Source organism: Glycocaulis albus (genome assembly GCF_014639075.1).
Classification (GTDB): domain Bacteria; phylum Pseudomonadota; class Alphaproteobacteria; order Caulobacterales; family Maricaulaceae; genus Glycocaulis; species Glycocaulis albus.
In genome coordinates this window covers 284,276-340,670 of the sequence record NZ_BMFS01000002.1, presented here as the reverse complement: position 1 = coordinate 340,670, position 56,395 = coordinate 284,276, and the positions used below count along the sequence as shown (strand labels likewise).

General features: G+C 63.3%; 51 protein-coding genes and 3 tRNA genes (2 of these 54 cut by a window edge). 32 read left to right on the top strand and 22 right to left on the bottom strand.

Going from position 1 to position 56,395, the window contains the following annotated elements:
• Positions 1–608 carry the 3' portion of an Mrp/NBP35 family ATP-binding protein gene (locus tag IEV75_RS03925; protein ID WP_188451233.1) on the top strand. Its footprint begins 472 nt before the window's first position, so the window shows 608 of its 1,080 coding nt (coding positions 473–1,080); its start codon lies beyond the left edge, outside the window; its stop codon occupies positions 606–608.
• Between the two features lie 6 nt (positions 609–614).
• On the opposite strand, the gene IEV75_RS03920 is transcribed toward IEV75_RS03925, so the two are convergent.
• Genes IEV75_RS03920 through IEV75_RS03910 form a run of 3 tightly spaced genes read right to left on the bottom strand, consistent with a single transcriptional unit; the run spans position 615 to position 3,120 of the window.
• Entirely contained in the window at positions 615–1,547 is a 933-nt protein-coding gene (locus IEV75_RS03920; RefSeq protein WP_188451232.1) for an alpha/beta fold hydrolase, read from the bottom strand.
• A complete protein-coding gene (locus IEV75_RS03915; protein ID WP_188451231.1) occupies positions 1,547–2,419 on the bottom strand; it encodes an alpha/beta fold hydrolase in 873 nt (290 codons plus the stop codon). The genes IEV75_RS03920 and IEV75_RS03915 overlap by 1 nt, the downstream gene beginning before the upstream one ends.
• A complete protein-coding gene (locus IEV75_RS03910; protein WP_188451230.1) occupies positions 2,416–3,120 on the bottom strand; it encodes a TetR/AcrR family transcriptional regulator in 705 nt (234 codons plus the stop codon). The genes IEV75_RS03915 and IEV75_RS03910 overlap by 4 nt, the downstream gene beginning before the upstream one ends.
• Positions 3,121–3,305: 185 nt before the next feature.
• On the opposite strand from IEV75_RS03910, the gene IEV75_RS03905 reads away from it, so the two are divergent.
• A complete protein-coding gene (locus IEV75_RS03905) occupies positions 3,306–5,564 on the top strand; it encodes a TonB-dependent receptor (RefSeq protein WP_188451229.1) in 2,259 nt (752 codons plus the stop codon).
• A 156-nt stretch (positions 5,565–5,720) separates the two neighbouring features.
• Entirely contained in the window at positions 5,721–7,049 is a 1,329-nt protein-coding gene (locus IEV75_RS03900) for a spinster family MFS transporter (protein ID WP_188451228.1), read from the top strand.
• Positions 7,050–7,123: 74 nt separating this feature from the next.
• Here IEV75_RS03900 and IEV75_RS03895 read toward each other — a convergent pair whose 3' ends face one another.
• The 3 genes from IEV75_RS03895 to IEV75_RS03885 all read right to left on the bottom strand — a co-directional run bounded on the left by IEV75_RS03895 (position 7,124) and on the right by IEV75_RS03885 (position 9,415).
• Entirely contained in the window at positions 7,124–7,678 is a 555-nt protein-coding gene (locus tag IEV75_RS03895) for a DJ-1/PfpI family protein (protein WP_188451227.1), read from the bottom strand.
• Positions 7,679–7,969: 291 nt separating this feature from the next.
• The gene (locus IEV75_RS03890) at positions 7,970–8,422 is read right to left on the bottom strand and encodes a hypothetical protein (RefSeq protein WP_188451226.1); all 453 of its coding nucleotides are present in this window, start codon (positions 8,420–8,422) and stop codon (positions 7,970–7,972) included.
• Between the two features lie 45 nt (positions 8,423–8,467).
• Positions 8,468–9,415 carry an isopenicillin N synthase family dioxygenase gene (locus IEV75_RS03885; protein WP_188451225.1) on the bottom strand — a complete coding sequence of 316 codons (948 nt, stop codon included), beginning with the start codon at positions 9,413–9,415 and terminating at the stop codon, positions 8,468–8,470.
• A gap of 156 nt (positions 9,416–9,571) precedes the next feature.
• On the opposite strand from IEV75_RS03885, the gene IEV75_RS03880 reads away from it, so the two are divergent.
• The 3 genes from IEV75_RS03880 (at position 9,572) to IEV75_RS03870 (ending at position 12,267) form a co-directional block, all read left to right on the top strand.
• Positions 9,572–10,294: a glutathione S-transferase family protein gene (locus tag IEV75_RS03880; protein ID WP_188451224.1), complete on the top strand. Its 723-nt coding sequence runs from the start codon at positions 9,572–9,574 to the stop codon at positions 10,292–10,294.
• A gap of 245 nt (positions 10,295–10,539) precedes the next feature.
• Positions 10,540–11,820 carry a hypothetical protein gene (locus IEV75_RS03875; RefSeq protein WP_188451223.1) on the top strand — a complete coding sequence of 427 codons (1,281 nt, stop codon included), beginning with the start codon at positions 10,540–10,542 and terminating at the stop codon, positions 11,818–11,820.
• 174 nt (positions 11,821–11,994) lie between these two features.
• Positions 11,995–12,267 carry an SEL1-like repeat protein gene (locus IEV75_RS03870; protein ID WP_188451222.1) on the top strand — a complete coding sequence of 91 codons (273 nt, stop codon included), beginning with the start codon at positions 11,995–11,997 and terminating at the stop codon, positions 12,265–12,267.
• Positions 12,268–12,281: 14 nt separating this feature from the next.
• Here IEV75_RS03870 and IEV75_RS03865 read toward each other — a convergent pair whose 3' ends face one another.
• A complete protein-coding gene (locus tag IEV75_RS03865; RefSeq protein WP_233351736.1) occupies positions 12,282–13,022 on the bottom strand; it encodes a polysaccharide biosynthesis/export family protein in 741 nt (246 codons plus the stop codon).
• 146 nt (positions 13,023–13,168) lie between these two features.
• Between IEV75_RS03865 and IEV75_RS03860 the strand changes: the two genes are divergently transcribed.
• Genes IEV75_RS03860 through IEV75_RS03850 form a run of 3 tightly spaced genes read left to right on the top strand, consistent with a single transcriptional unit; the run spans position 13,169 to position 16,640 of the window.
• Positions 13,169–14,701, top strand: a complete 1,533-nt coding sequence (locus tag IEV75_RS03860) for a GumC family protein (protein ID WP_188451221.1) — start codon at positions 13,169–13,171, stop codon at positions 14,699–14,701.
• Positions 14,698–15,387: a P-loop NTPase family protein gene (locus tag IEV75_RS03855; RefSeq protein ID WP_188451220.1), complete on the top strand. Its 690-nt coding sequence runs from the start codon at positions 14,698–14,700 to the stop codon at positions 15,385–15,387. The genes IEV75_RS03860 and IEV75_RS03855 overlap by 4 nt, the downstream gene beginning before the upstream one ends.
• The gene (locus IEV75_RS03850; protein WP_188451219.1) at positions 15,384–16,640 is read left to right on the top strand and encodes an O-antigen ligase family protein; all 1,257 of its coding nucleotides are present in this window, start codon (positions 15,384–15,386) and stop codon (positions 16,638–16,640) included. The genes IEV75_RS03855 and IEV75_RS03850 overlap by 4 nt, the downstream gene beginning before the upstream one ends.
• Here IEV75_RS03850 and IEV75_RS03845 read toward each other — a convergent pair.
• From IEV75_RS03845 to IEV75_RS03830, 4 genes are read right to left on the bottom strand one after another with little or no spacing between them, the layout of a single operon-like run.
• The gene (locus IEV75_RS03845) at positions 16,616–17,545 is read right to left on the bottom strand and encodes a glycosyltransferase family 2 protein (protein ID WP_188451218.1); all 930 of its coding nucleotides are present in this window, start codon (positions 17,543–17,545) and stop codon (positions 16,616–16,618) included. The genes IEV75_RS03850 and IEV75_RS03845 overlap by 25 nt on opposite strands.
• Positions 17,542–18,324, bottom strand: coding sequence for a polysaccharide deacetylase family protein (locus IEV75_RS03840; protein ID WP_188451217.1), 783 nt, complete (start codon positions 18,322–18,324; stop codon positions 17,542–17,544). Before IEV75_RS03840 ends, IEV75_RS03845 begins: the two co-directional genes overlap by 4 nt.
• Positions 18,321–19,214, bottom strand: a complete 894-nt coding sequence (locus tag IEV75_RS03835) for a glycosyltransferase family 2 protein (RefSeq protein ID WP_188451216.1) — start codon at positions 19,212–19,214, stop codon at positions 18,321–18,323. The genes IEV75_RS03840 and IEV75_RS03835 overlap by 4 nt, the downstream gene beginning before the upstream one ends.
• Positions 19,211–20,665: an oligosaccharide flippase family protein gene (locus IEV75_RS03830; RefSeq protein ID WP_188451215.1), complete on the bottom strand. Its 1,455-nt coding sequence runs from the start codon at positions 20,663–20,665 to the stop codon at positions 19,211–19,213. Before IEV75_RS03830 ends, IEV75_RS03835 begins: the two co-directional genes overlap by 4 nt.
• 178 nt (positions 20,666–20,843) lie before the next feature.
• On the opposite strand from IEV75_RS03830, the gene IEV75_RS03825 reads away from it, so the two are divergent.
• Positions 20,844–21,926 (top strand): GNAT family N-acetyltransferase, encoded by a 1,083-nt coding sequence (locus IEV75_RS03825; RefSeq protein WP_188451214.1) that lies wholly within the window; start codon positions 20,844–20,846, stop codon positions 21,924–21,926.
• A complete protein-coding gene (locus IEV75_RS03820; RefSeq protein ID WP_188451213.1) occupies positions 21,923–23,023 on the top strand; it encodes a glycoside hydrolase family 5 protein in 1,101 nt (366 codons plus the stop codon). Before IEV75_RS03825 ends, IEV75_RS03820 begins: the two co-directional genes overlap by 4 nt.
• A 36-nt stretch (positions 23,024–23,059) precedes the next feature.
• On the opposite strand, the gene IEV75_RS03815 is transcribed toward IEV75_RS03820, so the two are convergent.
• Together IEV75_RS03815 and IEV75_RS03810 are read right to left on the bottom strand one after the other, a co-directional pair.
• Positions 23,060–23,545, bottom strand: coding sequence for a hypothetical protein (locus IEV75_RS03815; protein ID WP_188451212.1), 486 nt, complete (start codon positions 23,543–23,545; stop codon positions 23,060–23,062).
• Between the two features lie 424 nt (positions 23,546–23,969).
• Entirely contained in the window at positions 23,970–25,517 is a 1,548-nt protein-coding gene (locus tag IEV75_RS03810) for an acyl-CoA carboxylase subunit beta (RefSeq protein ID WP_188451211.1), read from the bottom strand.
• Between the two features lie 40 nt (positions 25,518–25,557).
• Here IEV75_RS03810 and tgt point away from each other — a divergent pair, with 40 nt between their 5' ends.
• Positions 25,558–26,688 (top strand): tRNA guanosine(34) transglycosylase Tgt, encoded by a 1,131-nt coding sequence (tgt, locus tag IEV75_RS03805; RefSeq protein ID WP_188451210.1) that lies wholly within the window; start codon positions 25,558–25,560, stop codon positions 26,686–26,688.
• Between the two features lie 54 nt (positions 26,689–26,742).
• On the opposite strand, the gene IEV75_RS03800 is transcribed toward tgt, so the two are convergent.
• From IEV75_RS03800 to IEV75_RS03790, 3 genes are all read right to left on the bottom strand, one after another.
• Positions 26,743–27,312: a hypothetical protein gene (locus tag IEV75_RS03800; RefSeq protein WP_188451209.1), complete on the bottom strand. Its 570-nt coding sequence runs from the start codon at positions 27,310–27,312 to the stop codon at positions 26,743–26,745.
• A gap of 111 nt (positions 27,313–27,423) precedes the next feature.
• Complete coding sequence (locus IEV75_RS03795) at positions 27,424–27,819, bottom strand: hypothetical protein (RefSeq protein ID WP_188451208.1); 396 nt, start codon at positions 27,817–27,819, stop codon at positions 27,424–27,426.
• Positions 27,820–27,924: 105 nt separating this feature from the next.
• Positions 27,925–28,530, bottom strand: a complete 606-nt coding sequence (locus tag IEV75_RS03790) for a hypothetical protein (RefSeq protein WP_188451207.1) — start codon at positions 28,528–28,530, stop codon at positions 27,925–27,927.
• 143 nt (positions 28,531–28,673) lie between these two features.
• Here IEV75_RS03790 and IEV75_RS03785 point away from each other — a divergent pair.
• The 7 genes from IEV75_RS03785 (at position 28,674) to IEV75_RS03755 (ending at position 35,514) form a co-directional block, all read left to right on the top strand.
• Positions 28,674–28,749, top strand: a tRNA-Lys gene (locus IEV75_RS03785).
• A gap of 163 nt (positions 28,750–28,912) precedes the next feature.
• Positions 28,913–29,272 (top strand): ATP-dependent Clp protease adapter ClpS, encoded by a 360-nt coding sequence (gene clpS, locus IEV75_RS03780; protein ID WP_188451264.1) that lies wholly within the window; start codon positions 28,913–28,915, stop codon positions 29,270–29,272.
• A gap of 4 nt (positions 29,273–29,276) precedes the next feature.
• On the top strand, positions 29,277–31,604 hold the full coding sequence (gene clpA / locus IEV75_RS03775) for an ATP-dependent Clp protease ATP-binding subunit ClpA (RefSeq protein WP_188451206.1): 2,328 nt from the start codon (positions 29,277–29,279) through the stop codon (positions 31,602–31,604).
• 172 nt (positions 31,605–31,776) lie between these two features.
• A complete protein-coding gene (locus IEV75_RS03770) occupies positions 31,777–32,979 on the top strand; it encodes a glycine C-acetyltransferase (RefSeq protein ID WP_188451205.1) in 1,203 nt (400 codons plus the stop codon).
• Between the two features lie 111 nt (positions 32,980–33,090).
• Complete coding sequence (locus tag IEV75_RS03765; RefSeq protein ID WP_188451204.1) at positions 33,091–33,492, top strand: SPFH domain-containing protein; 402 nt, start codon at positions 33,091–33,093, stop codon at positions 33,490–33,492.
• A gap of 310 nt (positions 33,493–33,802) precedes the next feature.
• The gene (gene tdh / locus IEV75_RS03760; protein ID WP_188451203.1) at positions 33,803–34,840 is read left to right on the top strand and encodes an L-threonine 3-dehydrogenase; all 1,038 of its coding nucleotides are present in this window, start codon (positions 33,803–33,805) and stop codon (positions 34,838–34,840) included.
• Entirely contained in the window at positions 34,840–35,514 is a 675-nt protein-coding gene (locus tag IEV75_RS03755) for a nitroreductase family protein (protein ID WP_233351734.1), read from the top strand. The genes tdh and IEV75_RS03755 overlap by 1 nt, the downstream gene beginning before the upstream one ends.
• A gap of 96 nt (positions 35,515–35,610) precedes the next feature.
• Here IEV75_RS03755 and IEV75_RS03750 read toward each other — a convergent pair whose 3' ends face one another.
• Complete coding sequence (locus IEV75_RS03750; protein ID WP_188451202.1) at positions 35,611–36,228, bottom strand: methyltransferase domain-containing protein; 618 nt, start codon at positions 36,226–36,228, stop codon at positions 35,611–35,613.
• A gap of 45 nt (positions 36,229–36,273) precedes the next feature.
• Here IEV75_RS03750 and IEV75_RS03745 point away from each other — a divergent pair.
• The 11 genes from IEV75_RS03745 (at position 36,274) to lon (ending at position 49,724) form a co-directional block, all read left to right on the top strand.
• A tRNA-Leu gene (locus IEV75_RS03745) sits at positions 36,274–36,358 on the top strand.
• Between the two features lie 140 nt (positions 36,359–36,498).
• Complete coding sequence (locus IEV75_RS03740) at positions 36,499–37,329, top strand: sulfotransferase (RefSeq protein WP_188451201.1); 831 nt, start codon at positions 36,499–36,501, stop codon at positions 37,327–37,329.
• Positions 37,330–38,757: a sulfotransferase family protein gene (locus tag IEV75_RS03735; protein WP_188451200.1), complete on the top strand. Its 1,428-nt coding sequence runs from the start codon at positions 37,330–37,332 to the stop codon at positions 38,755–38,757.
• A 3-nt stretch (positions 38,758–38,760) separates the two neighbouring features.
• Positions 38,761–40,590: an ABC transporter ATP-binding protein gene (locus tag IEV75_RS03730; RefSeq protein WP_233351733.1), complete on the top strand. Its 1,830-nt coding sequence runs from the start codon at positions 38,761–38,763 to the stop codon at positions 40,588–40,590.
• A gap of 157 nt (positions 40,591–40,747) precedes the next feature.
• Positions 40,748–42,265 carry a trigger factor gene (gene tig / locus IEV75_RS03725; protein ID WP_188451199.1) on the top strand — a complete coding sequence of 506 codons (1,518 nt, stop codon included), beginning with the start codon at positions 40,748–40,750 and terminating at the stop codon, positions 42,263–42,265.
• A 174-nt stretch (positions 42,266–42,439) separates the two neighbouring features.
• Positions 42,440–43,060, top strand: a complete 621-nt coding sequence (locus IEV75_RS03720; protein WP_188451198.1) for an ATP-dependent Clp protease proteolytic subunit — start codon at positions 42,440–42,442, stop codon at positions 43,058–43,060.
• A gap of 238 nt (positions 43,061–43,298) precedes the next feature.
• Positions 43,299–44,576 carry an ATP-dependent Clp protease ATP-binding subunit ClpX gene (clpX, locus tag IEV75_RS03715; protein ID WP_188451197.1) on the top strand — a complete coding sequence of 426 codons (1,278 nt, stop codon included), beginning with the start codon at positions 43,299–43,301 and terminating at the stop codon, positions 44,574–44,576.
• Between the two features lie 96 nt (positions 44,577–44,672).
• A complete protein-coding gene (locus IEV75_RS03710; protein ID WP_188451196.1) occupies positions 44,673–45,518 on the top strand; it encodes a hypothetical protein in 846 nt (281 codons plus the stop codon).
• Between the two features lie 8 nt (positions 45,519–45,526).
• A complete protein-coding gene (locus IEV75_RS03705; protein WP_188451195.1) occupies positions 45,527–46,363 on the top strand; it encodes a hypothetical protein in 837 nt (278 codons plus the stop codon).
• On the top strand, positions 46,360–47,136 hold the full coding sequence (locus IEV75_RS03700) for a hypothetical protein (RefSeq protein WP_188451194.1): 777 nt from the start codon (positions 46,360–46,362) through the stop codon (positions 47,134–47,136). Before IEV75_RS03705 ends, IEV75_RS03700 begins: the two co-directional genes overlap by 4 nt.
• Positions 47,137–47,327: 191 nt before the next feature.
• Positions 47,328–49,724, top strand: a complete 2,397-nt coding sequence (gene lon, locus IEV75_RS03695) for an endopeptidase La (RefSeq protein ID WP_188451193.1) — start codon at positions 47,328–47,330, stop codon at positions 49,722–49,724.
• A gap of 1 nt (position 49,725) precedes the next feature.
• On the opposite strand, the gene IEV75_RS03690 is transcribed toward lon, so the two are convergent.
• Positions 49,726–51,219, bottom strand: a complete 1,494-nt coding sequence (locus tag IEV75_RS03690; protein ID WP_188451192.1) for a phytanoyl-CoA dioxygenase family protein — start codon at positions 51,217–51,219, stop codon at positions 49,726–49,728.
• Entirely contained in the window at positions 51,216–51,866 is a 651-nt protein-coding gene (locus IEV75_RS03685; RefSeq protein ID WP_188451191.1) for a peptidylprolyl isomerase, read from the bottom strand. Before IEV75_RS03685 ends, IEV75_RS03690 begins: the two co-directional genes overlap by 4 nt.
• Positions 51,867–52,138: 272 nt before the next feature.
• Here IEV75_RS03685 and IEV75_RS03680 point away from each other — a divergent pair, with 272 nt between their 5' ends.
• Together IEV75_RS03680 and IEV75_RS03675 are read left to right on the top strand one after the other, a co-directional pair.
• Complete coding sequence (locus tag IEV75_RS03680; protein ID WP_188451190.1) at positions 52,139–53,311, top strand: bifunctional chorismate mutase/prephenate dehydratase; 1,173 nt, start codon at positions 52,139–52,141, stop codon at positions 53,309–53,311.
• Between the two features lie 85 nt (positions 53,312–53,396).
• Positions 53,397–53,472, top strand: a tRNA-Val gene (locus tag IEV75_RS03675).
• A gap of 34 nt (positions 53,473–53,506) precedes the next feature.
• Here the strand turns inward: IEV75_RS03675 and IEV75_RS03670 are convergent.
• The 3 genes from IEV75_RS03670 to IEV75_RS03660 form a co-directional block, all read right to left on the bottom strand.
• Positions 53,507–54,223, bottom strand: a complete 717-nt coding sequence (locus tag IEV75_RS03670) for a sugar transferase (RefSeq protein ID WP_188451189.1) — start codon at positions 54,221–54,223, stop codon at positions 53,507–53,509.
• A gap of 163 nt (positions 54,224–54,386) precedes the next feature.
• On the bottom strand, positions 54,387–55,619 hold the full coding sequence (locus tag IEV75_RS03665) for a glycosyltransferase family 4 protein (protein WP_188451188.1): 1,233 nt from the start codon (positions 55,617–55,619) through the stop codon (positions 54,387–54,389).
• A 16-nt stretch (positions 55,620–55,635) separates the two neighbouring features.
• On the bottom strand, positions 55,636–56,395 hold the final stretch of the coding sequence (locus IEV75_RS03660; protein WP_188451187.1) for a heparinase II/III family protein. 881 nt of this gene lie beyond the right edge of the window; the window shows 760 of its 1,641 coding nt (coding positions 882–1,641); its start codon lies off the right edge, out of view; the stop codon is at positions 55,636–55,638.

The window sequence follows — 56,395 nt, the reverse complement described above, 5'->3', positions numbered from 1 at the left end:
CCGGCATCGTGCCTTTGCAGGCACACGGCGTGAAGCTGGTCTCGACGGGCTTTCTGGTTGGCGGCCGGGAGCCGGTTGTCTGGCGCGGACCGATGGTGACCGGCGCTATCCGGCAATTCCTCACCGAGGTGGACTGGGATGGTGGGGACGGCCCGCTGGATGTTCTCATTATCGACATGCCGCCGGGCACGGGCGATGCGCAGCTAGCCATAGCGCAAGGCATGCCGATCAGCGGCGCCGTAATCGTGTCCACCCCGCAGACTGTGGCGCTGGACGATGCGCGCAAGGCGATGGCCCTGTTTGAACGCACCGAAATACCGGTGCTCGGCATGATCGAGAATATGAGCTTCTTCCTGTGCCCGCATTGCGGGGAGGGAAGCGAGATTTTCGGGCGCGGCGGCGTGCGGTCCGAAGCCGGGCTGATGGGTGTTCCCTTCCTTGGCGAGATACCGCTTCACCCGTCTTTACGCGAAGCCAGTGACGAAGGGCGGCTGGTGGCGCTGGAAGACGGGCCACTCGCGCGTGCCTTTGCCAGCGCTGCCGGCGCCATGCTGGAAACAGCGCGGACGGCGAACCGCCCGGCACCCGAAATCGTTTTCGAGGATTAGGGCTTCTTACCAGTCCAGTCCCTCAAGAAACGCCCGCACATCGGCGGCGGTATCGTCAGGGATTTCCTCCATCAGCGCATGGCCTGCGCCGTCATAGGTGACGAGGCGGGCATCGGGCATCACATCGACAAAGCGCGTGCCATGACTGGCCGGAACCACTGTATCGGCTGTGCCCCAGAGGATGATGGCAGGGGCGTCTATCGTGGCGAGCACCGGTTCCGGGTCGGGCAGGGTGAATTGCTCCAGCCGCGCGATCAGCGCTTCTCCCACGCCGGGCTGGCGCATCATCTGGCCGATCTGGGCGATACGGTCCTCGGTCAGCCGTGACGGGTCGCCGTACAATGTCTGCGTGGCCATGCGGATGCCGGCATCCGGGGCGAGGCGCAGGTAAAGCTGCACCGCGACCGGCACTTCGACCGGTTCATCGCCGACATTATTGATCGAATAGCCGCCGGGACTGACCAGGACGAGACCTGCGACGCGTTCAGGGTGGGCGGCAGCATAGCGCCAGGATACCAGCCCGCCGAGCGAGCTGCCGCCAATGACAAAACGGTCCAGCTCCAGTGCGCCGAGAAGCTCGGCCACTTGCGCAGCCGTATCCTCGTTGGAGTATGCATTGTCGGTGCGCGCACCCGTCACGCCGTGCCCCGGCAGGTCAAAGCGGATGATCCGGTAGTCATCGGACAGCGCTTCTGCCCAGCCATCGAAACTTTCCAGCGAGTGCGAGAAGCCGTGGATCAGGACTATGGCGGGTGCACCTGCCGGACCATCCTCGCGCACACGCCAGCTCATGCCTGCTGCCTCCACCATGCGTTCGCCCGAGGCCGGTGCGGGCGGAGCGGCCGGTTCGGGGGTGCGTGTCAGCCAGACGAAAGCGGCAATGGCGATAACGCCCACCAGAAGCAGAATGCCGAGAACGGTCAGAAGGGCGTTGCGCATCAGTCGAGGTCTTTCAGGAACGCCGCAATGGCATTACGGGCGGGAGTTTCGGTGAGTAGCGGGGCGTGACCGACGCGCGGCACTTCGACAGCGGTGAAGTGCGGGTGGCGCGCGGCCATACGGTCAAGGGTTTCTCGCGACAACAGATCGCTGATGGCGCCGCGTATACCCAGAACCGGTACGGGGCGCAGCGCATCGAACAGGGGCCACATATCGGGCGGGGCCGCGCCTTCCGGTTCGCGGAAAGGCGCGGCGATAGCGGGATCGTAATCCAGCTCGACCCGTCCATCCGGCAGTTCACGGCAGGTGCGCCGGGCGAAGGCGATCCAGAAGTCCTCGCCGGTCTCGTCGGGAAAGGCTTCGCCGTTGACCGCACGCACGGCGGCCGCCGCCTCTTTCCAGGTATCGAACGTGCTGGTGTTGCGCCCGACATAGCCGGCAATCCGGTTCAGCCCTGCCGGGTCCAGTTCAGGGCCGATATCGTTCAGCACCGCGCCGGCCAGCATGTCCGGGCGCATGGCGGCGGCGATCATGGTCATGATGCCACCCATCGAGGTGCCGATGGCGATAAAGCGCTCAATGCCTTCCTGATCGAGCAGGCCGAACAGATCTTCGACATAGACCTGAGGGTTGTAGCTTTCCGGCGGTGTGCCCCGGTCTGAAAGGCCGCGCCCGCGTACATCGATGGCAATGACGCGGCGTCCTGATGCTGCTATGCGCGGCGCGACTTCCTCGAAATCCTTGCTGTTGCGGGTCAGGCCATGCAGGCAGACCACCGGCAGGGCGCCGCTGGGCTGGTCAGGCTCATAGTGACGAAACGCGGTCCTGATACCATCAGGCGCCGTATGGAAGTGCTGAGAAAACCCGCTCATATCTTGTCATTTCCGCCATTTTTTTGCGTCCGTGAGCGCTCTTGCAGATACAGGATGCCCGCGGCGATGAAGCCCGGCATGCGCTCGTGCACGCTGGCAATATCGGAGGATTTGCAAAGTCCTTTCGACAGCACATCGATCCGGCCGGTCTGGGCAAAGGTGAGCACCAGCACGCCCGACAGGAAGTGATAGCTCCAGAACAGGTCTTCCTCGGTGCAATCTGGGATTTTCGGGCGCAGCGCTTCCAGGAACCGGATCACGATCGGATCGAAATACTTGTTCATCACCGCCGCGCCCCACTCGGGCGTATTGGTGATCTGGCCGATGAGCGCAAAATAGCTTTTCCAGCCCGGCCCGCCATTGGCTGTGCGGTCCAGAAGCGGATGGGTGAAGGCGTTGATGATCTCCTCCACGGTCGGACCGTCAGGACCGGCATTAGCCTCCAGCTCTTCAAGTTCCTTCAGCCGGATGGCGTTCAGCTCAGTTGCACGCCGCAGCAATACCTCATCGAACAGCTCGCGCTTGCCGCCGAAATAGTAGGTGACGAGGGCAGGGTCGGCGCCAGCCTTGCGCGCAATCTCGCGCACCGTGACGGCGTGAAAACCGGTCTCGGCGAACAGCGATTCGGCTGCATCCAGCAGGGCAGCGCGGGTCTTTTCGCCGCGCCGGTTCTGCGGGCGGGTTTTGGTACGTGTGGCCATGGCCCGACTCTTAGCCGGTTCGCCGCGCGCGTCGATGGCAATATGTTGCCGCATAGCCTCACTCCTTGCCTCATGCGTCGCTTCGAGTGTGATACCAATTGACAATTCATTCAACGTTGAAAGTAATTCGTTGCGAGACGCTTGGCAGGGATCAGGCGCGAGATGATTCGATTGGGAGGATCACCATGAAAACGAAACTGCGCACATTCGGTGCCGCGGCCGTGCTGGCCAGCGTGTCACCGCTTGCCTTCATGACGCCTGCTGCCCTGGCACAGGAAGAAGCCGCCAGCGCCAACCGCGAAGTGATCGTGGTGACCGCGCGCCGCACCGAGGAAAGCCTTCAGGACGTTCCCGGCGCCGTTTCCGCGTTTTCCGAAGCTGCGCTCGAGCGCATTGATGTCACCGACTCCACCGGCCTTCAGGGCGCGGTTCCGAACCTGAACATCGTGCAGGGACGCGGCTCTTCGAACGCCACCAACATCTATATCCGCGGCGTGGGTCAGCCAGACGCGCTGCAGACATTCGATCCGGCGGTCGGCTTCTACGTGGATGATGTGTACTTCTCGCGTATTCGCGGCACGCAGCTCGATCTGTTTGATATCGAGCGCATCGAGGTTCTGCGCGGCCCGCAAGGCACGCTCTACGGCAAGAACACGATTGGTGGCGCGCTGCGTGTCATCACCCGCCGCCCGGATCAGGAAACCCGCGGCCAGTTCCAGGTCGGGCTCGGCAATTACTCATTGTGGGAAGCGCGCGCGTCGGTTTCCGGCGGCCTCGCGGAGAACCTCGCAGGCAGTGTCGCGCTGTTTGGAACAGGCCGTGACGGGTTCGTGACCAATCCCAACACGGGCGAGGAATACAATGACCGCAATGCCTCGGCAGCGCGTGTCGCGCTCGCCTGGGATGCGGCGCCGGGCTTCACGGTCGACTGGAATGCAGACTGGTCGCGTGAGAACAATGCGCTGACGATGGGCCAGCCGATCAACACGCTCACCACCCTGTTTGGTGTGCCGATCCTGCCGGTGCCGTCGCCGGTTCCGGCCTACGATTTCACCGGTGTTGCCACGCCCGGCCTTCCGAACTCCACCGAGATGACCCATTGGGGCACCGCGCTCACCATGAACTGGGAGCTGTCGGACAATCTCAACCTGCGCTCGATCACCGCCTATCGCGAGCTGGAATACGACGATTACATCGATATCGACGCGACAGCCCTGGAGACCGGTGACGTGCTGGTTGCCGTGGATCAGGACCAGATCAGCCAGGAATTCCAGCTGAACTACGAAACGGATCGTCTGACGGTGGTCAGCGGACTGTTCTACATGCTGGAGAACATCACCTCGCATCAGGAAGCCTACGCGGACGATCTGCTGACAGGTCCGGGCGGGTTTACCTTCCTGCGCACGATTGACGATGATCTGGAGACCCGCAGCTGGGCGCTCTACGTCAACGCGACGTACAACTTCACTGACCGTCTCTCGATGACGGCCGGTGTACGTTATACCGACGAGCAGAAAGACTATTTCCGCACCACGTCGACTTTCTCCAGCTTCCCCGGCCTGACCGTGGATCCCTCGCTGGCCTTTACCATCGAGGACAGCTGGACCAACACCTCGCCCATGGTGTCGCTCGATTACCGGGCGTCGGATAACGTGCTGCTTTACGGACGTGTTTCGCAGGGCTTCAAGTCCGGGGGCTTCAACGGCCGTGCCAACAATCCGGGCGAGCAGGCTCCGTATGATCCCGAAACCGTGACCTCCTACGAGTTCGGTGTGAAAACCGACTGGCTGGACAACACGCTGCGCGCCAACTTCACCGTCTTCTACAATGACTATGAAGACTTCCAGGCGCGCGTTTCGGGCCTCGTGACTGATCCGGTCACCAATCTGCCGGTGCCGCAGCTGACCGTGCTGAATGCCGGCAGCCTCGAGATTTCCGGCTTCGAGGCCGAGCTCTCCTGGAGCCCGGTTCCCGAACTGCTGCTGGACGCCCAGATCGGTTATCTGAATGCCGAGTACGGCGAGTTTGACGATGCCCGCTTCACCAATTTTGGTGGCAGCCGCGCCTTCCAGACCCCGGCCTTCTCGCCGGAATGGACGACGCGTCTGGGGGCAGCCTATGATTTCGATCTCGCCGAGAATGGCACGCTGCGCCTTGCCGGTTCGGCCCGCTACCGCTCGCGCATGGCGCTCGCCGTCGACAACACGCCGGTGAACTCCAATGTCGAGATCGAGGGGCTGTTCCAGGACGCTTACTGGCTGTTTGACGCCAACGCGGTCTGGACCAACCGGAATGGCAATTATTCGGTTGGCCTCTATGGCCGCAACCTGGCCGATGAGGTCTACCGCACCGATGGCCAGGACTTCTCGTCGGTGGGTAATATCCGCACGGTCTATTACGGGGCGCCGCGCACCTGGCGCCTGGTCTTCACCGCTCGCTACTAGAACGGACTTCGGGCCGGGGGACGGCTGAAGAACGCCGCCGGATGCTTTGCAGCTCCGGCGGCGTTTTTCTTTTGCACCCTGAAGCCAGCGGGTCAAAATGCCATCACGAGACGCTGACGCGATCAGCGCGGGAAGCAGATACCGGGGGATATATCCATGAGCGAAAACCTGCCGGGCGCGCCGGGTGTGGCCGCCGCCACGACCGTTCCGAAGCCGCCATCCAACCTGTATCGCGGGTATGTGATGGTGATGCTGTTCCTGGTTTACGCGTTCAACTTCCTTGACCGGCAGATCATTTCCATCCTGGCCATCCCGATCCGCGAGGAACTGGGCCTTGATGACCGCCAGCTAGGCCTTCTGGGCGGCATCGCGTTTGCGCTGCTCTATTCGGTGCTGGGCGTGCCGATCGCGTGGCTGGCCGACCGCACCAACCGGGTCTGGATCATTACCATATCGCTGGGGGTCTGGAGCGGCTTCACCGCGCTGTGCGGCATGGCGCAGAATTTCTGGCAGCTCTTCGCGGCGCGTGTCGGTGTCGGTGTGGGCGAGGCAGGCGGTGTCGCACCCTCATACTCGCTCATCGCAGACTATTTCCCGCCGCAGGCGCGCGCGCGGGCGCTGGCCTTCTACTCGCTGGGCATTCCTCTGGGCAGCGCGTTCGGTGTCATCGCCGGCGCGCAGATCGCCAGCGGCAATGTGGGCGAGGGTCTGGACTGGAGGTGGGCGTTCATCATCGTCGGACTGGCGGGCATCGCGCTGGCGCCGGTTTTCCGTCTGACCGTGCGCGAGCCCGCGCGCGGCCAGCTGGACACGGTTAAGATGGATGCCAAGGCGGCCAAACCCAGCTTCTTTGATGTTATCCGGGTATTGCTGAAAAAACCTGCCTTCTGGTTCCTCACCTTCGGTGCCGCCTGCTCCTCCATGATGGGGTATGGCGTCTTCTTCTGGGTGCCAAGCTTTCTGGCACGCTCCTACGGGCTGGATCTGGTAACAACCGGCTGGATGTTTGGCGGCCTTCTGATCATCGGCGGGGCGGCGGGTATTGTGCTCGGCGGCTTTATCTCCGACTGGGTCGGCAAGAAGTCCAAGGCCTGGTACGCGCTGGTGCCGGGTATCGCCTTCCTGTTCACCATGCCGTTCTATGCGGTGGGCGTGCTGGCACCCAATGCCACGATCGCCTTCTTCGTCTTCATCATCCCCAATGCGCTGGCGCTGGCCTGGCTGGGGCCGGTTCTCTCCGCCTTCCAGAACCTGGTGCCCGCCTCGATGCGTACCGTGGCCTCATCCGTCTTCCTGCTGATCAACAATCTTCTGGGCATCGGTGTCGGCATCTACGTGCTGGGAGAGCTCTCGACCATTCTGGCACCGGCTTTCGGGGACGAGTCCCTGCGCTACTCGATCCTGATCGGTTCGTGCCTCTATCTGGTGGCGGCCGGCTTCATGTTCCTCGCCGCCCGTTTCCTGCCGAGGAACTGGGAAGGGTAGTCCCTGCCGTTCGGGTAACAAAAAAGCCCCGGAGCATCAGGCTCCGGGGCTTTTTTCACGTCACGGGCTGCGCGTCAGGCAGCTTCCGATTCCTCAGTCTTCAGGGATTCGGCAAATACCTTGGCGACGTCATCGCGCGCGGTTTCGCCGCTGGCCGCGAACACTTCGCCGTTCAGGGCAAGGGCCGCGTCGGCATCGCCGATTTCCTTGCCGGATACTTCGGCCAGCATGGCAAGAGCCTCGCCGGCAGCGAAGATGGGCCGGCCGCTGGCAAACATGTCCTGGACCAGCCGCAGCGCGGTGTTGGAGTCATTAAGCGCGTCGACCGCGCGCCGGCCACCTGGAAGCACCAGCCCCGCGCCCTCGTCAGCCGTGACATCGTCAAAACCGGTATCCACGACGAAGTTCATTTCCTCGCCGGTTTCCGTACGCCCGGATACCAGCGCGCGGGCGCTGGAGGCGACCTTCAGCTTGTAGCCGGAGCGCTCGGCGGCGCTGGCCGCGGCGTTCAGGTCGGGTACGGAAAAGCCCGGAGCAGCCAGCGCCAGAATGGTTCCGGCTTCGCCTACACGGGCAATATCGATACGCGGTTCGCGATTGTGACGGTTGGGACGTTTTGATGGGGTCATGAATCCTCCTGGCCTCGCGCGCCCTCGCGCAAGGCTGTTTGTGAACAGGGATATGTGCGTAACGCTTAAGCTAGGGAGTCGATCCCGCCGATACAACGCCGCGCCGCATCAATTCCTGTGACAAAATAGTGATGCAGCCGCGCCCGGGCGCGTAAGAAAGCGCTCCTGCCGGGGAACAGGAGCGCCGGGAGTGTAACAGGTTGGTCAGTCAGGAACTGGACCCGACCTCACTATACGCCGCCGCAATCAATCGACAAAATAAATAATACCGCTAGCTACAATCGCCGCTGTCTATTGGGTTGCTGCGGGAGGACGCAGGGCCTTGTCGTTCGCTGCCGCGCTGAGCAAGGCGGTGCCGGCCACAGCGGCGATGGAAATGCGCAGGGCAATCTCGCCGGAAAGGGCGGTAAACATGGTTACGGCGCCGCCCACGACCAGGCACACCACCAGAACCGGCAGGCTTGCCCGTCCGGTCCGGATGAACACCTTGCGGGCAATGGCGTCACCGAGGACATCGAGCTTCCAGCGCTGCCGGGCAAAGATCACGATCCAGATCCACAGGATCAGGCTGACCAGCCACACGCCAAATCCGATGCCGGAGGCGAGGTAGCCAACGCCGAGGCCTGCGCCGCCAATCAGGGTGAGGGCCTCGCCGCCCTGCCAGGTGATGATCGCCACGCCGTTCAGGCGGGTCATCAGGCGTATGATCTGTACGCTGTCTTCGGGACTTTTCTGCCCTGACATGCGCTGGCCTCCCCGTCAGCGGCGGCCGGGAAGCGGGAAATGTCCTCAGGCGAGGCGAATCTCCCGCAGCCGCTCCATAAGATACTCATGGGCCGTGATGGGCTGCAAATACCGATCGGGATTATCCGCGCTGATGCATTGCGGCAGGGTCTTTATCTCCACGTCCGGCGCGAAATGCAGGAAAAACGGTGTGGAGTAGCGCGAGAAGGCCATGCGCTCCGCTCCCGGGTTCACAACCCGGTGCGTGGTCGAGGGCAGGACGTGATTGGTAAGGCGCTGCAGCATGTCGCCCACATTGACCACCAGAGCGCCGGGCGGCGGATTGATGGCAAGCCACTCGCCAGAGCGGGTTTTTACCTGCAGGCCCGCTTCCTCGGCGCCCAGCAGCAAGGTGATGACATTGATATCCTCATGCGCCCCGGCGCGCACGCCATCGGGCTCGCCCTTTATCGGCGGGTAGTGAAGGAGGCGCAGGATGGAATTGCCTTCGGCGACGCGTGCCTCGAACCAGTTTTCCGGCAGGTCCAGATGGCGGGCGATGGCTTTGAGCAGAATGCGGCCCATCGCATCGAGCGCATCGAAAAGGTCGCGGGTGGTTTCATCGAACCCGGCAATATCGCTGACGCTCACATTGGCGGGCATTAACGGCGCAAACCGGTGCCCTTCGGGCAGGTCGCGCCCGCGGTGCCAGAACTCCTTCAGATCGACCGCTGCGGCGCCCTTGGCGGCTTCCACGCCGAAGGGCGTATAGCCGCGCTGCCCGCCGCCGCCGGGCTGGTGATACCGGCGCTTGGTCTCGTCGGGCAGGGCGAAGAAGGCCTTGGTGTCCGCGATGGCCCGGTCAATGACACCCTGGTCGATCGTGTGGTCGCTGACCACCGCAAAGCCGTATTCGCGGAAACTGCCGCACAGCGCATCGGCAAAGCCTTGCGGATCGCGCGCCGCCTGCGTGAAGGAGACGGGCTTTATTAGGTCTTGCAGGATGGCGCTCATGATAGGTCTACCAGCATAAAGAGGGCGGGGCAGGGCATTTAGCGCGTCTTACAGTGGAGATGAAGGGCGCTCACCCTTGACGATGCAGCGATGGCGGACGACTTGCCAGTCATAATCACGCGGCCCAATGTCGCGCTGCCATGCAGGAGATATCCCATGTCCCAATCGCCCATCGAGGTATTCTACTGGCCCACGCCCAACGGCTGGAAGGTCACAATCGCGCTGGAGGAGATGGGGCTGCCCTATGTAATCCGCCCGGTGAATATCGGCACTGGCGAGCAGTTCAAACCGGAATTCCTCGCCATCAGCCCGAATAACCGCATGCCGGCCATCACCGACCCGCATGGCCCGGACGGCCAGCCGATCTCCATCTTCGAAAGCGGGGCCATCCTGCAATACCTCGCCCGCAAGACGGGCCAGTTCTATGGCACGAATGCGCGCGAACAGGCAGAAGTGGAACAATGGTTTTTCTGGCAGATGGGCGGGCTGGGCCCGATGGCAGGCCAGGCGCACCATTTCCGCTCCTACGCCAAAAAGATTGAACCCGATGAGAGCAAGCTGGAATACGGCGCGAACCGCTACACCAATGAGGTGAACCGGCTTTACGGCGTGATGGACCGGCGCCTCGCGGACCGTGAATATCTCGCCGGGCCGTACTCCATCGCCGATATGGCTGCATGGCCGTGGATATTGCCCGAAGGTCAGGGCCAGAATCTCGACGACTTCCCGAACCTGAAAGCCTGGGTGGAGCGGCTGAAAGAGCGCCCGGCTCTGCGCCGGGGGCGCGATGCGGGCAAGGAGCTACGCTCCAATCTCGCCGAAGATTCAGAAGACGCGAAAAAGGCGCGCGCGATTCTGTTTGGGCAGAAGGCGCGTTGATTGTTCGGGTGGCTCGAGGTCGCCCTCTTGCCGCTCCGCTGTCATTCCCGGGTCGCGGAGCGATCCCGGGCGCCCATGCCTGAGAGGTGCCGGCAAGCGGCGTTCTCCAATGCCATGGACCCCGGCTCGGGGGCCGGGACCCCCGGTGGCCTGGGCGCTTCGGGGTGAGCCGGGTGCACTCTCCCTGAATACGTTGAAGCGTCTCGCCTGCCATGCTTGGATAGGGCAAGCGCAGGGGGGAAAGCGTGGCACGGGCATCGAAAGACAGTCTGAGCCGGATGGAGGCGCGCGCCCGGCGTGTGCGTAGTCCGCGCGAGGCTGGCTGGCCGCACCGTCTTGCGTGGTGGGGCTGGCATGCCATGGCATCAGGCGTGCGCCCGGCGATCTTCATGCTGCTGATATGTCTTGCCGGTTATCTCGGCTTTGACGGTCTGCGCCATCTCGGCCCCGCAGCCAACATGCCGGAGCGCGGCGCACGCATTGACGCTGCGTTCGCCTCGCTGGCGCCCGATGCTGCCACAGCCGCTTCGGTCTGGCGTGCCGAACTGGAAGCGGCCATGCAGCCGCGCGCCGGCCTGCCGCCCGACAATGCGCTGGCAGCAAGCCTGCTGGCTGCGTTCGAACCGATGGCCGGCCGGGAGCGCTTCTCGAGCCTGTTGTGGGCGGAACTGAATGCCCGCTCGCTGAACGAGGCCGAGGCAATCCTGCGGGCTCTGCCCGTCTGGGTGAGGGCACGCGAGCTGGAAAGCGCGTGGACCGGCCGGATGGTACAATCGGGCGGAACAATGGCCCAACTGATGGCGCCTGATCTCGTGCGGGCGCGCCTGAACCGTGCGTCGCGCCTCTACGATGCTCTCGACGCCTCGCAAGCGGCCTTTTTTTCCGGGCATGAGGAGGGCGCGCTCAATCTGGCCCTCTTGCCGGGCTTGTCGGAGGGCGCGCAAGAGCTCTGGCTTCCATCAGATGGCGTTGCCGCGCTGGCCCACTGCCCCGATGCGCAGCCGCTGGAATGTGCGCTCGCTCGAATGGGACGCGATGGCGAGGCCGGTCAGGGCGCACGCCTTTTGCGCGCCGCCTTGCTGGCCGGGCACGCAGGGCCTGCATTCACCGCCAGCCTTGAGGCGGTAGACGAGGCCGCGCTCCGGGCCGTAGCCAGCGAGATGGGGGCAGTGGCTCGCCATACCTCCAATATTGATGCGATCCGGCTCACTGCGCTTCTGGAGTCTCCGCAGGATGCTTCGCGCCTGCGCCGTCTTTCGATAGAGGCCGGCCCGCGCACTCTGGCGCTGGCGCATTTCCACGGGCGCGATGCCCTGGCGCTGGACCGGGGCGATCCACCGGCCGCCCCCGTCCAGCGCGAGGCGCTGGAGCGTTTCGTGCTCGCGGGCGTGTTGGCCGCACTGGCATTCGGCATTGTGCTCGCGGCGCTGATATCTGCGTTCAGCGTACGCGCAACCGGGCGCGCGGGCCTTGGCCAACGGATTGATATCCGGATGCGCGAGTTACTTCTTGGTAGGAAAACCTAACGAAAATAAATGCTTAAAATGCATTATTCTTAGTTTGCCTTAACCGTGTGGATACCATTCCCCGCGATTATGCCCTCACACAAACGCAAAACCTTGCGTGGGTGGTGGGGTGTCAATCACGGGTTCGAGACGAGGGCAAAGCCCCGCAGAACCCAAATGGAATGGGGAAGACAAATGGCTTTCACCGATGTGGAAACCCGTCAGGTTCACGAAGCGATCAATACCGATCCGACCGGTGATGATCTGTGCAAGCTGGGCCTGCTCTACTCGACGGGCCAGGGCGGCGTCATCGACTATGTCGAGGCGCACAAATGGTTCAACCTGGCCGCGCTGATGGGCTCGGAGCCCGCCAAACACTACCGCAAGGAAGTGTCCAGCGAGATGGGTTCTGAAGACATTGCTGCTGCCCAGCGCGCCGCGCGCGAGTGGCTTTCAACCCGTCACTAGGCCGGTCCGGCTGATCAGTCGCGCGTTGCCTGGAACAGCAGGTAGTTGAAGCCTGCGTCGAGCGGCAGGATGCCGCGGACATACTGATCCACGAACAGGTTGACCTCGGCGATCCCCGAACGCGGCACGAACACGACATCGTGGCGGGCCAGCGGGATCATGTCGGCAGGCCTGCCCCGCAGTGCGGAGCGGACATCGACGGTGCGCATCATGGCGCCGCCATCCGGCGCGCGCCTGAGCACGACAACCGAGTTCCGCCGGGCCGTCGGCTGGAAACCGCCGGCGAACATGATTGCTTCGAGTACGCCGGTCCGGCCATCTGGAAGCGGGTAGGGGCCCGGCGCGTTCACCTCGCCGCCGACCAGGATGCGCTGCGAGCCGAAGCTCAGCGGGCGCACCTCCACGATCGGGTCCCGAAGGACGCGCGCATAGCCGTCGGCAATGGCGCGTGCGGCCTCCGGCGCTGTCTTTTGCGAGACCATGACGCCGCCAACCAGGGGCAGGCTGGCGCGCCCGTCGGGGCCGATCTCCACCTCACGTGACAATTCCGGTGCGGTGTGCACCGTCACCTCGATCGCATCACCAGGATAGAGCCGGTACACCGGATCGCCGCCGCTCCATGTCTGGAAGCGTGATGGCTCGAAGCCGCTGGCTGTCTGACGGGCCCGTCCGACGCATGCCGAAAGGCTCATGCCAACTCCGGCTGCCACCATCGCCATCAGCGCCGTGCGCCGCGTCCAGTCAATTTCGGCCATGGGTTGCCACCTTCGAGTCACTGACATGTTTGATGAAGTGTAGCCTTCGTTGAGCCGGGCTAAGAAAAAATTAAGCGCACCCCCGCCAGATGTCCCCTATGGAATCAACGCGCGGGCCTTCTTCAGGACAGACCGCCCCGGCAGGCATGGCCCGCCGGGAAATTGACCTGTTCGATCTGCTGGCACTGGCCTGGTCGCAAAAGCTGCTGATCCTTGCCGTCTTCATCCTGCTCTTCGTTCCAATGGCCGGTGCAGCCTGGTTCGTTCTGAAGCCGGAATATGTCGCTCAGTCCCGGCTTCTGGTGTTGCTCGATCCGGAGGATCAGGCGCCCGGCGCGGCCGGATCGGGCGGTGCGTTCACGCTGGATCAGGTGCTTCAGTCGGAAGCCGAAATCCTCAATTCTGAAACGGTGCGGCGGCTGGCCATCGAGCGGCAGGGCGGTTCCCCCGATGCCGCTACGCTCAAGGCGCTGCGTGACGGGTTTGCCGTTGAACGTGCGCCCAATGCCAGTGTTTTGCAGGCCAGTTTTGCCGGTGAAACGCCGGTTTCGGCAGCCAATGCGCTGAATGCCATCGTGGATGCCTATCTCGACTATAGGCGTGAAGTGCTGGTCGAGGATGGCGCGGATGCGCTCGGCCAGCGTCTGGCGGCAGCGGAAGTTGCCGCCGCGGTGGCTGAGACCAATCTGCGCACCTTCCTGGCTGAAAATGGTATCGTTGACTTTCAGGCCGAGCGTCTGGCGCTGGTCACCCGCATGACCGAGCTGGAAGATGCGCTGCTCGCGGCAGAAGCGGCTACGCAATCGGCTCGTGGCGGCGCCGCCGCCCTGTCACAGCGCTTGCAGGAAATGCCACAATCAATTGAACTTTATGTCGAAAATGACGTCACGGGCCAGCTGCTCGCACTGGAAGTGCGCCGGCGCGAACTGACCTCGCGCTATCAGGATGACGCGCCGCCGGTGCAAGCGCTTGACCGCGAAATCCGCGCCCTGCGCGAGCTCGTCCAGTCCGGCGGTGCCGACGGTGCCGGTCAGCGCCGTACCGGCGCGAACCCGGTCTATCAGGAGCTGGACACCGCCCGTCTTCAGCGCGAGTCCGAGGCGGCGGCGCAGGCCCGCCTTGCCGCGACGCTGCGTTCGCAGCTGGAAGCGGCACGTTCCCAGGCAGACCGGCTGGCGGGCCTCTCCAGCCAGTATGACAGGCTGAGCCGGGAGGCCAGTTCACGCGGCGAAGCGGCCGGGCGTCTGGCTACGCAGTTTGCTGCGGCGGCTTCACGCCGGGGCGGATCGTCGGGCATTGCCGACTCTGTGCGTATCGTTGAACGCGCGACCCCGCCTGCTCAGGCCAAGTCGCTGCGCAAGTTCGGTGTCGCCGCTGCCGGCATACTGGCGCTCGGCGCAGCCATGCTGCTGGGGCTTCTGAAAGGCTATTTCGAGGCCACGCGTGATCCGCGTGCGCTGCGCCGCCCGGAACCGCAGCGCGGTGAAGACGATCTGTCTGGTCCACAGCTTGAACCGGCGCCTGCGCCCTACCGGCAGGCCGCCAGCACCCAGCCAGCAGTCCATCCTCAAGGCCGGCGCCGCGATGCCCATGCGCAACCCGCTGCAAGACCTCTTGCCGTGCTGGCCCGGGTGCGGGATTTTGGTCCGGGTGCCATCCACGGGCCGGGGCACGCATGAGCGCCCCCCGGCATGAATTACCTGCGCAGCCGCTAGCGGAGACAGACGGCGTGAACCCGTTCGCCACAGAACTTGCCGATCTGGCGCGCCGGCTGGCGCCTCCCGGAGCGCCGGGCAAGGTGGTCATGGTACTGGGCATCACGGCCAAGGCGGGCACGTCCAGTGTGGCAGCCGGGTTGGCGCGGGCAGCCGCGGCAGAGACCGGCGGGCCGGTCTGGCTGGTTGATCTGGACTTTGCCAACAATCCGCAGGCCAGCCGGGCGCGGCTTAACGGCTCGGCCTACTCCACCGAAATTGGGGCCGAACCGTTCTGGACGGCAGAGCCCGCCGGAACAGGGCGGCTGGTGCTGCGCAAGCTGGAAGCGGCCTATGTGCTCGTCACCCGGTTCCAGCACAAGCCCGGCGAGATGGAGCGTCTCGTCTACAAGCGGGCGCCGGGTTACTGGCAGCAATTGCGGGCCATGGCGCCCTTGAGCGTTGTTGACGTGCCGCATGGATCACCGGCCATTTCGGCGGTCGCCCCTGATCTGGATGGTGTCATCCTTGTGGCCAATGCACGGCGCGACAAACGGGCTGATGCGGAGCGTCTGGCCGCGCATATCGAGAAGCTGGGCGCGAAAGTGCTGGGCGTCATCGTCAACCGCGCTCATGACTGGCAAGGCGAGGCGAGGGGAGCAGCGCAATGAACGCGCTCGACCGGGCGGATATCTGGCGCTCGGCATTCCCGCGTCTGACCTTTCTGCCGGTGCTTGAGGCAACTCTCGCGGTTCTGGCCATCTTGCTGTTCTCGCAGGCTCTGCTCGGGCCATTGCTGGTTGATCCGCTCAAACCCGATGCGGCCGAGGCGCTGCGTCTGGTCTGGCTGCCTGTATACGGTGTGACGCTGGTCGTGATCGCCATGCGTCCGCTGGCCTTGCTGGAGACGGCGCTGCGCGCCTGGCCACTGGTGCTGCTGGCGGTATTGGCCGGACTCTCCACCTTCTGGTCCATCGATCCCGACATCACGTCCCGGCGCGCTCTGGCGCTGGCCATGACGACCCTGTTCGGGCTCTGGCTGGCCTCGCGCTTCGACTGGAAATCGCTGCTCACCATTATTGCCATCAGCTTTGCCATTCTGATGGCGGGCAGCGCGATTGCGGGAGCGCTGGTGCCGGGCTTTGGCGTGATGCAGGAAATTCATCCCGGCGCGTGGCGGGGCCTGTGGTGGGAAAAGAACACGCTGGGCGCGATGATGGGCTGGGCGGTGCTGGCATTTACCGGCGCGGCGGCTTTTGATCCCAAGCGCCGCATGCTCTGGCTGGCACTGGTGATCCCGGCCCTGGCTCTGGTGCTGCTGTCGACGTCACGCACGGCCCTTCTGGCCAGCTTCATCGCCATTGCCGGGCCCGGCATGATCGCCCTGGCCCGCCGGGACGCCGCGTCGTCCGCTATAGCGGTAATGACAGGCATAATGGGCGTAGCTCTGGGTATACTGGTGCTGATTATCGGTCCCGGCGTGCTGCTGGAGGCATTGGGCCGTGACGCTACGCTGACAGGCCGCACCGACATCTGGGAGGCGCTGTTCCGCCAGATTGGCCAGCGGCCGCTTCTGGGCTTCGGTTATGGCGTGTTCTGGCAGGTGGAGACGGGACCGGCGCACTGGGTGCGGCTGGAAACGAACTGGCCTGTACCAACCGCCCATAATGGCTGGATCGAAACGGCGCTCGCGACCGGCCTTATCGGTGTGGGTGTGGCCGTGATTGCCTATGCAGGCGCACTGGGCAGCGCGGCCATGCGCCTTTTCAAAGGCAATGAAACCTACTGGGCGCTGCCCTTCCTCGTCATGTGGGGGCTGATCAGCTTTTCGGAGAGTAATCTGGCCGAGCAGAACTCTCTGATGTGGGTGATGTTCACCGCCACGGCGGCCAAGCTGGCTCAGCCGCGCGAGGCTGTGCCGTAAAAGCGCGGTGCGAGGCGCTCCATCCAGAACAGCTTGCCCAGCCCCTGAACCGCCTTGTCGAGGCAGGCCGCGCCCATCCCCGGACCGGCGGCCAGGCGCGCCGGCAGAGCGGCCAGACCAAACACGACAGCCTGTCCCAGACCGACCGCCATCCAGCCCAGCAGGCCGGGATAATCGACTTTCGAGCCGTGGATGCAGTTCTGGCTGGCACCCTGACCATAGGCAAAGCTGCGCGCCAGCATGTGCGGCCAGCGGGCGCGCTTGCCCTCGACATGCTCGATAACCCCGGCATGAGCCGACCAGGCAAAGCGCACACCCGCATTCTGCAGCCCTACAAAAAGCAGATCGTCCTCGCCGCCGAGCTCGTTCGTGCGGGGGTCGAAAGGCGGATCGGGCAGGGTGATACCGGCCCGGTCCATAAGCGAGTTCCCGCAGCCCCAATCACGGGTGCGCAATGCGTCCTCCTGCGGACCTGTGCGGGCGTAGAGGCGTTCCAGAAGGGCACGTGCCGTCGGGCCCGCGTCCGCCGCAAGCGGGGTTACCGGCCCGAATACGACCGGGCAGTCTGCCGTTTCGCGGGTGGCCAGCAGGCTGGCCAGCCAGTGCGGCAATGCTTCCTCATCGTCGTCCAGCTGGGCGATGAAACGTCCCCCCGCGGCCGCAAACCCGGTATTGCGGGCGTTGGCGACGCCCGGGCTCGGTTCGTGGATATAGCGTATCGGTACAGATGAACCGGCCGCCAGCCCTGCAGCCAGATCGCGCGCGCTGGCGGATGGGTCATTGTCAACAATCACGATTTCTCCCGGAAGGCGTGTCTGCGCCAGCACGCTGGCCACGGCGCGCGCCAGACCCTCCGGCCTGCGAAAGGTCGGTATCAGGACGCTTGTGGCCGCGCCGTCACTCATGCCGTGGCCCTGGCCGGTTCACCAGAGAGCATGGCCAGCGTCTCGCCCACCGTCAGCACCGGCAGGTCCTGTGCGTCCACTTCCGCGCAGATGGTCGCCAGAAAATCCGGTGTACAGCCCCATTCGGACGGGTTTTCGCGCACGTCATGGCCATAGAAGATCAGCCAGCCCGGTTCGCGCCTTGCCTCGTGAATGGCCCGCAACGCCTTGTCCAGACCGGCCTTCCCGCCATCCAGCGCCACCGCTTTTAGCAGGTTCAGATCATCGCCCTTGCGGTTGACGCCGTGGCGCACCCCGCGCAGCGCGCCATAGCGCGGCTGCAGGGCGCGTTTTATGGCCGGCGTCGCTTCGCCATAGGGGAAGGCAAAGCTGGTGCGCGGGCGCAAAATGCCAAGGTCCATCAGCTCTGCGCAATTGCGCTCGCAATCGTCTGCGAACACCTCAGGGTCACAATGGCTGGCATCCAGATGGGCGTAGGTGTGACACGCAATCTCGTGGCCGCGTGCGTGCAGCGCTTCTATATCGGCCCGCTGCATCATCTCGCCCAGATGCGTTGTCGTGCCGAGAAAACCCATCGCCGTGTAGAACGTGCCGCGCCAGCCGCGCCGTTCCAGCATGGGGGCACCAAACAGCGCTGCCGAGCGCGGAAAATCGTCAAAGGTGAAGGAGACAATGGGCTCGTTGATCGCCACAGTGATCGGACGCCTGACACCTGCGCGTGCTGCAAACCGGCGTACCTTGCCAAACAGGCCGCCTGCAGGCTGGTAGATATCGCTCATGGCGTCACCTCCTTGAGGGCTGCCGCCGCGCAGGCCGCCTTGTAGGCCTTCAGCGCCAGCACGCGTGCGCGCACGGGCAAGGCCCGGGTACGGGACAATGCCGGGGCAAGCGCCTGAACAGCGGAGAAAAGCCGCCACTGGGCCAGCAGGCGTGCCATACGCGCGCCCGGCAGGCTTGCCTGATCGGGATGGCGCGCGAGGAAGCGGGCATAGTTGATGCCGCCTTCGGCGAACTTGGCGATCAGGCGGTCAACGCCTTGCAGCCCGCCATGGCCGGCCGGATTGTCGACATGGGCAAGGCGTCCCGCTTTTGCGGCACGCACCGCCCAGTCAACATCCTCCCAGCCCCAGCCCCGATAGGCCTCATCAAAGCGCACCTGGTCCATCAGACGGGCGCGCACTGCCATGTTGGATCCGGCGAATGCGGAGGCGCCGCGCGCCTGTCTGGCGGCAGCGCTGCCTACATCACCGGCGCGGGCGAGGGCGGCGTGAACCGCGAACTGCCCTGATTTCGCGTCCGGGACCAGATAGCCGCCATAGGCGGCATCGAAGCTGGCCTGTTCGAGCAGGGCCATCCAGCGGGCCAGAAAGCCGTCAGGCACTTCCATGTCCGCATCCAGAAAGAGCAGCCATTCACCCCGGGCAGCGTCGGACAGCGCGTTGCGGGCGCCGGAGCGCTGGATATTGGTATCAGAGCGCAGGACACGCACCCTGCCCTTCAGGACACCGGGATGCGCAGACAGGCGTTCGAATACATATGTGGCGGGCGATCCGTCGTCGAACAGGATGATTTCCGTGCCGACGTCCGCCTGTACCAGCAGGGCGTCCAGCAGCGCAGACGGATCATCACCGTGAAACGGGATCAGGACAGACAGGAAGGGCGTGCTCATGCGCTCCTCCATTGCAGGCGGCGCATGGCCGGCATGACGAACACGCTGCGGCATCCGGCGATATCGAGTGTGAGGGCGGCGGCGGCATAGACCAACACCCCGGCCGGAATGTGCAGGGCGAGATGGACGAAGGCGGCGTCCGGAACGGGCAGGGCCATCAGGGCGGCCGCCATGACCGTGCTGGCTGCCCCGGCCTTCACCCAGTCCTCCAGAGGCAGGGAGAGGCGGAAAATGCCCCGGCCCATGATAACGCAGGCGGCAAGGGCAATGGCGTAGGACAGCACTGTGGCCAGCGCTGCGCCGATCAGTCCCATGACCGGGATCAATACAAGGTTCAGGGCGAGGTTGAGCGCCGCGCTGCCTGCCATCAGGCCAGCCATGACTTTCGGTTTGCGTCCGATGACAAAGCTTTCGTGGAAGACATAGGTCATGAAGCCGTTGAGCATCGCGCCCAGCGCGATCAGCGGCATAATGGGCGCTGCGGCGCCGGCGAGGCTTTCTGCAATAAGCAGGCGCGCGAAGGGTTCGGACAGAAGGGCAATGCCGGTTGCAGCCGGTATCGCGATGAGGCCCATGAGGCCCGCGGCTTGCCGTAGAACGGCGCGGGCGGCCTGCGCCCCTTCGTGCTCGAACGCCTTGATGGCCAGTGGCCCGGCGGTCATGCCGAGCCAGATGAAGATGATGTTGAGCGAGCGGTCGGTAATGCCATAACCGGCCGCATAGGCGCCGGTGGAGGCTTCTCCCAGCAGGGCGGCGATCACGAACCGGTCGCCGGTCGAGAGCAGGTGTTCAAACACCAGAGAGACTGCCACTGGTGCGCCATAGGCAAAGAAGCGGACCGCCCGGCGCGCGCCGGCGCGGTCGCGCCTGGCTTTGGACAGAAGGACGGGAATATCGATCAGTATGGCCACCAGACAGGCCAGCGCCATGCCCGCAAACGGGCCGGCAGGCCCCATGCCGCCAGCCATTATGAAGACCACACCAAGGCCAAAGCCGGAGCCGAGGATGAAGCTTTCCAGCAAGGCAAAGCGCACCGCCTCGCCTTCGGCCCGGCGGGTCTCCAGCGCAATCATGATGGCCGAGCGCAAGACTTGCGATACCAGTGCGAAGGCGCAGACGGTCTTCAGCTCGGTACTGACCGGTGCCAATGCAATCGCACCACCGAACACCACCAGGCTGAGCACCGCCAGCCCGCCGTATAGCGAGAAGGCCGTGGCGAGGTGGCCGCCAAGGCGCCCTCTGGCGGTGGCGCGCGCATGGTGGCGCGCGACGGCTGCATCCAGCCAGGTAAACACAAGTGTCTGGATCAGCAGCGCGCCAGCGAGCACCAGCGTATAGCGGCCGTAATCCTCTGGCGACAGAATGCGCGTGAACACCACCACGCTGCCAAACCCGACGAGGATTTGCGCGGCATAGACTGGCAGATAGGTCAGCAGATGGCGGTTCAGCATTATCAGGCGTTCCGGTGCGTTACATCGTGTCTTCAGCTAGCAAGCCCGGTGCCGGAGCCGCAGCGGAACGCAGCATGCATAACAAGCCTTAAGAACCGCCTTAACCGGACCGGACGGATAAATTCCGTGCCGGAATGGGTCAGGCGCAGCTGAAGCGGAACGAGCAGGGGCCGGGCGAATGATTGAAGTCGAGACATGCCGCGCCGCGTTGCTCGGATCTGCCGAACGGGACGTATGGCGTGCTTTTCAGGCGGCGGACCCGGCTCTCGCCAGCCCCTACTTCTCGCTCGGCTTTCTCGATGCCATGTCCATTGTACGGCGCGATACGCGTGTGCTGGTGATCCGCGAGTCGGGGGATATCAGGGGCTTTCTGCCCTTCCACAAGGGCGCGCTGGGACATGCCCGCCCCCTCGGCGGGCCGCTAAGCGATCATCACGGCTTTATCGCTGCGCCCGGCGCCGTCTTTGATCTTCAGACGGTCCTGCGCAAGGCGGGGCTCAAGGTGTTCGACTTCTTCGGCGCGCTCGGCACGCAGACAGCATTCCGCGATCATGCGCAGGAGGTCGACGGCTCGTGGGTCATTGATCTGTCAGGCGGATACGACGCCTGGATCGATACGCGCAGCGCCGTCGAGCCGAAGGCGTTCCGGAATCTGCGCGCCCGCCGCCGCAAGCTGGAAGAGGAGACCTCCAGCTTCCGGTTCCGAATAAATGATGACCGGCCGGATGTGCTTGCCAAAGCCCTGGAATGGAAGTCCGCCCAGTATCGCCGCACCAGCCATTTCGACGTGTTCTCGGTGGACTGGACGCGAAAGCTGATCGACACACTGTTGGGCGGCGGGCTGGACAATACGTCCGGCCTGGTGTCGAGCCTTGAGATCAACGGGCAGCTGGCCGCGGCGCATGTGGGCATGCGGTCGGACACGGTGCTGCACTACTGGTTCCCGGTCTATGATCCGGCGTTTTCAAAGCTGGGACCGGGACTGAATCTGCTTCTGGAGATCGCGCGCGGGCTGTCCGCCGATGGCCTGAATGAAATCCATCTCGGCCCGGGCGAGTATGACTTCAAGCGTGAGCTGGCCAGCTGGCAGTTTCCACTGGCATCCGGCTATGCCACCGCGCCGTCCCTGGCCGGAGCAGCACGTCGAATCGCTGACCGGATCGAGAATGCCGCCGAGAGCCTGCCGCTGGGCGTGGTGTCCACCCTTCCGGGCAGGGCATTCCGGCGCATCGACCGTCTGGCCGCCTTCCGGGCCGCATGACGACCCGGCGCAATCTGCTGGCCGCTGGCGGGGCTCTGGCCGGTTCCGCCTTTGCCCCTGCGGACCTGCGCCTTGCCTCCTATGACACTTCGGCTTCGGGCCGCATGCGGCTGTGGGACAATGCCACGGGTCCGCATCTGCGCGGCGCAGTGTTCGCTCAGCGGCGGGTCTATCCGGAGCTCGACGGCACAACATTTCTGGGACCGGGGCCGCTGGGTGCGCCCGTGTCGCAGGCGGCACTGGATTCGCTGGCAGAGACAGGCGCAAACCTCGCCGTCTGGTCGGGCGCAGGCGTGTTCGCGGAAGGCGGCAGCTTCGCGGTTGATCCGGCTATCGAGGACCATATCGGGCGCTGGCTGGAGATGTGCCGGCGCGCGGGGCTCTACACCGTCATCGGTTTTCGCACCGGGCCGGGGCGCAGCGCCTTTGCCTTCCATCCCGATGATGACTGGTATCCGCGCCGCCTTCTGAACAATTCGGTGTGGCGCGATGAGGAGGCACAGGCCGCCTGGGTGGCGATGTGCCTGCATGCGGCGCGCAGATTTGGTCCGCATCCGGCGCTGGCGGGCATTCTGGCCATGGTGGAGCCCAATGGCAGTGATCTGGGCCAGCCGGGCGTCTGGCCCGCCATGGCAGCTGCGATTGACCGCAACTGGCCGCAAGCCAGCGGCGTGCCGCTGATCCTCAGCCCTGACCGCTGGGCGCGGGCCGAGGCGCTGGGCGCCATGCAGCCCGTCTCCGCTCATACGGTCATCAACGTGCATGACTATGCGCCGTGGGACTACACCCATCAGGGGGAGGGGGCGGGCGTGCGCCTTAATGGTGATGGCCGCCATGTGGCGGAGGCCATGACCGGATACCCGCGCTGGACCTGCCTGGAGTTTGGCGCGGCGCTGCATGCGCCTGATCTGGGCCAGTATTTCCAGACCCGCATCGCGGCGCTGGAAAGCGCTGGCGCGAGCTGGGCGGTCTTCCGCTGGCCCAGCGGGTGGGACGCCTATGAGACCCGCGAGACCGGGATGAATGTCACCCTCTCACGCGACGCCTTGAACGCGCTGCGCGCCGCTTATAGCCGCAACCGGGAAGGTCCGGGGTAGTAAGCAGCGCGCCTGCGCCGTGCGAAGAGGAGGGAGTTACTCTTCTACCGGGTCGCCCATTTGATAGACCGGCTCATCGGATTGCGGCTGGACCGCTGCGGCGGCAGCCGCTTCAGCCTCGGCGCGCAACACGCTGTCGCACTGCCCGCCCTGATATAGGCCCGACAGCCAGTACCAGCGCTTTTCGGCAATCTCGCGCTGGGCGGCGAGTTCTGCCTCACGCTGTTGCGCCCGCTGGCGCATGAAGCCGCCAACCGCGCCGATGCCGGGAATGGCCCGACCCGCTCCCGACATCAGCGCGGCCTGCGCCGCCACGCTTGTGGCGGCGTCGGCTGCGTAGGCAGAATCGAACACACCGCCTTCCGGCGCACCGCCCAGCACTTCGGACGCGGCGTTCGCCTCGGCGATGACTTCCCGGCATGACAATGCGCTGTCACCCATGCGGATCACCTGACCCTGCTGGGCCAGCGCCGGCGTTGAAAGGGCGGCCATGGCCAGCCCGGCAAGCATGATGCGTTTCATGACGGTTCTCCTTCTCACTCCCCCTTCGGAGCTGGTGGGAGGAACCCTCTCTCAAAGCATGCCGCCTTGCATCTGACGAAGCCGGTAAGGTTTGTAAGGTGTTGGAACTGTTGTGCTCTGCCGCGTTTTCCCGGCTTAAGCCGGTGAAACGAAGAATGGACCCCGGCTCGGGGGCCGGGGCCCCGGAGCGCGTTGCCGTTAAAAAAAAGCTGCTTCTCTTACCGCTGACCTCTCCACCGGGTTCCCGGGCTTAAGCCGGGACCCAGAAAACTTGCCCTGACTTGCGCAAGTAAAACGAAGAATGGACCCCGGCTCGGGGGCCGGGGCCCCGGATTATGGTGCCGTTTTGAAAAAGCTTGTTACTTTACCGCTAACTTCTCCACCGGGGTCCCGGCCCCCGAGCCGGGACCCATAATAAAATCCCCTAAGGCCGGTAGCGGGGCTTCTTCTCCCCCCGATCCCGCAGCGGCGCAGAAAGCCTGGCAAATTCGGTGAGCAAAGGCCTTGTCTCTGCCGGATCGATAATCTCCTCCACCCAGAAGCGTTCGGCTGTCTTGAACGGTGAGGAGAAGGACCGCATCTGGCGCGAAAGCTCCGCCTTCATCGCCGCCGGATCTTCGGCTGTTTCCAGCGCGGCCTTGAAGGCTGCCTCCACCCCGCCTTCCAGCGGCAGCGAGCCCCAGTCGCCCGATGGCCACGCATAGCGGTAGCGAAAGCCGGTATGGTTCATCATCGCCGCACCGGCGACGCCAAAGGCTTTCCTCACGATGATCGCGCACATGGGAACGCTGGCCTGATACAGCGCAGCGAGCGCCCGCGCGCCATGGCGGATGGTACCGGCGCGTTCGGCGCGCGTGCCGATGACGAAGCCCGGAATATCCACGAAATGGACGACCGGCAGGCGGAAGGTCTCGGCCAGATCGATAAACCGCGTCAGTTTCTGCGCGGAGTCTGCCGTCCAGCCGCCGCCATAGACTTTGGGGTTGGAGGCAATGACCGCCACCGGCCAGCCGTCAAGGCGGGCGAAGGCGGTGATGACCGACTGGCCGAAATTGCGGCCTATCTCGAACACGCTGCCCTTGTCCATCGTTGAGGCGAGGATGGCATGCATGTCATAGGCGTAGCGCTTGTCGCGCGGCACGATTGAAGACAGGGCAGGGTCGGTGCGGGCGGGATCGTCCTTTGGCTCGTTACGCGCGGGCAGTTCGTGGACTGAGTTCGGCAAGTAGGAGAGAAACCAGCGCGCCGCCTCCATGGCATCGGCTTCGCTGGCAAAGGCGTCATCTACGGCGCCTGCGGCGAGCTGTATGTCCGCCCCGCCCAGCTCCTCCTTGGTCACGTCCTCGCCAATGCCTGCCACCACGGGCGGGCCGGCGACAAACATCTGGGCCTGACCGTGCACCATCACGGAATAATGGCTGGAGACAGCGCGCGCGGCGCCCAGCCCCGCCACCGGCCCCAGCAGGAGCGAGACGACAGGCACGGTCTCCAGATTCTCCACCACCAGATCCCAGGCCGGATTGAAGGGGACATAGGTGGCGCCCATGTCGAGGATGGACTTCACCGATCCCCCGCCGCCCGTGCCCTCGATCAGGCGGATAATGGGCAGGCGAAGATCGCGCGCCATCGCCTCGGCCTGAATCTGCTTTTCCACGATGGCCGCATCGGCCGCGCCGCCGCGCACGGTGAAATCGTCTGCCACCAGCACCACATCGCGGCCGCGGATTTGCGCCCGGCCAAAGACGCAATTGGCGGGCATCAGGCCGGTGAGGTTGCCGTCCTGGTCATAGCTTGCTGTGCCTGTGATGGAGCCGATCTCGCGAAACGTCCCCTCATCGGATAGAAGGGCGATGCGCTCGCGCACATTCAGCCGCCCTGCGGCGCGCTGGCGGTCCAGTTTTTCCGGACCGCCCATGGCGCGTGTCAGCGCCTGACGCTTGCGCAACTCGTCAATTTCGTCTTTCCAGCTCATCCGTTCCACTTTCCCCGCCGCATCAGGACATCCGACTCACATGGCCAGTTTTCCCTTTGAGATCGCCGCCGTCGATGGCCAGGCGCGCACCGGCACGCTGAAAACATCGCGCGGGGATATCCGCACGCCCGCCTTCATGCCGGTGGGTACGGCGGCGACCGTGAAGGCGCTCTATCCCGATCAGGTAAGGCAGGCAGGCGCGGACATACTTCTGGGTAATACCTATCACCTGATGCTGCGCCCCGGCGCGGAGCGGGTGAAGCGCCTTGGCGGCCTGCATCACTTCATGCGCTGGGACGGGCCGATCCTCACTGATTCTGGCGGGTTTCAGGTCTGGTCGCTGGCCGGGCTTCGCAAGATGAGCGAGGAGGGCGTCGCCTTCAAAAGCCATATCGATGGCTCAAAACACATGCTGACCCCGGAGCGCTCGATCGAGATTCAGGCAGACCTTCTGGGCGCTGACATCTCCATGCAGCTTGATGAATGCACGCCTTTCCCTTGCGAGCGCGATGCGGCGGCCAAGTCCATGGAGCTGTCCATCCGCTGGGGGCGGCGCTCGAAAGAGGCTTTCGGGAACCGCGAGACCCAGAACCTGTTCGGCATCGTGCAGGGTTCGGTCTACCCGGATCTGCGTCAGCAATCGGCTGAAGCCCTGATCGAGACAGACTTTGACGGCTATGCGGTCGGCGGGCTCGCGGTGGGAGAAGGCTTTGAAATGATGTGCAATGTGCTGGACGTGACCACGCCGCACCTGCCGCACGAGCGTCCGCGCTATCTGATGGGGGTGGGCCGCCCGATTGACCTCGTTGAGGCAGTCGCGCGCGGGATCGACATGTTTGACTGCGTGATGCCGACCCGCTCCGGCCGCCATGGTCAGGCCTGGTCGGACCATGGGCCGTTCAACCTGAAGAATGCGCAGTATGCCGAGGATGAAAGCCCGCTCAATGAGGCAGTCAACTGCCCGGCGAGCCGTGATTATTCAAAGGCCTATATCCACCACCTGGTCCGGGCGGGCGAATATCTCGGCTCCATGATCCTCTCCTGGCACAATGTCGCCTATTACGAGGATCTGATGGCGCGCATGCGGGCCGCCATCTCGGAAGGCCGGTTCGACGCATTCCGCGCGGAATTCCTCGCCCGCTGGGAAGAAGGCACGGGCAAGCGGGCATAGAAAAGCGGCCTCCGATGAAGGAGGCCGCTGGTAGTCACGCTGCGTGCTTCACATCTAACGGTTGACGTTCAGCTGTGAGCCCAGCTCGGCTTGTGTCGCGGCCAGTACGACGGCATTGGCGCCGGCATCAAAGGCGGCGTTGCTGGCCAGAACGGCATGCGTCTGTGAAGACCCTTCCGGGCGGATCACCACATAATGCTGGCCAGACGACCGGCGGGTGCGGTGTACGTGGCCGACATAATACCCGTCACGGGTATACACGCGGACCGGAGCGTACTGAGCACGGGTGCTGGCGCGGGCGCTGACACGCGCGCGGGGCGGAGGCGGTGTATCCGCGCGGACATAGGCGCGCGTCTCGGTATCCAGCCGGCTTTGCAATGCCGCGCTGGCGCCCGCCCGGTCGTGGCGTGACAGGGCCTGTTCCAGCTCGCCCGTCAGGCGGGTGTCTAGCGCCAGGCCAGTGCGCTGGTCGATCGCCACATTCCTCTCGGTGGCATCAACGCCCAGCCGGGTGGATTGCTCAACCGCGCCCGTTACCTGACCGGTAACATCTGGAAGCTGCGCATGAGCAGCCGCGCCGGCAAGGGCGGTTACCATGATCGACGATAGCAAAATGCGTTTCATCGTTAACTCTCCCTTTCTGATCCGCCCGGGGGAGCGGGCGGTTCATACCGGAATTAACGATGTCTGGCGGGGTGTTGTTCCCGACAAGTTGAACCAAGGGGCAGTCAGCCTCTACCGGGGCTCTGTTATCCAGTTGAGGGCCTGCTCCCGGCTGCTGAAGCGCCGGAATATTATGGCCGGAGGGTCTTCGAAGAAGAACCCTTCCCACATCTCCACCAGAGGAGCGATAGCCGGGCGCTCCCCGATGATGGCGCTGCGCAGGGGCTTGCCGGGATAGGCCGGCAATTCCCTTCTGCGCTTCATGGCGAGCTCGATCATGTCGCTGGCCGGAAATTCGATTGTGCTCGTGGCCGTAAAGTCCAGAAGGACATTGTATCCCGGATCAATGGCGCCCGAGGTGAGATGGCCAATCAAAGTGCGGATATGATGGGATTTTACGTGCGCGGGAAACAGTGCCTCTACCAGGCCGGGATCATCCAGCACACGAAATTCTATCTCGCCCGTCATGAAAACCGCCGTGGTTGGTGGAGACTGTTCGAACAGCCCATGGAGAGGGTTAGCTGGGATGACAGCCGGGCAAAAGCAAGTGCGCGTGAATTGGCAAGGCTGGCGCTATTCGGCGTCAGCCAGTCCGTAGCGGATGAAGGTCTGCTCCAGAACGCGCCGGTTGCAGCCGAAACCGTCATACAGCCCGCGCAAATAGGCGCGGCGGCGGTCGGCCATTTCGCGCTGGGCGCGTGCCTCGGCCTCGATTCGCGCCGAGTTCTGCACAAAGCGGGCGACGGGCCTGACCGGGTTCAGGCCCACAATCGCGGAATAATAGGCGTCCACGGCAGCGTCCTGCGCCGCGTCCGGCGCACGTGACAGCAAATCCTGCCCGCTATCCCACATGGAGCGCTCGCGGGCCTCCTCGCTGGTCTGCGTGGGAGCAGGGGGTTGTTCACGGTCAGGGCCGAGCACGGCTGTCAGGCGGGCGATGTCGGTAGCGACGGTGGAGCACACCCGGCGGGCGCCGCTGCCGCCATAGGGCGTCGGCACAGTGCGCTCGCCTTCCTCCACCATCACGGCGCCCGGACGTTCGCGCGGCGCGCCCAGCGCATCATAGGCTGCCGGCATGGTACGCCCTGCCGCCTCATCGAATGTCTCGCGCGATGTCGTGCAGGCGGAAACCGCCAGCGCCGACACACCACACATCACCACCACACGCGCAAAATTCATCAAGCCGGTCCTCCTGCCGGAACAGGGTGTCTACCCATGATGGCAAAGCCATGGCAAACATGATGAAGCAGCGCGCAATCGTGACGCACTTGAGCGCCTTGACCGGCGCGGCGTGCCTCTATAGATACGCGCACTCTTGATGAGAGCCGGTAGCTCAGCTGGTAGAGCAACTGACTTTTAATCAGTAGGTCCCGGGTTCGAGCCCCGGCCGGCTCACCAAGCCCCATCGAAAATCGCGATTCCAGCCGCCCTTCGCGGGTGCGGACTGTTAACAAGCGGATTTGAGGGCTTCTCACTGGCCCCCGCATGCCTATTTAATTCACCAGACGGGTGCATTTGTGCCCGCAGATTTGTGTGAGGCGAGGCGGATCAGCGAATGGGCATGACGGACCCGCGCAAACCATCGGGACCAAAGGGACCAACGGGTCCGGGGCCGGGCGACACGGAACGCCAGACCGGCATTACCGTGAAGACGCGCCCGCGCACCGAGCGCCCCTCCATGTACAAGGTCCTGCTGCTCAATGACGACTTCACCCCGATGGAGTTCGTCATCCAGGTCCTGATGGTGATTTTTCACAAGGACCAGGAAGACGCGACTCGCATCATGCTGCACGTTCACCAGAATGGGGTGGGGGTTTGCGGCGTTTTTACCTTCGAGGTAGCTGAGACCAAGGTGGCGCAGGTTATGGACGCCGCGCGCCGGGCACAGCATCCTCTCCAGTGCACCATGGAAAAGGACTAGTCCCGTGCCATCATTTTCGCCTGCCCTAGAGCAAAGCCTGCATATCGCGCTGACGGCGGCCAATGAGCGCCGGCACGAGTTCGCGACGCTGGAGCACCTGCTGCTGGCGCTCTGCGATGACGAGGATGCTGCTGCCGTGATGCGTGCGTGCGACGTGGACGTGGAAGAGCTGCGCACCACGCTTGGCGATTATGTCGACAATGAGCTGGCGAGCCTGATCGTGGACAATGACGATGACGCCAAGCCGACCGCCGGATTCCAGCGCGTCATCCAGCGCGCGGTGATTCACGTGCAGAATTCGGGGCGCGAGGAAGTGACCGGCGCAAACGTGCTGGTCGCGCTCTTTGCCGAGCGCGAAAGCCATGCCGCCTACTTCCTGGCCGAGCGGGACATGACCCGCTACGACGCGGTCAATTTCATCTCCCATGGCATTGCCAAGAAGCCCGGCGCCGATGAAAGCCGCCGCCCGACAGGCGCTGACGAAGCCGATGAGGACGCGGCCGAGGACAAGGATGATGCGCTGGCCGCCTATTGCGTTGACCTGAACGCCAAGGCCAGGGCGGGCAGCGTTGATCCGCTGATCGGGCGGGCAGCGGAAGTGGAGCGCTGCGTGCAGATTCTCTGCCGCCGCCGCAAGAACAACCCGCTACTGGTTGGCGATCCGGGCGTTGGCAAGACGGCCATCGCGGAAGGCCTTGCCCGGCTGATCGTCGAAGGCAATGTACCTGAAGTGCTGGAAGAGGCGACGATCTACTCGCTCGACATGGGCGCGCTGCTTGCTGGTACGCGCTATCGGGGTGATTTCGAGGAACGCGTCAAGCAGGTGGTCAAGGCGCTGGAGGCGCGGCCCAACGCGGTGCTGTTCATCGACGAGATTCACACGGTAATCGGCGCTGGCGCCACGTCCGGCGGGGCGATGGATGCGTCCAATCTGCTCAAACCCGCCCTGCAGTCCGGCTCGCTGCGCTGCATGGGATCAACGACTTACAAGGAATACCGCCAGCACTTCGAGAAGGACCGGGCGCTCGCCCGCCGCTTCCAGAAGATTGATGTGGTGGAGCCAAGCGTGGCCGATGCCATCAAGATCCTGCAGGGGCTGAAACCCTATTTCGAGGAATTCCACGATGTGCGCTTCACCAATGAAGCGCTGAAAAGCGCGGTGGAACTGGCTGATCGGTATATCGGTGACCGCAAGCTGCCGGACAAGGCCATCGACGTGATCGACGAGGCCGGTGCTTCCATGCGTCTCGTGCCGCCTTCCAAGAGGAAGAAGACGATTGGCGTCAAGGAAGTGGAGACGGTCGTTGCGAAGATGGCCCGCATCCCTCCGAAATCGGTGTCGAAGTCGGACGAGCGCGTTCTGAAGGATCTCGATGTGTCGCTCAAACGCGTCGTCTATGGCCAGGACGAGGCGATCTCCAAGCTGTCCAGTGCCATCAAGCTGGCCCGTGCGGGCCTGCGCGAGCCGAGAAAGCCGATTGGCTGCTATCTGTTCTCCGGGCCGACAGGCGTTGGCAAGACGGAAGTTGCCCGCCAGCTCGCCTCGGTGCTGGGGGTGGAGCTCCTGCGCTTTGACATGAGCGAGTACATGGAGCGCCACACGGTAAGCCGCCTTCTTGGGGCGCCTCCGGGCTATGTCGGCTATGATCAGGGCGGCCAGCTGTCTGATGCCGTGGACCAGCATCCGCACTCTGTCCTGCTGATGGACGAGATCGAGAAGGCCCACCCGGATATCTTCAACATCCTCCTGCAGGTCATGGATAATGGCGAGCTGACGGATGCCAACGGCAAGAAGATCGACTTCCGCAATGTGGTGCTCATCATGACCACGAATGCGGGCGCGTCCGATGCCGCCAAGGAAGCTATCGGCTTTGGCCGCGGCAAGCGTGAGGGCGAGGACACGGCGGCGATCGAGAAACTGTTCACGCCGGAATTTCGCAACCGTCTCGATGCGGTGATCGGCTTTGCGGGCCTGAAACAGGATGTCGTGGCCCGCGTGGTGGAGAAGTTCGTGCTGGAGCTGGAAGCCCAGCTGTCAGACCGGGGTGTGACCTTCGAGCTGACCGAACCGGCCAAGGCGTGGCTCGCCGCGCGCGGCTATGACGAGAAATTCGGCGCGCGTCCGCTGGGGCGCGTCATCCAGGAGCACATCAAGAAGCCTCTGGCCGACGAAATCCTGTTTGGCCAGCTGCGCAAGGGCGGTGTGGTGAAGGTGGATGTCGATGCCGCCGACGAGGACCGGCTCGATTTCGAGATCATCCCCGGCGACCGCATCAAGCCGCAAGGCAAGGGCAAGTCCGGCGCCAGGCGCAAGCCTGAGCCGGTGCGGTAGACCTCGTTGCTTGAACTCCCGGCCGACCGAAGGGAGAGCCGGGACCTGTTTCAGAACTATCGATAGAGGCCCCGGATCGCTTTGCGTCCGGGGTTTCACGCCTCTGCGCATTGCCCTGCCAAGCCGCTTGGCCTATCCCGGTTGCGAACACGAGAAACCGGAGACCACCGCCATGGCCAGCAGCTTTTACGACCATCTTGCCAGCACCTTGCAGGAGATCGAGGCCGACGGGCTCTACAAGCGCGAGCGGGTCATCACCTCGCAGCAATTCTCCGAGATCGATGTCGCGGGCAAGGGCGGCGAAAGCCATGTCATCAATTTCTGCGCCAATAACTATCTGGGCCTGGCCAACCGGCCTGAGCTTATCAATGCCGCCAAGGACGCGCTCGACCGCTATGGATTTGGCGTCGCTTCCGTGCGCTTCATCTGCGGCACGCAAAGTGTGCACCGTGAGCTGGAAAAGGCGCTGGCCGCCTTTACCGGCCATGAGGACGCGATCCTCTACGCGGCGGCGTTTGATGCCAATGGCGGCCTGTTTGAGCCGCTGCTTGACGAGAATGATGCCATCATCTCCGATGCGCTCAATCACGCCTCCATCATCGACGGCATCCGCCTGTGCAAGGCGAAACGCTATCGCTACGCCAATTCGGACATGGATGATCTGGAGGCGAAACTAAAGGAGGCGCGCGCGAGCGGCGCCCGCCACATCCTCATCGCCACGGATGGCGTGTTCTCCATGGATGGCTATATCGCCAAGCTGAAAGAGATCTGCGATCTGGCCGACAAATATGACGCCATCACCATGGTCGATGACTGCCACGCCCATGGCTTCATGGGCGCCAAGGGCAGGGGCAGTATCGAGCATTGCGGCGTGCTCGGCCGGGTCGATATCGTCACCGGCACGCTCGGCAAGGCGCTGGGCGGGGCGATGGGCGGGTTCACCTGCGCCAGCCGACCCGTAATCGACATTCTGCGCCAGCGCTCGCGGCCCTATCTCTTCTCCAACTCGCTGGCTCCGGCGATTGCGGGCGCCAGCCTGAAGGCGCTGGACATGGTCGCGCATGGCGATGACTTACGCGCTCAGCTTTTCAGCAATGCGAAGCGCTTCCGCGCAGGGATGAGCGATGCCGGGTTCGAGCTTCTGCCCGGCGAACACCCGATCATCCCTGTCATGCTGGGCGATGCCAAGCTGTCCCAGGACATGGCGTCAGCGCTGATGGACGAAGGCGTCTATGTGATCGGTTTCTTCTATCCGGTCGTTCCCAAGGGCAAGGCGCGCATCCGCACGCAGATGAGCGCCGCCCACACTCCAGACCAGATCGACCGCGCGGTCGAGGCCTTTACCAAGGTGGGCAAGAAGCTGGGGGTTGTCTGATCTGCACGTTAACTTCTGCGGAAAAGCATGTAAGTCTCTCGCCAGCCACGTGTGTGGTTTCGCGAGGGCCTGATGCGGCCAATGTTTTCAAGACCAGTCTGGAAGGGCAGCATGCGCGCAGGTGGGGTCATCGTTCTGGTTATTTCGAGCGTCATTCTGGTGGCGCTCGCCATGTGGATTGTACCGATCTACTCGGTCTGGCAGCAGGAACAGGCGGGGCGGGCCGAGCTGGTGCGCGCCGAACAGAACCGAAGGATTGCTGTTCTGGAAGCCGAAGCCCGTCTGGAGTCTGAGCGTCTGAACGCCCAGGCCGAGGTTGAGCGCGCACGCGGCGTGGCGGAAGCTAACGCTATTATCGCGGACGGACTTGGCGGTCCGGAAGGTTATCTTCGCTATCTCTGGATCCTTGCCCTCAGTGAGAACCAGCAGGATGTGATCTACGTCCCGACAGAAGCGGGACTGCCCATTCTGGAGGCCACGAGAGGGCTTCAAGCGCCTCGACCGCAGAATTGATCCGTTCCGGTCTGACCGCGCGGTCGAGACCTTCACCAAGGTGGGCAAGAAGCTGGGGGTGGTTTAGGGGGCGTTCGCCTTTGCCGCGCGCCGCGTAGAACCGAATTATGGGTCCCGGCTCGGGGGCCGGGACCCCGGTATTTGTCACCGAGCTTCTCAACCGGGTTCCCGGGCTTGACCCGGGATCCATTCTTCTGGTTCCGCAACGCGGATGCGTTGCGGAACCAGAAGTGCACCCATCCCCTTCGCCGGGCCTCCACAATGCGCTAGATAGCGGGCAGATAAAAACACCTGCCCCGGAGGAACCCCGATGAAAGCGCTAGTGAAGGCCGAGCCGCGTGAAGGCCTCTGGATGCAGGATGTCGACAAGCCCGAGATCGGGCCGGACGATGTGCTGATCCGCGTCCACATGACGGCGATCTGCGGCACCGATATCCATATCTACAACTATGATGACTGGGCGCAGAAGAACGTGCCCGTGCCCATGGTTGTCGGCCACGAGTTTGGCGGCGTCATCGAGGCGGTAGGGAGCGACGTGACGCGGGTAAAGCCCGGCATGCGCGTTTCCGGCGAGGGCCATGTGGTGGGCGAGAAATCGCGCGCCGTACGCGCCGGGCGCTTCCATCTCGACCCTGAAACGCGCGGCATTGGCGTGAACATGCCGGGCGCGTTCGCCGAATACTTACGCATCCCCGCCTTCAACGTGGTGCCGCTGCCCGATAATGTGCCGATGGAGATTGCCGCCTTCCTCGATCCTCTGGGTAACGCCGTGCACACGGCGACCGCCTTTGATCTGGTCGGCGAGGACGTACTGATCACCGGCGCTGGGCCTATCGGCATCATGGCGGCGGCCGTGGCGCGTCATTGCGGGGCGCGCCATATCGTCATCACCGACATCAACCCGGACCGGCTGGAGCTTGCTACCCGCGTGGCGCCGAGCGTGCGTCCGGTCAACACGATGAAAGAAGATCTCCGCGATGTGATGGCGGAGCTGAAAATGACCGAAGGCTTTGATGTTGGCCTGGAGATGAGCGGGGCAGAGCCCGCCTTCAAGCAGATGGTCGATCACATGGTGATGGGCGGCAATATCGCCATGCTGGGCCTGCCCGCAAAACCGTTCAGCCTCGACATGGGCTCGCTAATCATGCGCGCGATCAATTTCAAGGGCATTTATGGCCGCGAAATGTTCGAGACCTGGCACAAGATGCTGGCCATGCTGCAGTCCGGCCTCGACGTCTCGAAGCTGATCACGCACCGCCTGCCGGCGAAAGAGTTCCAGACCGGCTTTGATGCGATGCGCTCTGGCAAGTCCGGCAAGGTCATCCTCGACTGGCGGGACGCGGCCTAGTGGGAGATCATCCCACCATCCCGCTGGACTTCACAGAGCTGCCCGAAGGCGAGATGCGCGCGCGGGCGCTCGGCTTTTACGAGGCGATGAAGACGCGGCGCACGGTGCGCGATTTTTCGGACCGTGATGTGCCACGCGAGATCATTGAACACGCCATCCTGACCGCTGGCACCGCGCCCAGCGGCGCCAATCATCAGCCCTGGTTCTTCTCCGTGATCGGGCGCGGGCCGTTACGCAAAACCTTGCGCGAGGCGGCAGAGGCCGAAGAGCGCGCCTTCTACGAGGGCAAGGCGGGCGCGGAATGGCTGGAGGCACTGGGCCCGTTGGGGACTGACGCCGACAAGCCGTTTCTGGAAACCGCGCCCTGGCTGATCGCGGTCTTTGCGCAGCGCCGGGGCGGGCCCAAACCTGGTGATAATCGCAAGAACTACTATGTCTCCGAGAGCGTAGGTATTGCCTGCGGGCTGTTGCTGACGAGCCTGCATCAGGCCGGTCTTGCGACACTGACCCACACACCCAACCCGATGGGGTTCCTGACCGAGCTGTGCGGACGCCCGGAGAACGAGAAGCCTGTCATGCTGATCGTTGTGGGCTATCCGGCAGACGGCGCGCGTGTGCCGCTGCATGCGATTCACAAAAAGCCGCTCGACCAGATTTGCGGGTTTATTGAATAAACACCCCCAAATGCGTTTCACCGGCGCAAGCCGGTGCCCAGTCGTTTTCTGGACCCCGACTTTCGTCGGGGAAACGCGCTACTTGGGTGGCGAACGCTAACGCCGCACCAGCGCGACGGCCAGTTCCTCCTTGGCGTTCAGGCCCGGATGGGGGAAGGCCGCCGGCTCGTCCTCCGGCCATTGCCAGCGCGTATCCGGGAAAAGGGCGCGCATGGCGGGGATGCCGCAGCCATAGGGCGGGCCGCCCATCTCCTCCTTCTGCATGAAGAGCGCAAGCAGCACCCCGCCGGGGCGAATCTGTGCGTACGCGCCCGCCTCGTATGCCTCACGCAGCCTGGGCGGAATGGCGCAGAGGAAAGTCTGCTCCCAGTAGAGGTCGAAGGGCGCTTCGGGCCGGTAGGCGAGTGCGTCTCCCGCTTCCAGATGCGCTATCAGGCCCGCTTCGGCGAACCGGGCGACCTGCCAGTCGATTGCCGTGGGGGAGAGGTCGATGGCGGTGACGTTCAGCCCAGCTCTCGCCAGCGCCAGCGGCTCCTCGCCGCGCCCGCAGCCCGGTACATAGACCGACTTGCCGGCCTGAAGCAGGCCAAGGCCCCGCCAGTGCTCAAACGCCGGATGCAGGCCCTTGCGCTCCCACGGCGCATCGTTGGCACGAAAACGTGCATCCCAGTCCATGGGGGCAGGGGGTGTACCGCCTGCATCAGGTGTTGTCATATCCGGTTTCCCGTCGCGGTCTCTTTCGCTAGAGATAGCGCCGTTGCGGGTGTGGCGGAACTGGTAGACGCGCTGGATTTAGGTTCCAGTGGAGCAATCCGTGGAGGTTCGAGTCCTCTCACCCGCACCACTTCTGGTGATGCTCAGCCCATCCGGGCGCACTAAGCATCGAACTGCAAGATTTTACTTGCGCGAAGCGGCACAAACGCGGCTGATATGTGCTTTGCAGGCAGGCAATTAGCCTCGTCCGGCGCTGGGGGCATTCGCAAAATGGATATCGCTGCCCTGACGGGTGTGATGATTGGCGGGGCTGGCCATTCCGGCTCCACCCTGCTGGGCATGATCCTCTCCGGGCTCGAAGGCGCGGTGTATATCGGGGAAGGGGCCAAGGTCCGCTATCTCGGCGATATGACCAAGCCGCTGAAGAAGCGGGCCTGCAAGATATGCGGTGATGACTGTGCGTTCTGGAACGGCTTTCGCTGGGATACATCACGCGGCCTCTACGAGCAGGTCGCGGCGCATTCCGGCGCCCGGATCGTTATCGATTCCTCGAAAAAGCCGGACTGGATCGCCGCGCGCGCCGAAGAGTTGCGGGCGGGCGGGCATATGGCCCGGCTCATCATCCTGACCCGTGACGGGCGGGCGGTGGTCAATTCGCGGCTGCGCAAATACCCCGACCGCGATGCGGCCTCCCAGATAACCGAGTGGATGGAACAGATCACCGCCGCCCGCGCGCTGGCCGCGGACTTTCCTGGCGAGGTGCTGAACCTTGCCTATGAAGAGCTGGCGACGCGCCCGGAGGACACCGCGCGCCGCCTCGCGGCGTTCATCGGTGCGCCCTTCAATGCGTCCATGCTGGCTTTCTCGAGCCGCGAGCATCACCCGCTGGGCGGCAATAACGGCACGCAGTTTCTGGCCGCACGCGGACAGCAGGGCGGCGCGGATGTGCAACCGGGCGCCCGCTCGGCGGCCTATTACCGCGATCATCCGGACGCCATCCGGCTGGACCTGAGGTGGAAGGACGAGCTGCATGACACGCATGCCGCCCTGTTTGAGCAAATGGCCGGGTCATTGAACCAGTCCATGAAGTGGGAGTTTTAAGTGACCAAGATTGACCTTGTTTTCCGCCGCGTTGATGAGCGGACGGCGGACATCTCCCTGGAACTGGCCAAGCGTCATATCCGGCCCGATGCCATTCATATCCTGAACGATGTGCGGCCATTCACGCGCTGCGTGGAGGAAATGCTCAAGATCGAGCATGACTGCGATTATGTCGTCTATCTCGATGCCGACTGCCTGATCCTTGAAGACATGCGCAGCTTCATCGAGGAATGCGACGCGGCCTATGTGGACGCCTATGTCTCAGACCGCTTCCGCGGGCGCATCCATTGCGGTGTGCATATTACCCGCATTGACCTTGTGCGTGCCATGGGGCGGATAAAGCCGCCGGTGGATGACCTCAAATATGCGCTTCGGCCGGAATCACGCCTGCGCAACCTGGCCATGAAGCCGCTGCGCCTGTCCAAGCAGTTCCGCAATTTCGATATACTGCACGACCACTTCCAGTATTATCGCCATGTTTTCCAGAAGTATGCGCTGCGCGAATTGCGCAGCCGCACCGAGGTCCAGTTCCGGCGTCTCAGCTCTGCCATGTCGGGCTGGAATATGGATGACGGTCTGGATCTGGACCTCAAGGTGGCAATGGCGGCGGTGGAATACGCCCGTCGCCATGTGGCTCCCGAAGCCGGCGCGGCAGAGGTCCATGCCTTCATTGCGGCTTTGCCCGAGCATGCGGACATTGCGCTCACCGAGTTGGGCATCGCCGAAAAACCGGCCATGAGCATGGCTGATCTGGAGGCGTGGCTGGAGAAGAATGACCGGCGCGAGGTCTATGGCTCTGCCAGTGATCGCAAGAAGGTGTTCGGGCTGGGCCTGTCGCGTACCGGAACTCGCTCTCTTACCTCGGCCCTGCAGATGCTGGGCTGGGACTGCAGCCATTATCCGATTGATGAGGATACCTACACCGAGCTTGCCAACGGGCAGTACGATCTGACACTGCTGAAATACCATGACGGTCTGACCGACATCACGTGCGCGCCTTACTACCAGCAGTTCGACAAGCAGTATCCGGGATCGAAATTCATCCTGACGGTGCGCGACAAGGACAGATGGCTCAATTCCTGCCGCAATCACTGGTTCAACCGGCCGGCGTTTGGTGATGCGGAAGACCCCGATCAGGAAGTCCATTTCCTGATGCGTCAGCTCCTGCGGGCCGCCGTTTATGGCTGTTACACCTATGTGCCGGAACGCTTTTCCTGGGTGTATGACCGGCACGTCGCGGAGGTGAAGGCCTATTTCAAGGACCGGCCGGACGATCTGCTCATCATCGACGTATGCGCCGGCGAGGGGTTCGAGAAGCTCGCGCCCTTCCTGGATGTGCCCGTTCCGGCTGAACCTTTCCCGCACAAGGGCGCACTGCTGACGCAGCGGGTCGAGGAGGCGCGGGCCGGCTCTGTCGCGGCGGAATAGGATGTGACCGAAGACGCGAAAATCGCGATGCCTGAGGCACGTGAGTCTCTCGCGCTGGCCTGGCGGACCCTTGTCCTTGCCTGGGGTGCCGCGCCGCGCCTGATCATGTTGATCGCCGGTCTCACGCTCGTAGCGGCTGTGGCACCGGCGCTCGCGGTGTACCTTGCCAAGCTGATGATTGATGCGGTGCTGCTGGCGATCGAGACCGGCGAGGCCGCCGACCGCGATCTGGCGCTGGGCTATGCCGCAGGTGAGGCAGCCGTGATCGGCGGGCTGGTCGCGCTGCGCCGTATAACAGGTCACTATCTGAACCTGCTGCGCGCCGAGCTTGGCTACCATATCGGCAACCGGATTTTCTCGAAGACGGCCCGGCTGGATCTCGAAACGCTGGAGCGCGCCGATATCCAGCAGCAGATCACGCTCGCCCGGCAGAACGCGGTCGCGCGGCCATTCTCCATGGTGCAACGGGTTTTCGATGCGGCGCAGAACGGTGTGACGCTGATCAGCTTTGCCGCGCTTCTCATTGCTTACTCGCCCTGGCTGGTCCTGCTGATATTTGCCGGCGGGCTGCCGTTGTTTCTGGGCGAGCTGAAATTCTCCGGAGCGGGTTTTCGCTACTATACCGGCCGCACCCCGCATGTGCGCCGCCGCACGTATCTTGAAGGATTGATGGTATCGCCGGCTGCGGCGCCCGAACGGCTGCATGCCGGCGCCAGCGACGCCATTTCGGGGCGTCAGCAGGCCCTTTACCGGTCGCTCCATGCCGAGGACCGGGCGTTACAGGGACGGCGCAGCTGGGGCGGTGCGGCGCTGATCGGCGTTTCCAGCCTTATCTTCATTGCGGGCAAGCTCTACGCGGTTTTTCAGGCGGTTGCCGGCGTGATCTCGCTGGGCCAGATGACCTTGCTGATCGCCGCGCTCAAACAGGGGCAGAATACGGTAACCAGCCTTCTGGCGGCGTTCAGTGGCGCCTATGAGGACGTGCTCTATGCCTCCAATCTCTTCTCCCTGCTGGACCGCCCGGTCTCCACGGACGAAGGCACGCTGACGCAAGGCCCGTTGCCTGATGACGGCTATCGCTTTGAAGGGGTCAGCTATCGCTATCCCGGCGCGTTGCGCGACGCGGTTCACGATCTTTCCCTGCATATTCCGCCCGGCCAGCGGCTAGGCATTGTCGGCGCGAACGGGTCGGGAAAATCCACGCTGGTCAAGTTGATGGCCGGATTTTACGCGCCTTCCTCCGGACAGATTCTGCTCGACGGGGCGCCGCTTGGCGATTGGGCGCCCGAAGCGCTGGCGCGGCGTACTGCGCTATTGTTCCAGCCCTTCCAGCGCTATGCGTTCACCGTGCGCGACAATGTGGCGATGGGGCAGGGCCTGCGGCCCATGGATGATCTTGCCGTCAACGCGGCCATCGATGCGGGCCTTGCCCGCGATGTCATTGATGAGCTGCCAGCGGGGCTTGATACCGAACTTTCCCGCCAGCAGCTGGAAGGGGTGGAGCTTTCCGGCGGGCAGTGGCAGCGCCTTGCGCTGGCGCGCGCGATGCTGCGTACGCACGCCGATACGCTGATACTCGATGAGCCGACATCGGCGCTGGACCCGGAAGCGGAAGCCGCCCTGATCGACCGGGTCTCTGCTGCGGGAAAAACCGTCGTGCTGATCAGCCACCGGCTTTCCAATCTGCGTGCGGCGCAGCGAATCGTCGTTTTGCAAAAAGGGCGTATCGCCGAGACCGGCACCCATGCAGAGCTGATGGAGGCAGGCGGCGCCTATGCCAGCCTCTTTGCCGCGCAGGCGGGCTTCTATAACGCCGATCCGTCCGCTTCGTAGGCTTGCTTCACATCAACCGCCATAGGCCCGTTGCGTCCGTGGAAACCGCGTGACATAACGCGCGCTCGCTCCCGGCAGGGCCGGGCGTGCGGTTCCCGCAATTTTTGTGGCGCATGCCTGCAAACTGCCGATGTATCCATGACAAGGCCTCGCCACTATGAACGTTGTTGAAAAATCTTCCGAAGGACTCTCGCGCACGTTTGAAGTGGTCGTGCCTGCGTCCGACCTGCAATCGCGCCTCTCGGTCAAGATCGAGGAAATCCGCCCGCAAGTGCGCCTGAAGGGTTTCCGCCCCGGCAAGGTGCCTGCCGCCCACATCCGCAAGATGTTTGGCGCTTCTATCATGAGCGACATCCTTCAGGAGATCGTGCCGGAGGCCACGCAGTCCACACTGGACGAGCGCAAGCTGCGTCCGGCAAGCCAGCCGAATGTGGAAGTGAAATCGGATGCGGACGACGTCCTGAAGAACGGCAAGGACTTCACCTTCGAGATCAATGTCGAGGTGATGCCGGAGTTCGAGACCACCGATCCGAAGAAGCTCAAGCTGGAGCGCCCGGTCGCCAAGGTCGGGGACGATCAGGTCAACGAAGCGCTGGAGCGCCTGGCCAAGGACAGCCGCTCCTACGAGGACAAGCCCAAAACCGCCAAGGCGGCCAAGGGCGATGTCGTGGTCATCGATTTCGTCGGCAAGATTGACGGCGAAGTCTTCCCGGGCGGCTCGGCAACCGACTCGCGCGTTGCGCTGGGTGATGGCGCGTTCATACCGGGCTTCGAAGATCAGCTGATCGGTGCCAAGGCCGGTGATGACGTGGAAATCAAGGTCACCTTCCCGAAGGATTACGGTGCAGAGCATCTGGCCGGCAAAGACGCCGTGTTCGAGACCAAGGTGAAATCGGTCCAGGCACCGCAGGACAGCAAGATTGATGACAGCTTGGCCGAGCGCCTCGGCCTGTCCGATCTCGACGCGCTCAAGGATGCGCTGACCAAGCGTTTCGAGCAGGAGCACAATCAGGCTTCGCGCATGAAAATGAAGCGTCAGCTTCTCGATCAGCTGGACGAAGCTCATGGCGATATCGATCTGCCGGGCCGGATGGTCGAAGCCGAGTTCGAGAACATCTGGCGTGAGGTTCTGGCAGCCAAGGAAGCTGGCGAGCTGGAAGACGAGGACAAGGACAAGTCCGACGACGAGCTGAAGGCTGATTATCGCACCATTGCCGAGCGCCGTGTGCGCCTGGGACTGGTGCTGGCCGAGATCGGCCGTAACGCCAAGGTGGACGTGACGCAGGAAGAGCTGGCCCGCGCCGTCAACCAGGAAGCCATGAAGTATCCGGGTCAGGAGCGTCAGGTTGTCGAGTACTTCCAGAACAATCCGGGCGCCGTCCAGGCCCTTCGCGCGCCGATCTATGAAGAAAAGGTCGTCGACTACATCATCGAGCTGGCAGACGTGAAGGAAGTCAGCGTCGACCGCGACACGCTCTTTGCCGACGAGGATGAGGCTCCGGCCAAAAAGCCCGCGAAAAAGGCTGCGGCGAAAAAGACGCCTGCCAAGAAGTCTGCTGCTGCCAAGGATGAGGCCAAGCCTGCGGCGAAAAAGGCTCCGGCCAAGAAGGCCGATGGTGACAAGCCTGCGGCCAAGAAGGCGCCTGCCAAGAAAGCAGCAGCAAAAAAAGAGTAGTGCGCCAGGGCGTACTGACCCTTACTGCCATTGATCGCCTCATGTGCACCGGGCCCGCTTGCGGGTCCGGTGTGCGCTTGCCAAATTGAGCGAAGCCTTCCAGCTTGCACGGCACGGCTATGCCCGTCCGGGTCATCCAGCCAGTATCAGTGCACATTCCGAACGGAGCCGGTGATGAGAGATCCCCAGGACGTGATGATGAACCTCGTTCCCATGGTCGTGGAACAGACCAGCCGGGGCGAGCGCGCGTTCGATATCTATTCGCGCCTGCTGAAAGAGCGCATCATCTTCGTTACAGGGCCGATTGAAGACCATATGGCCAGCCTGATGGTGGCCCAGCTGCTCTTCCTCGAATCGGAAAATCCGAAAAAAGAGATCGCCATGTACATCAACTCGCCAGGCGGCGTGGTGACGGCCGGTCTCGCGATCTACGACACGATGCAATATATCTCCGCGCCGGTCGCCACGGCCTGCATCGGCATGGCGGCGTCCATGGGCTCACTGCTCCTGGCAGGCGGTGAAAAGGGCATGCGCTTTGCCACGCCGAATGCGCGTATCATGATGCACCAGCCCTATGGCGGTTTTCGTGGCACCACAGCCGATATCGAGCGCCATGGCGAGGATCTGGTGAAGATGAAGCGGCGGCTTTACGACATCTATGTGCGCCATAGCGGGCAGGACATGGCTGTTGTGGAGAAGACGCTGGACCGCGATTCGTACATGGATGCGCATGAGGCCAAGGATTTCGGGCTCATCGACCGCGTCTATGAGCGCCGGGCTGAGTCCGGCGCCTGACATTATTCTGCCGCCGTTCACCTGTTGTTTTGAAACCGCAGTTTACCCTGCGGGCAGCACCTCGCGCTTGATTGACATGCGTGCTGGTGATCGAATGGCTTTGAAGGGAAACCTTTCGTCAAGCTCCGGCCCTGATCTTGCAGGGTAGCGTACCGGACTGATTCCGGTGGTGAACGGATGCAGATGGCGGGTCGGGTCCCAAGTTTGAGATAACCGGGCGCTGCCGATTGGAGCGAGCATGACCAAGGCGACCACAGGCGACGGGAAGAGCACCCTATACTGCTCCTTCTGCGGCAAGAGCCAGCATGAGGTGCGCAAGCTCATCGCAGGGCCGACCGTATTCATCTGCGATGAATGCGTGGAGTTGTGCATGGACATCATCCGCGAGGAGAACAAGACCTCGCTGGTGAAGTCTCGCGAGGGCGTGCCCAGCCCGCAGGAAATCTATCAGGTGCTGGAAGATTATGTGATCGGCCAGGCGCACGCCAAGCGCGTGCTGTCGGTGGCCGTCCATAACCATTACAAGCGCCTCAACCACTCGGCCCAGAATGCTGATGTGGAGCTGTCGAAATCCAACATTCTGCTGATCGGCCCGACCGGGTGCGGCAAGACGCTGCTGGCGCAGACGCTGGCGCGCATCCTTGACGTGCCTTTCACCATGGCAGACGCGACCACGCTGACCGAAGCCGGTTATGTCGGCGAGGACGTTGAGAACATCGTCCTGAAGCTGCTTCAGGCTGCCGACTACAATGTCGAGCGGGCCCAGCGCGGGATCGTCTATATCGACGAGATCGACAAGATCAGCCGCAAGTCCGACAACCCCTCCATCACGCGGGACGTGTCGGGGGAGGGTGTGCAGCAGGCCCTGCTGAAGATCATGGAAGGCACGGTCGCCTCCGTGCCGCCGCAGGGCGGGCGCAAGCATCCCCAGCAGGAATTTTTGCAGGTCGACACCACCAACATACTCTTCATCGTCGGCGGTGCGTTTGCGGGCCTTGAAAAGATCATCTCGCTGCGCGGCAAGGGGTCGGCCGTCGGCTTTGGCGCTGATGTGCGTGATCCTGATGCGCGCCGCCAGGGCGATGTGCTGCGTGAGGTCGAGCCGGATGATCTGCAGCGCTTCGGCCTGATCCCGGAATTCGTCGGCCGCCTTCCGGTCATCGCAACGCTGGAAGACCTGGACGAGAAGGCCCTGATGCAGATCCTCACCGAGCCGAAGAACGCTCTGGTGAAGCAGTATCAGCGCCTGTTCGAGATGGAAGGCGTGGGCCTGTCCTTCACCGAGGATGCACTCATTGCCATCGCGCAGAAGGCCATTCTGCGCAAGACCGGCGCACGCGGCCTGCGCTCGATCATGGAGGGCATACTGCTCGACACCATGTTCGACCTGCCGAGCCTGGAAGGCGTTGAGGAGGTTGTGGTCAACGCCGAAGTGGTCAATGGCGATGCCAAGCCGCTCTACATCTATTCCAAGGCCCGCTCCAAGATGGAAGAGGCCCCGCGTCAGGGCGCCTGAGGCACTTCGGGATTGTTGGAAATCTGAAACGCCCCGGCTATCCGCCGGGGCGTTTTTCGTTTCAACTATGTTTCGAGGGAAGAGGTGGGGAGTTCCATGGTGAGCGGGATCAAGGGTAGCGTCCGGGCGATCGCAGGCCTGACCGTACTGGTAACGGGTGCCTGTGCTTCGGCGGCAGTGGAAGACGACGTGCAGGTGACAACTGCCCGTGTGCCCGTCGCGGAATGCTCAGCCGTTACCGAAAGTGGGGCGCCCGTGGTGTTTTTCGCTATCGATACGACCACCGCGCCGTGGGAACCTGCGCCGCGCGTTGCGGTCGCTGCTGGAGCCGACATTCCAATCAATATCGGACAGAATTATGCACCGCACGGGATGCGTCGTATTCCGCGTGAATGCATTGAATGGCGGATTGAACCGGAACGCCACGCGTCTTTTTCGGAAGGCGGCGAGCGCCTGACAATAGCGGGCGACCTCCCTTTGGGCTCGGTTGTTGAACTTACGGCGGTGATAGCGCAGGAGGGCGAGCCCACGCGGGCCGGAACCTTGCGGATATCCATTGTCGATGACGTATCGCGCCAGCTGATTGGCACCTGGAGTTTCGAAGATGTTCGCGGTTGTGACCGGATGTCGCTCGATCCGCCGCGCGAGATCCGCTTCGAGCCAGAAAACTCTGCGCGGGTCGCATGGACGGTTTTCGAGCAGTACTGGGATTATTGGGGGCGCTATGCGTGGGACCCGCAAACCGGCGCGTTCAGTCTTGAACCCACAGGCGGAAATCGTCTCCCGCCCGACATAAGCGCGACCGGCCGTCTTGTTTTGGAAGATGAACGGCAACTGGCCATCTCCGGCTTCCATTTCGGCACCCGCGAGCCTGAGACACCGTCCTTCATGGTGTCCGCCGAGGAAGCCGGCTGCACTCTGGTCTTCAGGCGGCAAAGATGAGGAATATCATGGCGTCTTTCAAACTTGTTTCTGCAGGATTGGCGGTTCTGCTCGCATCCTGTGCCACGACGGGTGCGGGCGAGTCTGCGCAAGACGCGGTAGCCGGGCCTGTCGACTGCTCCAGCTATCGCGCAAGCGATGCGCCGCTGGTTTTCCACGCCATGGATCCGAACGTACCAGCGGCATGGCCGACCCAGCGGATCGTGGTGTCCGCAGGGGTGACCATACCGATCAGCGTGGGCCATTTTGACCCGCGGCGGGGGATCGAGCCTGTGCCTGTGCAGTGTGTGGACTTTCAGCTATCGCCGTCAGATGCTGTGCGCCTATCGCAGGATGGCTTGTCCATCGAGATCGGCGAGGATGCACAGCCCGGTTCCGACATCCAGCTGACCGGAACCCTGCGCGGGAGCCGTCGCGGCGAAGGCTCTGAAACGTTGCGGATTGTCATCATCGACGAGATCAGCCGCCAGTTGATTGGCACCTGGTCTTTTGACGCGGTGCGTGGCTGTGACGCGGCTGAGGTCGATCCGCCACTGGAGATACGATTCGAGGTGAATAACGGCCTGTCGGTCACATGGACGCCGTTCGGGCGCTATTGGGACTATTGGGGCCGGTATGAATGGTCGCCTGACACCGGCGCATTCACCTTCGAAGCAACGGGCGGCAATCAGGTTCCGGCCGATATCAGCGTGAACGGTGAAATGGTGCTGGAGGACGACCGGCATCTTGCTCTGTCAGGTGTCCATTTCGGAACGCGCGAGCGCGGCGCGCCTCCCTCTGGCGTTTCGGCGGCAGAGGCCGGTTGCACTCTGGTCTTCAGACGGCAGGGGGCGGCGCCGCAATGAAGTCTTTGATGCTGGCTTCGGCAGGGCTGGCAGTGCTCCTGGCCTCGTGTGCCACCGCCGAGCCCGGCGTCTATCGCGGGGCCGTGCGCGGCGCGGACGATCCCCATTCGGGCAATAATCTCGAAGACCTGCCCCGGTGCAGCGAGATTTATGATGGCGGCGCCTATCTTGTCGCAAGCCCTGTGGCTGGCCGCCCCGGCGGTCGCATTGAGGTGCGACACAATCTGGGCATGGGCAACAGGCCCTATAACATTCCGCCGCGCTGTGTGGACGAGTGGCGGATTGATCCGCCGGACGCGGCGACGCTCTCCGGCAATCGGCGCTTCCTTGATATCAGCGCGGATACCGCGCCGGGGACGCTGACGCTCACCGTCACGGCGCAAGGGTATTCGACCAGCATTTCGATACCGGTCATCGATCCCGATCTGCCCAATATCTATGGCAGCTGGATTCCGGCACAGCCGTTTTCCTGCGCCGGATACGAAATGCCGAGCGTGTTCAGTATCCGCCCGGATGGCCGCGTCCTCATCGCGTATCCGAACATGATGGGCCGTTATCAGGATGAGCGCGCCTACACCTATGATCACGTGACCGGCGCCTTCACGCTGGGCCAGCAGAGCGGCTATGTGCGGGTGATGGGGGAGGGGCATATCGTCTTCACCGGCTTTGCCTTTCCGTCTGGCAGAATGCCGCCTCCGCCTCCGCCAGGTGAACCGGAGCCTGATCCGACGCGTTGCGAATATGAGCTCCGCCGTGCCGGTGAAGCGTACTGACGGCCGGCCTGGTTGCTCTGACAGCGCTGTGCCTTGAACGTGCCGCGTACAGCTTCCACTTGTTGTGCAACGCGAAGCGCGCGAGGCTGAGTGCATAGCGCGCCGTTAAACCCTTTGGCGGATCCTGCATGGCAGGGTCAGGCCGTGATGGCAGGCGATACGGCCGGCCGCGGCCAACGGAGACAAGACTGATGAGCGAGACCAAAACCCTGCCGCTGCTGCCTTTGCGCGATATTGTGGTGTTCCCCCACATGATCGTGCCACTTTTTGTCGGGCGCGAGAAATCGGTGCGCGCTCTGGAAGAGGTCATGCGCGGTGGCAAGCAGATATTGCTGGCTACCCAGAAAAGTGCCGGTGATGACGACCCCAAGCCGGACGCAATCTATGAATCCGGCGTCCTGGCCTCCGTCCTGCAACTGCTGAAGCTTCCCGATGGTACGGTGAAAGTACTCGTGGAGGGATCGCAACGCGTTACCATCAAGGCATTCACCGACAATCAGGCCTATTTCGAGGCCGAAGCCGAACTGGTGGATGAAGACACAGGGCCTCAGTCCGAAGTGGAAGCGCTGATGCGCGCGGCCGCCGAAAAGTTCGACGAGTACGCCAAGCTGAACAAGAAGGTGCCGCCCGAAGCCCTTTCTGTCGTCAGTGAAATCTCCGATGCGGCCAAGATGGCCGATACCATTTCGGCGCATCTGGCGGTCAAGCTGACCGAGAAGCAGGGCCTGTTGTCCAACCCGAATGTCGTGGCCCGTCTGGAAACGGTTCTGGGCCTGATGGAAGGCGAAATCTCTGTCCTGCAGGTGGAGAAGAAAATCCGTTCGCGCGTTAAGCGGCAGATGGAGAAAACCCAGCGGGAATATTACCTTAACGAGCAGATGAAGGCGATCCAGCGCGAGCTGGGCGAGGGCGATGATGGCCGCGAGGAGCTGGCTGAGCTCGAAGAGCGTATTGCCAAGACCAAGCTCTCCAAGGAAGCGCGCACCAAGGCCGATGCCGAGTTCAAGAAGCTGCGCCAGATGAGCCCGATGTCGGCGGAATCCACCGTCGTGCGCAACTATCTCGACTGGCTGCTTTCCATTCCGTGGAACAAGCGCAAGCGCTCGAAGATCGACCTGACCAAGGCGCAGACAACGCTCGACAACGACCACTATGGCCTGGAGAAGGTCAAGGAGCGCATTGTCGAGCATCTGGCCGTGCAATCACGCACGAAGAAAATCCGCGGGCCCATACTCTGCCTGGTCGGCCCTCCGGGCGTCGGCAAGACCTCGCTTGGCCGCTCGATTGCGGAAGCCACGGGGCGTGACTTCGTGCGCGTCTCACTTGGCGGTGTGCGTGACGAGGCGGAAATCCGCGGCCACCGGCGCACCTATATCGGCTCCATGCCGGGGCGGATCATCCAGTCGATGAAGAAGGCCAAGCACTCCAACCCGCTCTTCCTGCTCGACGAGATCGACAAGCTCGGCGCGGACTATCGCGGCGACCCCGCGTCGGCGCTGCTGGAGGTGCTGGACCCGGAACAGAATGCGACGTTCAACGACCACTATCTGGAAGTCGATTACGACCTCTCCGACGTGATGTTCATCACCACCGCCAACACGCTGAACATGCCCCAGCCGCTCCTCGACCGGATGGAGATCATCCGCATTGCCGGCTACACGGAGGATGAGAAGCTGGAGATCGCCCGGCGCCACCTCATTCCCCGTCAGCTGAAGAACCACGCACTCAAAGACGGTGAGTGGTCGGTGACCGACGAGGCGCTGCGCGATGTGATCCGCTACTACACGCGCGAATCCGGTGTACGTAATCTCGAACGCGAGATGGCGCGCCTCGCCCGCAAGAGCGTGGTGAAGCTGGAGAAGGGCGAGACCGACAAGGTGGTCATTACACCGGAGAGCCTGGAAGGCTTCCTGGGCGTGAAGAAGTTCCGCTTTGGCGAGACCGAGGAAGCCGACCGCGTCGGCCTTGTCACCGGCCTTGCCTGGACAGAGGTCGGCGGTGACCTTCTCACCATCGAGGCGGTCACCATGCCGGGCCGCGGCCAGATGAAGGTCACAGGCAATCTGCGCGATGTGATGAAGGAGTCCATTTCGGCAGCGAATTCGTTCGTGCAGTCGCGTGCGCCGTCGGTCGGCATCAAGCCGACCATTTTCCGGCGGACGGATATTCACGTCCACGTGCCGGAAGGCGCGACGCCCAAAGATGGCCCGTCAGCAGGCATCGCCATGGTCACGGCCATCGTTTCGGCACTGACCGGCAATCCGGTGCGCAAGGACGTGGCGATGACCGGCGAGGTGACGCTGCGCGGCCGTGTCCTCCCCATTGGCGGCCTGAAAGAGAAGCTGCTGGCGGCGCTGCGCGGCGGGGTCAAGACCGTTCTCATTCCTCAGGAGAACGAGAAGGACCTCACCGAAGTGCCCGATAATGTGAAACAGGGCCTGACCATCATTCCGGTGGAAACGGTGGACGAGGTGCTGTCCATCGCGCTGGCCGAGCCTGTCGAACCTGTGGAATGGACCGAGGCCGACGAAGCCGCTCTGGCCGCCATGCCGTCATCTGGCGAGGCGGGCGAGGCAAGGGCGCATTAGGCTATTCAGATGGGGGCCTGGCCTTAGGGGCAGGGCTCCCGTCTGCGGCCTGACTTTGTGCGCGCCGCCCTCTCGCATAAACCTGCCTCAGCGCCTCGATGGCGATCATAAACACCATGGCCAAGGCTTCGGGGTCCCGCTTTGACACTTCCTCGTCGGAAAGGTTGTCGAGCCGCTCGATGCGGACCATTGCACTCTCGAACATGCGTTCACAATAAACCGCGTCCGTGTCATCGGGACGCGCCCCGGCGGCATCGATGAGCGCCTTGTACAGTTCGGGCAGCGTTGCGGTATCGGAGCGGGCATTGATTGAATTTGCAATCATTCCGGCCAGTTGCCGCAGCGGCTTGACCGCCTCACCGGGGGCAAGGAGCCGCGCCCGTTCGCATTTCTCGAACGCCAGGTCGATGGGGCCGTCATCAGCCGCGACCGTGGTGTACGATACAACTCCGGCCCCGCCATCCTGTTCCAGCTTCTGTACGGCGACAGCGTGACGCTTCTCCAGCCAGGCAGTCGTTTGTGGCCCCAGCCCGCGCCGCCGCCCGGCATATCGGTGCATCAAGGTGGTGTTGGGCGCGTTGTCGGGTAGGCTCTCTGAATAATGACGCCGCAGAATTTCCGGGTAGTTGCGTGGCACAGGAAAAATTCGTGGCGGGAAGGTAGCGAGTTCGGAAGGGTAGAGCGTGAACCGGATGGTCATCAGCTGCCGGCCCGTCGTGTTCGGCCAACGCCCGTGCCAGGCGTCGTTGAGAAAGAAATACACATCGCCGGGCTTGCCGATGATCTCGGTCCGTCTCGCCTGATAGATGTCCTTCAGCGAGCTGTTCGCAGGTAGTTGTCTGGTCTTGTCGTCTGGCAGGCGCTTGTATTTCGACCGGCGTGAGTGGCCGAATTCATTGGTAAAGTTGCCGGTCGGCGATAGAGCAAAATCCCACTGGGGTGCGAACGCCTCCCATTGAGTACCCGGTATCACGGCTGTCCCGCCAGAACCGGGGGTGGTCATGTCGTCAAAGAAAATCCCGAAATTGCAGGCGCCAAGCGTATCGCGATGCCATCCGTGCGGGATCTGGAAAGTGTCCACCTCGTCATTCTTGCCCGACGAAATGCGTACGAGATCCTGGCGAAGCTGGTAGTTGGGGCCCACAACCCGCCTTATCATCTCGGCGAACGGCTCGTTTTCAAGAATGTCTGCGATCAGCCTGGCCGTCAGCTCCGACTTTGTTGATGGTGAGCGGATCGTCCGCATAAGGTCGGTCAGGGTTGAGTTGTTCGGCGGGTATTTGGGCGCGCTGTGCTCAGCCCGTTGCCTGTCCTCGAGATCAGCGTCGAACAGTGCCTGAAGTTGATTGCGCGCCTTCAGCACCCGGTCTTCTGGGAAAAAGTCCCGGACAGTAACGTAGCCATCGGTGTCGATACTTTGATAAAGGCGATCCGCCGATACTTCGCTTGCGGCTATTCCATAGCTGGATGCGGCTTTTTGGTTTTCAGCGCTCATTGTTGTCCCCGCGCGTTAGCATGCACAACCCGCACGCTCTCAATCCGCACCGGCTCTACGATGAATTGCGGGTACTGGAAGTCCTCTGGCGCTTCCTCCAGGCTCGTCTCCTGCTCAGCGATCGCCTCGACCACCTCCATGCCTGCAATCACCTGGCCGAACACGGCATAGCCCGCCTCGTCGGGATTACGCCGCCCGGGGCCTGAATCGAGGTCCGGATAGTCGTCCACCATGATAAAGAACTCGGTTGTGGCGGTGCCGGGATCAAACCGCGCCATCGAGATGGCGCCGCGCACATGTGACAGGCCGGTTTGTTCGGTGGGTTCGTGGGCGATGCCGTCTGCCTCCGGCAATCCGTCAAATCCGTAACCGCCCTGGATGAGATGCATGGGCTCGATGCCGGGGCGGTCATTGTCGGGGCGAACCGCACGATAGAAGGAGCCGCCGTCATAATGGCCGGCCTGCGCATGCTCAACGAAGTTGGCGACCGATACCGGCGCCGCATCCGGATAAAGCTCGAGACTGATCACGCCCAGCGATGTCGTGATCTCCGCGGTGAGGGTTGCACCATTGCCATCGCCATCGTCAGAGGCGGGCGCGCAAGCAGCCAAAAGACAGCTTGCGAGCAAAATTGCGGTTCTGATCATCTCAATTCCCCGTTCCTCTTGTCCAGGACGCAGCGTTTCACGCGCACGATGCATTGCCAAGCCTGTTGCCATAGGCCGTTGACCCCACCCGATTTCCTGCTCACAGTAGGCGTATGAGCACTCGCAGCATTTTTGCCACCCGCTATTATTTCGGCCTCTTTACCAGGGGCGGGTGAAATCTGCGCGCGAACAAGCAGCCAGACGGATTTCACGGCCCCTCCACCAAACCGGACGGGGCCGTTTTCATTTCAGGGACAAGAGGGCAGGGTGCCATGACCACACAGAGCGACAGCCGGACCGAAGAGCGCACAAGCCTTCGCAATGCGATAGACCAGACGGATGCCAATCTGGTCCGGACCCTCGTTGAAAGGCGGCGGCTGGCCGAGGCGCTGGGCGCGCTGAAAGCCGGTGATGGTGCGCTGGTGCGCGATGTCGAGCGTGAGCGCGCGGTGCTGGACCGGGCCGTTGCCCTCGGCCGTGAAGAGGGGCTGGACGAGGCTTTCGTCGAAAAACTGTTCCAGCTCATCATTGATGATTCACTGCGCCGCCAGCGCGCGGGGCTGGATGCACGCGTGCGCACCGCCACCCTGAGCGAGGCGAAGGTGGCCTATCTTGGCGGGCCAGGCAGCTATAGCCAGTTTGCCGCCGACGCCCATTTCGCAGGCCGCTATTCAGCCGTGATGCCCGTGATCCAGCGTGAGTTTGCCGGCATTTTTGAAGCGGTGGAGAAGGGTGAGGCCGATTACGGCTTTGCCCCCATAGAGAACACCACGACCGGCGGCATTGTGGAGGTCTATGACCTTTTACGCGACACCAGGCTGAAGATTGCCGGTGAACACCATTACAAGGTCGAGCACTGCATTGTCGGCAAGGCGCATGATCTGGGCACGGTGCGAACCGTGCTCGGCCATCCCCAGGCGCTGCGCCAGTCCCAGCGCTTCTTTGCCCGTCATCCTGAACTGAAGACCCGCGCGGTCAGCTCTTCCACCGAGGCGCTGAACGAGGCACTGACGGGTAAGCCGGACATTGCCGCCGTTGCGGGACGGGATGCAGCGCGCCTGTTTGGACTGAATGTGATCGATTCACATGCCTCCGATCACCCGGAGAATTACACGCGCTTTGTTGCACTGGCGATCGACCCTGAACCGGCCTCACCGCTCCTGCCGTGCAAGACATCGCTGGTGATTGTGACATCGGACGCGGCCGGCTCGCTCGTCAGTGCGCTTGACGGTTTCCGCAAGGAGGGGGTGAACCTCACCAAGCTGGAGAGCCGTCCGATTGCCGGAAAGCCCTGGCAGCAAATGTTCTTTCTCGACCTCGAAGGGCATGAAGAACACCCCAATGTCGCGCGTGCGCTCACTACGCTCAGCCGCCATGCGGTATCTGTGCACTCGTTCGGATCGTACGGGTCAGACCGGCTTGAGCCTGCCGCGCGCGCCAGCTGATCGCGCAGTGCGGGCGGGTCTGCCTTTGATGGCAGCGCGGTGATTGCCCGCGCGCGCAAGCAGCGCTAAACAGCGGCTTCTGGAAGGGTGGTTAGCTCAGCTGGTAGAGCAACTCGTTTACACCGAGTAGGTCGGCGGTTCGACCCCGTCACCACCCACCAGACTCTCCCTTTTTGCCGGGATTGCGGCAACGCGCTAAAGCACGCCGGCGCGCGAGATGACGACCTTTGCGGTACGCCAGAGGATCCACATATCGAGGCTCCACGACCAGTGATCGGTGTAGAACTGGTCGTAGCGCGCTTTGCGGCGCGCGGTGAGATTATTGCGCCCGCTGATCTGGGCGAGTCCGGTCAGACCCGGACGGGAAAGCTTGCCGTTGGCGATCAGCCTGCGCTGGTAAACGGCCGGGTCGCTCGGCAGTAGCGGACGCGGTCCGATCAGGCTCATCCTGCCGGTCAGCACAGGGATCAGCTGGGGCAGTTCATCAAGGCTGGTCCGGCGCAGAAACTGGCCAGGAGGGGTCATGCTGGAGGCGGCATTGGCAAACTGTTCGCGCGGCTGTAGCGGGGATCCGGCCCGCATCGTGCGGAATTTCGGCATGGCGAACGTGGCGCCTTGTCCGTTATCGCGCGCCGACCAGAACAGGACGGGCCCGCGGCTCGTCAGCTTTACGAGCAGAGCCGTGGCCAGAAGCAGTGGCAGCATGAAGACGAGGGCTGATCCGGCAACAGCAATATCAAAGAGACGCTTGGCCATACCGCCCGTCTGGTCGCCCGGACGAATGCTTCCCGGCGCGTGAGGGGGCAGGCGGCCGAACTTTTCGGGCATGGCTGCGCCAGACCCCTGCTTGAGTACCAGCAAGGCCTCTGCATCTCTCCCCAGAAGAGTGCCGCGATTGTCCATACCCGCCATCAGTCCTGCCAACGTCCCGCCGCACGGTGCCAGTTGAAGCGTGGGCACCGCAACGCCAATCAGGCCCGCCGGACCAAAACACGCCGATAATCCATACTTTACGCTCCGATTGTTGCAATTGCGTAACGCTTTGTTAAGCAATCGGCCGCTTCCGGAGGCGCATTCAGGGGGTGCGGGCTGTCTGCCGGATAATGTCCAGCATGGCACCGGCGAGCGTCTTCCGGTCGTAACGTGGCGCAGCGGCCAGGCATTTCTCGCGATATGTGGCCAGGGTCTCAGGAGCACCGGCGAGGTGCGTCAGGCGAGCGGCGAGCTCTGCGGCATTTTCAGGAGCAAAGGTTTGCCCGACACCTTCGCATTGCACGATGCTGGCAGACTCTCCTTCTACACCGTGAAGCACCGGCAGGCCCATCGCCATGCACTCGAAAAGCTTTGACGGAATTACGCCTGCAAACAACGGATCGCGCCGGAGATGGATGATCGACACATCCAGTAATGCCCAGTATTGCGGTACTTCTGCTTTCGAAACACTGTCGACAAAGATCACGTTTTTGAGCCCGCGCTCGCTGGCGAGCTTGCGCAGGGCAGGTTTCCTCGCGCCATCGCCCAGAAGCAGGATGCGAATGTGTGCGCCGTCTTCGCGTGCCTGCAGCAGGCTGGCGGCCTCCAGCAGTGTTTCCAGCCCGTGGGCCAGGCCGTGCGTGCCGACATAGCCGGCGACGAAGCACCCTTCCAGCCCCAGCTCCCGCGACAGGGCGGCAGGACGGGGGATCGGGGCGAAGCGCGTCAGGTCTGCGCCATTGGTGACGACATCAACCTTCTCCGGCGCGATACCGCGCCTGGCCAGCTCCGTCCTGAATGCCTGGGTAACGGCCACGATACGGGTGGCGCGCCGGTAGAGAAACAGCTCGATCGCCTCAAGCGTGACAAGAACCGGTCCGTCACGGACCGCGCCGACGGCCTTGATTGACGCCGGCCAGATGTCGCGCAGTTCGAATATCCAGGGGCGCCGCCGGAAGAGGCCGATCATGAAGGCGCACATGGCGGTGAAAAACTGCGGCGAGGTGCCGATGACGATGTCCACCTTGCGCACGCCGAAAGAGGCGATGAAGGCCGACACCATGAAGCTCACGTAATCAAGCGTGCGCCTGTAAAGGCCTTCATTGGCGGTGATGTAGGTCCAGACGCGGATAACGGTGATGCCGTCCATCTCCTCACGGCTGTGCAGACGGTTGCGATAGCCGGGAAAGACCTTGCCTTTCGGGAAGTTCGGCGCGCAGGTGATGATGGTGACCTTCGCCCCCAGCCGTACCCATTCGCGGGCGTGCTCGAAGGTGCGGCTGGCGGGCGCGTTGACCTCGGGCGGGAAGTTGTCGGTCAGAAACAGGATGTGCATGGCCTCTGCCGTCCGGTCATGAGGTGTTCGAGTGTGACGCGGCAGTTTCAAGGTGTAGCTGGAAGCTCCATTCTCCAGGTGCGGTGCCGTAATCGAGCACCAGTTGACGGGTCATGACCTCACAGCCGAAATCGGGCCACCAAGGGCGCTCCACCACGCTGACCCGGGCGGATTCCGCTTCCAGCCGCAGCCGTGCCTCACCCGAACGCAGGAGGATATGGTCCCTGTCGTCACGCACAATCTCCACCGAAGGGTGAAGGAGGAGACGTGCGACAGCCCGTTGCCCGCGCCCGCCGGCAATTGCGTCCTGAATGCTGATCGTCTCATCATCGCTGATCGTGATCACACGGCGATGGACCGGCGAACCATCCAGGTGGGCGTAGCCGTCGTGCCGGGCGTCAACCATCCAGTTGCCGGCGGTGATGCAGGCAGAATTGACAATCACGCCGGGGCGCCGGCCCAGCCGGAATGCGGACCAGAATTCGCCCTGGTCGTGATCGTCGAGCGTCAGGGTGTTGTGCGCCACAGTGGCGCGCGAGTGCGCCCGCCGGGCTCCGGCATTGTATTCAAAGACGCCGGTATCGACGATCATCCTCTGCTGTCCCAATGACAGTTCGAATGAGAAGACATCGCCATGTGCGTGGGCCGGTAATCCGTCGGGACCCAACCTGCCCGCGTCGTAGGCAAGGAACAGTTTGGAGGTGCGTTTCAGGAAAAAGCCGGCAGCGCGGTACTGGCTCCCGGACAGTGCCTGTGGCCAGGGCCCCAGCAGCGTC

Excerpts from the sequence above, each read along its gene's own strand:
- IEV75_RS03920 (WP_188451232.1), bottom strand. The coding sequence starts at position 1,547 with ATGCGCAACGCCCTTCTGACCGTTCTCGGCATTCTGCTTCTGGTGGGC.
- IEV75_RS03915 (WP_188451231.1), bottom strand. The coding sequence starts at position 2,419 with ATGAGCGGGTTTTCTCAGCACTTCCATACGGCGCCTGATGGTATCAGG.
- IEV75_RS03910 (WP_188451230.1), bottom strand. The coding sequence starts at position 3,120 with ATGGCCACACGTACCAAAACCCGCCCGCAGAACCGGCGCGGCGAAAAG.
- IEV75_RS03905 (WP_188451229.1), top strand. The coding sequence starts at position 3,306 with ATGAAAACGAAACTGCGCACATTCGGTGCCGCGGCCGTGCTGGCCAGC.
- IEV75_RS03900 (WP_188451228.1), top strand. The coding sequence starts at position 5,721 with ATGAGCGAAAACCTGCCGGGCGCGCCGGGTGTGGCCGCCGCCACGACC.
- IEV75_RS03895 (WP_188451227.1), bottom strand. The coding sequence starts at position 7,678 with ATGACCCCATCAAAACGTCCCAACCGTCACAATCGCGAACCGCGTATC.
- IEV75_RS03890 (WP_188451226.1), bottom strand. The coding sequence starts at position 8,422 with ATGTCAGGGCAGAAAAGTCCCGAAGACAGCGTACAGATCATACGCCTG.
- IEV75_RS03885 (WP_188451225.1), bottom strand. The coding sequence starts at position 9,415 with ATGAGCGCCATCCTGCAAGACCTAATAAAGCCCGTCTCCTTCACGCAG.
- IEV75_RS03880 (WP_188451224.1), top strand. The coding sequence starts at position 9,572 with ATGTCCCAATCGCCCATCGAGGTATTCTACTGGCCCACGCCCAACGGC.
- IEV75_RS03870 (WP_188451222.1), top strand. The coding sequence starts at position 11,995 with ATGGCTTTCACCGATGTGGAAACCCGTCAGGTTCACGAAGCGATCAAT.
- IEV75_RS03865 (WP_233351736.1), bottom strand. The coding sequence starts at position 13,022 with ATGGCCGAAATTGACTGGACGCGGCGCACGGCGCTGATGGCGATGGTG.
- IEV75_RS03860 (WP_188451221.1), top strand. The coding sequence starts at position 13,169 with ATGGCCCGCCGGGAAATTGACCTGTTCGATCTGCTGGCACTGGCCTGG.
- IEV75_RS03855 (WP_188451220.1), top strand. The coding sequence starts at position 14,698 with ATGAGCGCCCCCCGGCATGAATTACCTGCGCAGCCGCTAGCGGAGACA.
- IEV75_RS03850 (WP_188451219.1), top strand. The coding sequence starts at position 15,384 with ATGAACGCGCTCGACCGGGCGGATATCTGGCGCTCGGCATTCCCGCGT.
- IEV75_RS03845 (WP_188451218.1), bottom strand. The coding sequence starts at position 17,545 with ATGAGTGACGGCGCGGCCACAAGCGTCCTGATACCGACCTTTCGCAGG.
- IEV75_RS03840 (WP_188451217.1), bottom strand. The coding sequence starts at position 18,324 with ATGAGCGATATCTACCAGCCTGCAGGCGGCCTGTTTGGCAAGGTACGC.
- IEV75_RS03835 (WP_188451216.1), bottom strand. The coding sequence starts at position 19,214 with ATGAGCACGCCCTTCCTGTCTGTCCTGATCCCGTTTCACGGTGATGAT.
- IEV75_RS03830 (WP_188451215.1), bottom strand. The coding sequence starts at position 20,665 with ATGCTGAACCGCCATCTGCTGACCTATCTGCCAGTCTATGCCGCGCAA.
- IEV75_RS03825 (WP_188451214.1), top strand. The coding sequence starts at position 20,844 with ATGATTGAAGTCGAGACATGCCGCGCCGCGTTGCTCGGATCTGCCGAA.
- IEV75_RS03820 (WP_188451213.1), top strand. The coding sequence starts at position 21,923 with ATGACGACCCGGCGCAATCTGCTGGCCGCTGGCGGGGCTCTGGCCGGT.
- IEV75_RS03815 (WP_188451212.1), bottom strand. The coding sequence starts at position 23,545 with ATGAAACGCATCATGCTTGCCGGGCTGGCCATGGCCGCCCTTTCAACG.
- IEV75_RS03810 (WP_188451211.1), bottom strand. The coding sequence starts at position 25,517 with ATGAGCTGGAAAGACGAAATTGACGAGTTGCGCAAGCGTCAGGCGCTG.
- tgt (WP_188451210.1), top strand. The coding sequence starts at position 25,558 with ATGGCCAGTTTTCCCTTTGAGATCGCCGCCGTCGATGGCCAGGCGCGC.
- IEV75_RS03800 (WP_188451209.1), bottom strand. The coding sequence starts at position 27,312 with ATGAAACGCATTTTGCTATCGTCGATCATGGTAACCGCCCTTGCCGGC.
- IEV75_RS03795 (WP_188451208.1), bottom strand. The coding sequence starts at position 27,819 with ATGACGGGCGAGATAGAATTTCGTGTGCTGGATGATCCCGGCCTGGTA.
- IEV75_RS03790 (WP_188451207.1), bottom strand. The coding sequence starts at position 28,530 with ATGAATTTTGCGCGTGTGGTGGTGATGTGTGGTGTGTCGGCGCTGGCG.
- clpS (WP_188451264.1), top strand. The coding sequence starts at position 28,913 with ATGACGGACCCGCGCAAACCATCGGGACCAAAGGGACCAACGGGTCCG.
- IEV75_RS03770 (WP_188451205.1), top strand. The coding sequence starts at position 31,777 with ATGGCCAGCAGCTTTTACGACCATCTTGCCAGCACCTTGCAGGAGATC.
- IEV75_RS03765 (WP_188451204.1), top strand. The coding sequence starts at position 33,091 with ATGCGCGCAGGTGGGGTCATCGTTCTGGTTATTTCGAGCGTCATTCTG.
- tdh (WP_188451203.1), top strand. The coding sequence starts at position 33,803 with ATGAAAGCGCTAGTGAAGGCCGAGCCGCGTGAAGGCCTCTGGATGCAG.
- IEV75_RS03750 (WP_188451202.1), bottom strand. The coding sequence starts at position 36,228 with ATGACAACACCTGATGCAGGCGGTACACCCCCTGCCCCCATGGACTGG.
- IEV75_RS03740 (WP_188451201.1), top strand. The coding sequence starts at position 36,499 with ATGGATATCGCTGCCCTGACGGGTGTGATGATTGGCGGGGCTGGCCAT.
- tig (WP_188451199.1), top strand. The coding sequence starts at position 40,748 with ATGAACGTTGTTGAAAAATCTTCCGAAGGACTCTCGCGCACGTTTGAA.
- IEV75_RS03720 (WP_188451198.1), top strand. The coding sequence starts at position 42,440 with ATGAGAGATCCCCAGGACGTGATGATGAACCTCGTTCCCATGGTCGTG.
- clpX (WP_188451197.1), top strand. The coding sequence starts at position 43,299 with ATGACCAAGGCGACCACAGGCGACGGGAAGAGCACCCTATACTGCTCC.
- IEV75_RS03710 (WP_188451196.1), top strand. The coding sequence starts at position 44,673 with ATGGTGAGCGGGATCAAGGGTAGCGTCCGGGCGATCGCAGGCCTGACC.
- IEV75_RS03705 (WP_188451195.1), top strand. The coding sequence starts at position 45,527 with ATGGCGTCTTTCAAACTTGTTTCTGCAGGATTGGCGGTTCTGCTCGCA.
- IEV75_RS03700 (WP_188451194.1), top strand. The coding sequence starts at position 46,360 with ATGAAGTCTTTGATGCTGGCTTCGGCAGGGCTGGCAGTGCTCCTGGCC.
- lon (WP_188451193.1), top strand. The coding sequence starts at position 47,328 with ATGAGCGAGACCAAAACCCTGCCGCTGCTGCCTTTGCGCGATATTGTG.
- IEV75_RS03690 (WP_188451192.1), bottom strand. The coding sequence starts at position 51,219 with ATGAGCGCTGAAAACCAAAAAGCCGCATCCAGCTATGGAATAGCCGCA.
- IEV75_RS03685 (WP_188451191.1), bottom strand. The coding sequence starts at position 51,866 with ATGATCAGAACCGCAATTTTGCTCGCAAGCTGTCTTTTGGCTGCTTGC.
- IEV75_RS03680 (WP_188451190.1), top strand. The coding sequence starts at position 52,139 with ATGACCACACAGAGCGACAGCCGGACCGAAGAGCGCACAAGCCTTCGC.
- IEV75_RS03670 (WP_188451189.1), bottom strand. The coding sequence starts at position 54,223 with ATGGCGGGTATGGACAATCGCGGCACTCTTCTGGGGAGAGATGCAGAG.
- IEV75_RS03665 (WP_188451188.1), bottom strand. The coding sequence starts at position 55,619 with ATGCACATCCTGTTTCTGACCGACAACTTCCCGCCCGAGGTCAACGCG.